Source organism: Nonomuraea sp. NPDC002799 (assembly GCF_053592075.1).
The window spans coordinates 1-57671 of sequence record NZ_JBSFVA010000011.1; the positions used below are offsets into that span (position 1 = coordinate 1).

Genomic DNA, 57671 nt, shown 5'->3' on the forward strand with positions numbered 1-57671 from the left:
ATCTTTACGAAGCGGCCGCCCTCATGCGCGGTCAGTTGCGGAACCGCGACCGTGATCACGCGCTGTCACGGCATCACGATCTTTGTGCCAGAGCCGTGGAAACCCAGGTGGACGGACACGTCATTCCTGGTAAATGGCCGTGTGACTCCTGCTGGGCGGCCACGAGATCTCCAGGTAGACGGACAACTCCACGGAGCTGAGATGCGGGGGCCACGGCCAGGCATAGCCAACGACGGCGAGGCCCTCGGGCACCACCAGGTGGCGCTGAGCAGGGTGCGCGATGCCGTGAGGCCCGACGAAGGAGGGTCCTGCGGCTCCGATCGCCCCAGCCCGTAGGGAGGTCGCCGAAGTCGGCGATCGTGACGGTCTCAGCCCGGAGCCTTCCGAAGATCACTATGTGCACGGACAGATGGCCGTCCAACAGGACGCGTAGTGTCCGCCCACCTGGAGGTCGAGTGGCCATGGATCTGGATGGGCGTGGCCATCTACCTGGAGAAACTCGTGTCCGTTCACAGCGCCCGACGTCGGCAGTGAAGGGAACGCCCTGGCCAGTGAGACCGATTGTGCTCGTCGAGGCGTGGACGGCGGCCACATCCAAGGAACTGGCAGCGAACGAGAGATACCGCAGGCAAACTCGCGCCCCTCGCCGTCGTTTCACCAGCGATGGCGCTCCGCATTGACATCGTCACCGCGTAGGCACGAAGCGGACTTCAGCTACTCGATTCGTTGCTTGGGACCGCACCACCCGCCGGGCCCAAGGAAAAGTACACTCCAGAACGGTGATGTCTTCGCCAGGGACAGTGAGAAGTGCTACAAAAGGTGTCTAGTTGCTGCCGATGCCGACGACGTGGGGTTATGGATGGAGCCATCGCTTGCCGGAGAGCCCCTTTCGGCTGCAGATATCCGTTTTGTCAGGGACAGTGAGCTAGGCTGGGGCCGCTTTGACCCCGCCGCGGGGAGGATCGCCTTCTTCGATTCGCCAATGCGATCCGAGGTGGAACTGCCCGTTCTTGGCCGAACGTACCAGGTGGCCCATTTGCCTTCACAGCAGAGGGTGTGGTGGTTTGACGGCCAACGGTGGATCGTTGGGCGGATCGACTCCCCATCGAGCGAGAAGGGCGAGGCCTACTTCGTCCACCTGCCAAACGGCAGCACGAAGGTCCTGCCCTCCGCTGAGTTGCAAGTCCGTTGGTCCCTCCCGCTGGCGGACCCGCTTGGCCTGCTTAAGGCGGGCACAGTCGAGACTCGCTATTTCCATACTCGCAGGACCCACTTCTTACATACGGTGTTGCAGCAGCGCAGCGCCTCCCTCAACCTTGGCGGCATTCTCTCGTCGGCTGTCGAGATCCACGATCACCAAGTCGGTGCAGCTCGCCGAGTACTCGGCGATCCGATACCTCGTTACCTGCTGGCCGATGAGGTGGGGCTCGGCAAAACCATCGAGGCCGGCATGGTGCTTCGCCAGTTGCTGCTCGACGAGGCGGGGACTGCGGTCGTCATCGTGCCCGATCAGGTGGTCGGACAGTGGAAGCAAGAGCTCGCGATGAAGTTCCGGGTGCACGAACTCCCTGGCGCTGTGAAGATCGTCGGCCATTCGGCGATTGGAACCATACGACCTGAGCCCAGAATGCTCACGATCGTCGACGAGGCACACCGGCTGACCGAGCGGGTGAACAACGAAGGGGAAGGTCTTCGTGACCAGCGGTATGACGCACTATGCGCCATCGCCCACGCCTCAAAGGCGCTTCTTCTGTTGAGTGCTACACCAGTTCGCAGTAATGAGGACGCTTTTCTCAGGCTATTGCACTTGCTAGACCCGGCGAACTATCCCCTGACTGACATGACCGCATTTCGCCACCGCGTCGAAATGCGTGACGACTTGGCGCAAGCTATATCGGCGATCAGCGAAGAGACTCCACTTCGCTATCTGGACGGACCGCTGACCCAAGTCTCCCAGCTACTCCCGAACGACCCCGTTGCCAAGGAACTCATTGCCGATGCCCACCAGTTCATCGCAGCCAGGGCAGAGGGCGAAACTAGGAGAAAGATCAGTAATCTCCGAAGCTACATCTCCGAGACCTATCGACTTCACCGACGGATGGTACGAAATCGTCGCTCCACAGCAGCCAAAAAAGGCTTTCCCGCACGAGGCCGCGGCCTGGCGGACACTTGGCTAATCCCGGACCCCGACCGGCGGCGCCAGGATCTTTTTACCGCGTTAGACGATCTCCGTCTCGCTCTCGAACTAGAGGAGCATCCCAAAGCGGGATATATTCTGCAAATCATTCTTGGACGCATTCTTGCGCCCATCACCGCACTCGAAGACCTTGTTAAAGCACTACGACGTAAACCGAACCACGATCTGTCGCCCGATGAACTGAGTGCCGTTGACGCGATCGTGCGATTGAATGCTGGCCAGGAGCTTGCCGATAATCTCGAGCGAATTGTCGCTAACGCTACTGAGGCAGACCGAATGTCTGTAGCCATCGAGTGGGCTAGAGAGCGGGTAGGGCGCAAGAAATGCGCCATTGCCTGCTCTTTTCCGAATACTGCTCGCCTAGTTACCCAGTCACTTGTAAGCGAATTGGGCGGCCACCGCGTCTCCGCATTGCTAGAAGACCAGGGGGAAGACCTCAGAATCCGGCTAACGACCGAGTTCGCACGCAGTACGGAGCGCAGCATACTCGTCATCGACCGGTCCGCCGAGGAAGCGACAAATCTTCAATTCATCGACGAAGTGCTTCACCTCAACGTGCCCACCTTCAGCACCCACCTCGAGCAGCGCCTCGGCCGCTTCGACAGATGGAGTGAACTGCAGAGTCCTGTGCGCTCCTCGACCTTCCGGGAGGATTTTACTACCGGCCGGGATCATATTGATGCCTGGACGATGACTCTCAACGACGTATTTGGTGTGTTCACGTCCTCAACATCGACCTTGCAGTATGTGCTGTCGGATCTCGAGAACAAGTTCTTTCACACGGCAGTCACCCATACCCTAGCCGGCGCGCGAGAGCAGATGCTGGGTCAAAGGGATGAACTTGCAGCTCAACAGCGTCGAATATCTGGGCAAGATATCCTTGACAGCATCGAGGATCGGGCCAATGACGAAGACGTTGCGCGGCGACTTTCCACCGTGGACGCTCAACAACGCGAGATCGAACGGGCAGTTCACGGCTACCTAGTCGAGATGCTCCAGTTCTCTGTCTCCTACGAAGACGATCACGTGCGTTTCGGTGTAAGCAGATCAAAGCCGCCCTTGTTGACAGAGGAGTGCGTGAGGGACATCGGAACGCAGGTGTTCAAACGGGCGTACACCACCGATCGCATCACCGCGGAGGCCGGCCTGGGCTTACTGCGCTGGGGCGAGCCATTGGTCAATGCCTTCGCCAAGATCGCTGAGGTGGACGACCGCGGAAGGGCTTTCTCGACCGAGGTGCAACTCCAGACTCGAGAGCCAGACCGAGAGCCATGGGTGGCCTTCTGCTTCGACATCAAGGTCGCGCCTGGCCTGATCAACCTTCCTGGCGCCGGCGATCTCGATGGAGCGCTCCATCGGGCGATACAAGCGCGCTCTGAATTTTTCTTGCCAACCACCTTGGAACGAATCTGGTGGCTGGCGGGCCAAGGCGAGTGCGAGTCAAGGTTGGTCAAGATCCTGGAGCGCACTGATGGAGAGAACCTGGGAAGCCGCCCGGAGCGTTTTCGCGAACTAGCCGCACCCTTCCAGTGGCCTCGTCTTTGCGGCGACGTCTTCCGGACCGCCATAGCCGCCGTCCACGGTCGCGACAGCGTGATCCAACGTCTGGACGAGGCACGTCGGCGGACTGCCGCTGCCCAGGAATGGGAGCGTGTGATTTTGCAGGCCCGATCACGCATCGGGGGAGAGTCGTCTCCAGATGAGACTGTCATGGCCGCAGTCCAGCATGCTCTGGCCCACCCGGAGCTTAGCCTCGATAGCTGCGGGGCAGTATTCATTACTTGGGTGTACCGCCCATGACTATCTACCCCTTGCAGGAGATAGCAGAAGCGTGCCCGCGTCTGGCCCGGCGGCTAGAGTCGTCCGGGAATCCGCGCTCGGCGGAAATTCTGCCGTTGATCCGATCGGTTTTGGTCGCGCGTGGATATCAGTCGGTCGCTGACTCGTCCGATCTGGCCTCTATACCGACGGTCGAATGGCGGGCTTATGGCTTTGTGCGCGAAGCAGGGCTGTACTGGCGCGCTCAACCGTGGCTTCCCTCATGGCTCGATGCCCGGGGAACGGCACCTGACGAGGACGCCGCCCACTGCTCTCCACGGAGACCGAACTGGCGACTGACCGCCGATCGTTTCTACACCATCGCGGCGCAACGGTCCGTTTATCTGAGCCCCGGCCAAAAGGCCAGTGTCCGCGCACTCAGCGCAGCCCGCGGGGGAGACTCCGTCATCTGTGTGCTTCCCACGGGATCCGGGAAGACAGACGTCGTCCTTACCCGGGCGATCAGCAACCGGCCTCGGCAGACATGTCTAATTGTTCCCACTACGGCTCTTGCCCTGGACCTTGAACGGCGGATTCAGGAACTCACGGGGGAACAAGTCCTGTTCGCCTACCACGGTGATCTGACCACGAGCGAGAAGACAGATCTGGCCCGACGGGTACGTGAGGGAACACAGTGGCTGATCATCTCTTCTCCTGAGGCGGCGTGCACCGTACTTTCTCGGTCTCTTGAAGTATCCGCATCTGAGGGCAGGCTTGACCTGCTTGCGATCGACGAGGCACACATCGTCGCGGAGTGGGGTGATGCTTTCCGACCCGCCTTCCAGGCGTTCGCGGGACTGCGGCGGCACTTGCTTGACCTCGCACCCGCTGACCGGAAACCCGTCACTGTGATGCTCACAGCAACCCTTGACGACTATGGGCTAGAGGCGCTGCGTCGCCTCTTCCCTGGACAGCGCGAAGTGCTGGTAACTGCGCAAGTCACTCGCCCGGAGCCCGCCTGGTGGATGAGCTATTGCACAACAGAGGAAGAGAAGCGTGAGCGCTTCCTTGAAGCATGCCGGCACCTACCGCGGCCACTCATCGTGTACACCAGTTTGCACACCTCTGAGAACTCCACCAACGTGTCAACAGCCTTGTCGTGGCTTCGCGCCGCGGGCTTGAAGGCAATCGCCGGTGTCACAAGCGGCGTATCAGCACAAGGGCGTCAGGACGCTACTCGTGGTCTACGCCTCGCTGGTGACCCAGCCAAAGACGTCGACATCGTTGTGGCCACTTCGGCTTTTGGCCTTGGCATGGATGTGCCTGAAGTGCGGGGTGTGATTCACCTATGCGTGCCCGAGTCAGTGGATCGTCTATACCAGGAAGTAGGTCGGAGCGGCCGAGATGGCAGAGCGTCCGTCTCCATGGTCTTGTGGACTGACTCAGATGCCAAAGTCGCGCACGGAATGGCCGAGGCGAGGCTTCTCGGGGATGAGAAGGCATGGAGGCGATGGCGCAGCATGAAGAGTCGTGGCTCTATTGAGGACGACGTACTCAAGGTAGATCTCACTGCGCCCACCGAGGACGTGACCTATCCATGGAGCGACGCCAACCGTTACTGGAACACCCAGACACTCTCTGCGATGGATCGTGCCAGGATGATCACCGTGGAATGGCCAACTCCATCTAATATCCCGATTGATGCCACAGACGAGGCATTGCAGGATATCTTCGCAACACATCGAAACTCGATGTCTGTCCGTATTCAGCATAGCGACCTCTCTGACGAAGCCACCTTCCGCCAGCGCTTCCGCGATGCGCAGTCACAGAGTCGCACAGCGGCGGCCGCGTCCCTGGAATCTGCAACGAAGATCCTCGAGGGACTCGACACCTGCGTGAACCGCTACCTGGCCGATCACTACCGCCTCAACATGGAATCTGGCGTGCTCCCAACTACTCGACAGTGCGGAGGCTGTCCCTTCTGCCGAGCACGTCGCTTGCCGCCAGCATTGATAAGACATCCTATGAGCCCGCTGATCAACGGCACCCTGACTACTTCGGCTGGACCTAGGCTGCGCCACCTGGCACCAGAAGGACGGCTATGTGTCTGGACTGACGAGTTTGAACCCGATGCCGTGCAGGAACTCGCCGACCGCCTGGTCAGTCAAGGTGTCATGGCCCTAGTGGCCGCGGGGCCGTGGTCGCCACGCCCTCGATCGCCCCAACCCATCTGGTGGGAGGACACCGTGACGAGCTGGCTCGCAGGCTCGAACAACGTGCTCGTTCCCACGCTCGTGCGGATCGACGCCGGAGATCTGGCCAGCGAGTGGGCACTCTTGTTAACCCGTCTCTCGCGGGGACCACTGACCGTCGTGCTATGCACCCGTGACGCGCCAAGTCCCTTTGGCGGTCCAGCGTTACTAAGGGAATCCTGGGGCCCGGCTTACCACATCGATCACATTCTGCGAAGGCTATAGATGGCACTCCTCAACCCGCCGGATATCCTCCCTGAGGCGATGCGCTTTCTGGTGAGGGCGCTAGTCGCACTTCCAAAAGCAGAAGCAGACAGGGAAGAACTCCTGAGCCTGGTAGCTCCTCGTGGCCTTACAGAGGCAATGGACTTGGTAGCTACCGGGGCGGCCGATCCTTCGGACGCTGACCCAGATGACCTGCGTGCGGGTGGCTCTATCATCGCCGGCGCCTCTCTCGACGCTCTACGGATGCTTGGCATGGTTGAGCAGTCGGGCAATCGCATCAGGCTAGCCACCGCAGAGGCTGAGCGCTGGAAGAGCCCAGCAGCCGTCACCCCCCGGAGCATGTTCCAGGTCTTGGTAGACACGCTGATCCAGATGACCGACTCGGACGCATCGAGCGGTGTGGGAGATTTTATTCAAGCGCTAGTTCTCCTACACGTAGCAGGAGAGCCCTTGCGTCCATTTGACAGATTCGAGTCATCTGCCACTAGTCGTGCCGGACGAAGTTTTGCGATCAGGCAAGAGCAGGTGCTCGGCTCCGACCGCAAAGGCTGGCCGATTCCGAACCGGGAACAGTGGTCGTCGTTTCGGCGTTGGGCATCATACTTGGGACTCGCCCGCCCTGTTGGCAGTGGTGGACTAATCCCAGACGCTAGCGAAGCCTTGGCCTACCGACTACCGACGCTGGCGCCTGGCGACTACGATGTGCGTGACTTCGCTGCACGATGTGCTTCAGCAGTTCCGTTCCTAGATGGCGACGGCTTGCAGTTCAGTCACGATCCGCAGCATGAGGGTGATCACGCCATACTCAGTGGCGGCTTAACAGTTTCGCTGCTTCAACTCGAGGCGCACGGTTTCCTGACTCTGGAAAGAAGGAGCGACGCAGGTGGCCGGACTCTTCGACTGCAGCCTGATGGGTCTGCCGACCGTGTCGTCACTACGGTAATTTGGGAGACGACTCGAATTAGAGGTGACCTGTGATTGGAAATCGCGTCTGCTGGAGTCGGGCGGCGGTCGACTTCGCCACGCAAGTCGACGTCGGTGGGCTAGAAGTAGACGACCCACGCGCCGACGCGGTGTTCGACGCTATACACCAGAAGTTGCCCGTACTCCGGGAGCAGGGCGGCGGCCGCTCTATCGAGGCAAGCGAGGACGACGTCCGTCGCGCTTTTACGCGGCCGATTACGTCGAATGAGCCATTGTTGCTCTTCATCAAGGGTGATAAGGGTACGGGGAAGAGCCACATGGTGAGGTGGCTCAAGTCCCGTCTAGGGGCTCGCCCATCATGGCATATCGTCTACATCGAAAAGCGAAACACATCACTCCGGCGAGTGACCGAGAAGATACTTTCCGGAATCGACACGCCAAAGGCGAGACAACTCCGCGAAGAACTCGCGCGGGCTTCATCTGAGATAGCGACCGCCGAAGAGGCGGTTAGCGCCTTGTTGGCCAGGCTCGACCACCTGGTGACGTTCGACCCGGCCACCGAAATCCGTGGCCTATCGGGCGTGTCGCCAACCGAACTCACCGACCTACGCCGTAAAACGCATCGACTGCTCGGCGACTACACCTTTCGCAAGGTACTGAGCAGAAGCGACGGTCCCGTACACCGGATTGTCCGCCTTGCCCGTGGTGGGGCAGAGCCATCAGAGGATGTCGATGAGACCGACCTTCATCTTACTGAGGCCGACCTGCAGGTTGACCCTGCAGTCTTTGACGACCTCGGTCCAGAACTCCAAAACCTGGTGGGGTCCCTGGTCTCGAACCGATACCTACGAACTGATATCGCCGCCCTCTGCGACTGGTATCTGCCGCGCGCAAAAGCTGAGGTGTTCATGGGGCAGGGAACCGATCTACTTAGCGTTTTCGAGGACGTACGCGAGGAGATCGCTGCTCGCGGACACGAACTATGCTTGTTGATCGAGGACCTCGTGTTGCTGCATGGCATCGACAAGCAATTGGCACAGGCGCTCACTATTCCTGCCTCCTCTCGGTTGTGCAAACTCCGTGCCGCGATCGCAGTGACATCTGGATACCTGAACTCCCTCGACACCTTCACCGATCGAGGCGTGCAGTTCACTCTCAACATTAACGTCAAGGCTATAGGCCAGACGGGCCTGCGGGACTTCGTCGGGCGCTATTTAAATGCTGGGCGTCTGCCCGATGCTCCGCCCGCCAATTCCGCGTCTCGCGGCCAGATTCCTGACATTCCGAACGCATGCCTATCATGCGCAGACAGGCCTCGATGCCACGCAACCTTTGGTACCTCAACGGACGGCTATGGTCTCTATCCCTTTAACGGAACTGCCATCGACAGATTGGTAGAGCTAGCCAGCCCAGGCGGATTCCAACCTAGAGAGATTCTCCGTGAAGTCATCCGAGGGCCACTGGAGGCTGCCGAAGATGAGTTGCCAACAGGAGGAATATTTCCGTCTGGGCGATTCGCCAAGCCACTGGACGATGTGCGGCAAGCAATCCCTCCAGGAATGCGAGCAGCTATTCGGCGTACCAACCATGTCAGCCCTGACACTGAGATGAGCCTGCGCGCCTTCTACGCTCAGTCACCACCAAATGCCGACCCGGCACTCGAAGCCGTCGCGGCCTACTTCGGCAATCAACTGAGTGATGGAATAGCTGATGATCAAGGCAAGCCGGAGGAGAGGGACGAGACGCTGCCTAAGCCGCAACGGCCATCGGCGAGCGAGATCGATCTGTGGGCCAATGGTTCTAGTTTGCTCAGCTCCGGCACCGCAAACCGCATTCGGAGATGGATCTGCGACGCGGTGATCGTCCACCTGCAGAACGGCCCGTACGGAATTTTGATCAGTAGAATCAAGGGTTCCAGACCTGCCTGGCTGATTGGGTCTCACACCCTGCGTCTGAGTGACATCCAAATTGACCGGTCGCAGGGCGGAGGTGTGGTCGAGAGCCCAGTTCCATTTCGAATTGAGGCCACGGACGATAATGCCATCCTTATCCAGGGAGTACTAACGGCCGCCGACGGAAGTAGCTTGGACTCGGTGGATCAGGGGCGATGGTTCTTCTACCTCCAGAAAAGAATCAGCGACTACGCTAGTAAACTCGCCCACCTGGCAACAGCCGACGCTGCAACTCTACTGCCCGCCGTACAAGCGCTTGAGGTGCTGCGCAACGCGGCCACAGATCCCGGACATACGGTCTCCACCGCTCTGCCGGCGATGCTGATGCCGGCATGCCCGGCGGGTCAGCACCCGGCCGTCGAGAAGTTTCTCAAGGAGGTACGCCCCGTTCGTGAAGAGGCGTTGACAACTGTTCGGGCCTACGCGACAGCGGCCAAGGGAGCAGGAAAGCCATCACTGTTCGACGTAGGCCCGCTCTTGCGGCAAATCCAGGTGCACCTGAAAGCACGGTCGGTTCCGAGCGAACCCCCTGGTGAAGATCACGGCAGCCCGTTGCTGAGGCAACTTCAAACTCGGCAGTCACGGGCGGCAGAGCAAGCCTGGAACGACGTAGCACGGAGCGTCCAGGACGTGGCGAGGTTTCTTGATCCCACTGAGGACTTGAGCGCGACCCTGAAGGTCGTTGATCGGCTCGTTAAGGAGTGCCACCTCCGAGGTCGATTGCCCCGTGCTGACTCGAAGGAGTTGTACGAAACGGTTCGAAGCCAAGTCGGTTCCGAGAGCATGGAGTCCTATCGACGCCTCAGCAAAAAAATTGCCAGCGAGGTTGAATCTGGTGACCTCTGGGACATCCTCAATAATCCCTTGCCACAACTGACGGCGCTTGGGCGCTTCGCACAAGTGACTAAGGAGCTTCTCTCTGGTCTGGAGCAAAACTTGACGGCTACGCAAATCACTGGAGCCGTAGACACGGACGCCCTGATCCGAGAACTTCGAGGCCTGGCCACGTTGCTGGACAGGGCCTGTCAGGAGGTCCAGTGATGCACCCACCAGAGTCGCTAGCCTCACGCGCTGAAGCCCTACTCAACCGGCTGGCGCAAGTAGAGGCCCAAGAGGCCGATCAGCAGGCACGGGTTGAAATCGAGAAAGCTCGAGTGCGTGCTGGTAGAGCGCGCGAGGACCTAGATAGCGCGTTGCGTGTAATCCCACTTCTCGCAGGACATGGGTTGGCCCAACCTGCAGTCCGCAAGGCGACAGCAGGCGAACTCACTAAGGCCCGGACGGCACTGCGGACAACAGCAACCGTGATCGTTGGGGCGTCCATCGGGGATGTTGCCTCTCGAATACGCTCGCAGTCGGTCAACAGCGCGTTGGACACTGCTGGTAAGTTCTCTCGATCCTTTCTCGTCGACCTCAATCGATCCGTTGACATGAAGCGGATGCAGATGCGACCGAACGGGATCGAGCAGCCGATAGTCGCTTATCCCGGGTCTAGCGAGGCGCTGGCAGCCAGGCTGCGACGGATCCAGTCGCTTTTCGCGCGAAAAGTCGAGAACCTCAGCCCAGACGACTTGGTGAATCGACTTCAAGACCTTGAGGACGGCGCCGCATCGTGGGCGGCGGATCGGCCGAAGCTGGACCAGAGCCTCGAACGCCAGCACCCGGAGGTCAGCGAGTTCCTCCGCTACGCGGCAACTGAGGGCGGCGCGCCCTGGCGACTCATCACTTCCTCCGTCCGCGCATGGTTGTCCGACCCCGAAAACACGGTGAATCTGAGGATCGTGCTGCGATCATGACTACTTTTGACCGTTCTGCTCTTCTCGCCGCTCTCGACGCCCTCGAGGAAGCCGACGCACGGAAAATCGCGTGGGGACTCATCGACGAGTCCTGGACACGAGACAGCCTCTCAGACTTCCTCAAAGAGCATTGGGACGGCCCCGATACAGAAGTCTGCATCGATGAGTTGCTGGCCGAGGATCTCTTGGTTCAGTTGCATAGAGAATGGCCGGCCAGGTACCGGACTAGGATGGCTGAGTCAGTGCGCCTTTTCGCCAGACTCCGTCAGTTGTTCCCTGGCAAGCCCTGGCAGTCCGGAAGCCGATTGGTCTCAGACTTCCGCTTCCTTCGCCGGCCGCGCGCCTTTCCCGATCGGAACCTTGAGCCTGCTGAGGCCCTCAAACTGCTGCAGGGGCGTGACCTCCCCGACGCTGTTCTTTCTCAGGTCGGACGTGTCCTGGCTGGACGGTCCCTCTCCCACTTCCAACTCGAGGCTACGGCCGAGATCTTCTCAGCGCTTCGGGTCAAGAAAGATCGCGGAGTTGTGATCGGTGCAGGCACCGGAAGCGGCAAAACCCTCGCATTTTACCTCCCTGCTCTGTCACAGTTGGCGGCAGATGACAACGGCCCGCGCGTCATTGCGATCTATCCCCGTAACGAGTTGCTGAAGGATCAGTTGGCGACGGCGCTGCAGGAGGTGCGTTCCCTTCGATCATCTGGCAGTCGACTCCTGACCATCGGAGCTTATTTTGGGCCGACGCCATTCAGCAGCGATCACGAGCCCGATAGACGAGGCGGTTGGCGAAGAGAAGGATCGGCTTGGCTGTGCCCATTTCTAACTTGCCCCGCAACTAACAATGGCGGTAACTGTGGCGGAACGCTTGCTTGGATTCGCCCTCCAGACAAGCAGTCAAGTTCTCTAAACTGGGGACACCTGAAGTGCCAGACATGCGGTGGCCATGTCACTTCGGACGAACTCCGTCTGACGCGCACCGCCATGCAGGAGCAGGTGCCTGACATTCTATTCACGACCACGGAGATGCTGAACCAGCAACTAAGCGACGGATGGTCAAGGCATGTCTTCGGGGTAGGGAAGGGGCGAGGACCGAATCTCGTCCTGCTCGACGAGATCCACACCTATTCGGGCGCGAGCGGTGCCCAGGTTGCCTATCTACTCCGGCGTTGGCGGCACCTTATCGGGCGCCCCGTCACTTGGGTAGGTCTGAGCGCCACGCTTGCGAACGCAGCGACGTTCTTCTCAGATCTGTGCGGCGTTTCCCCGGAATATATCAATGATGTCCGTCCGGATCCGGATTCGATGATACGCAAGGGAAGCGAGTATCAACTCCTTCTCCGTGGCGATCCCGCCTCTCAGGCTGCCCTGCTGTCTACTTCCATCCAAAGTCTCATGCTGCTGCGGCGGATCCTGGATGAAAACGGAGCCAGCCTTGGTGGCTCATATGGGACACGGGTATTCGCCTTTCTCGAAAACCTTGATCTCGTTAACCGGCTCTACCGGCAGGTGCTGAGCGCAGAGGGTCGCGATCCCTTCGGGAATCCCGATCGGAATGGACACGTCCTCGCCAGCCTACGTATTCCAGATGATGCTGAACGTTATACGGGAATCGATGACGAAGCGGAATGGGACCGTGAAGGCCAGTTTTGGTGGCTCCCGGAGAAGTTGGGCTTCGGGCAGCGCTCCCTGCAGATATCGCGAACGTCATCGCAGGATACCGGCGTCAGCCAGTCCACTGATATTGTCATTGCAACCTCTTCTCTAGAAGTTGGATACGACGATCCCCGCGTTGGGGCAATCCTTCAGCACAAGGCACCGCGTGACATTGCGCAGTTCCTGCAACGCCGAGGTCGGGCCGGACGAGTGCAGGACCAACGTCCCTGGACCGTCGTTGTGCTCTCAGATTACGGGCGCGACCGGTTGGCCTTTCAGTCCTACGAGACGATCATTGACCCATCGGTTCCGGCAAAGAACCTACCGCTGGGCAATCAATCAGTGCGCAAGATGCAGGCCGCGATGTGTCTCATTGACTGGATCGCCACCCGACTTGGCGTTGATGGACCGCATCGTTGGTCCGTACGCAAAGTCCTTTCGAAACCCGGCGAAAAATATACTTTGGTACAAGCGTGCCACCAGCTTTTGGGCGAAGTCCTCGATGGTGGCGCTGCCCAGAAGGACCTGTTTTCCTTCGTCCAATCGAGTCTGAAATTGAGCCTCGAGGAGACGCAGAGTGTTTGCTGGGAGTACCCTCGCTCGCTCATGCTCGAAGTCGTGCCAACCGCCTATCGCCGGCTTACCAGCGACTGGTCCACCGTGCAGTCGAGGGAGGCGGTCCCAAGCACTGACATCGTCGCACGACAGCCATTGCCAGAGTTCATTCCGTCAACGTTGTTTAGTGATCTTGCACTTCCGGAAGTGGAGATTGCCCCGCCTCCAAATTACGACCCCGCGGCCGAAACATCCATGCCAGTCGGGATGGCACTCAGCGAACTCGCTCCTGGGAAAGTAACGCTTCGATGGGCCGTGCAGAAGGTCCGGGGCCTCTGGATCGAAGCCCCAGCGTCCGGAGTGATTGATCTTGATGCCGGCCTGGCTCCTGGCGGTGAAGTGATCACCGATGTCCTCACGCCGGATGGCCCCATCCCCATAGTCAGGCCCATGGCTATCCGCCCGACGGAACCGCCGCCCCGTGTCCAAGCAACCTCGAACGGTTGGCTCAAGTGGCGTTTCACCATCGACGTGGACGACGAGGGAACACAGCTACCCCGTCCGCGCAACAGCCCTCTCGGCCAGCTGGTCCCTGATGTTACGGCGTACCTTAATGCTGATCGCGGCCCCCTGCAGACCTGGCGGTTCGCGCTGGAGGGTACGGCCGAACTCGTGATGCCGGGGACTCGAAGGCGTCAAGACCTCACGTTCACGCGGGGCGGTAAGCCCGCCGGCGTCGGCTTCGCCAGCACGGTCGACGCGCTCCTTGTCACCGTTGCTGTACCGGAGTCACTGGCCGCCTTCAAGCTGGATACCGATCCCGGTAGGCTCCGGCAGTTGCGTACGGATCGGTTCGCGCACCTTACTCGGGAAGGTCTCGAACAAAGCGGTCTTGGCCCATTTACTGCGGCGTGGGTCACTGACGTCGTCCTATCAGTAGCAACTGACGCAGTGCTTCGCGGGGACGACATCGATCACCTGCTCGGGCTCGGGGCACAACAGTGGCAGTCGCTAGCAGCAACCGTGGTAGACGGCGTCCTTCTCGCCACCAACCACACCGAGGTCGACGAGACACCTCTTCGAGATACAGTCCTTGACGCCCTTCAGAGCTCAGACACGATCCAAGTTCTGAACGAGACAATTCCGACTCTTAACCACGAGCCCGACCAAACATGGCTACCGTGGATCCGCTCTCGGTTCATGCACACCCTCGCTGCGGCCTGGCAGGCTGCAGCACAGCAAGTCTGCTCCGATTTCAACATAGACACCGACGCCTTGGTTGACATCCTCGATGAGGGAGGGCCGCGGGCACACATTGTCCTGTCCGACACCGTTCCGGGTGGAGGCGGATTAGTCGAGGCCCTGACTCGCCGGCTAGCAGACGATCCGCGGAGGTTTGATACCCTCGTCGCCGCAGCCGTGGAACCGTCGGACTCGGAAGAGGTAGATCCATCCCTGCGCCGGGTGCTGGGGCTGTTGAAGACCAGCGCTCCAGTCCGCGATGCGGCCCAGCGTTTCCGTGGAGGAAGAGCCGACAGGCTGCAAGCATGGCAGGACCTCAACGCATGCCTTGCAGAGGAAGGCATCCCCCAGACGCATGCGAATCTCACCGCGCTATCAACGCGCATATTTCGGCCGGGATCAGGAGCCGAGAGTGACGAACTCCTCCGCCTGGCGCTGGGCCGTTGGGATGACATCGACGTTCGCGCCGGATTCGCGATTGACCATCGCGCCATATGCGCGTTCCTCGCAAGGGACGATCAGGTGCTGGACATGCTTAGGCGCGTTGCGTCTTCCACAAACGAAGCCGATTCGCAGACTAGGGCGCAAGTGGTCCTCCTCAGCCTGCTATGGACACGGGCATGCGCACGTCGCAACGAAACGCTCCGAGCCACCAATCGCTTTATGCAGAACCCACTTGCTACGGAGAGAACTCTGCTGAAAGATGTGCTGCCCAGTCGTCCTGCGGGTATCGATGTTGACGGTGAAAAGTGGCGCGACGCTCTGGCCTCTGCCCTGCATAGCCGCGGCACCGCCCGACTTGTCAGCAGTTCCAGCAAGACGGAGGTGCTAGCGAGCGCGGTGCGGGAGTTGATGGCTGACCCACTCGAACTTGATTGGTTGCATGTCTATCCACAAGTGGAAGGGATCACCAGAGAAGACGGTAGGTACTCGGTGTCAGTTTCGCTTCGGGAGGCTCCGCAATGAGCACGCGACTCATCCATAGGTCGGCGGCCTCACCAAGCCGAGATCTGACAGAGTGCCTCGAGGGTTTGTTCCTCTCGGAACTGCTTAACCCAGGTAAACGCCTGCTCGTTGTGTCGCCCTGGATGTCGGACTTTCCGGCGCTGGACAACCGAGGCGGCAAATTCACGTCACTCAATGCAGCCTGGACAGCGACGTTCGTACCTTTTTCCAATGTACTTAGGGCAATGCTCCAGCACGGCACCATCATCCGACTCGCTTGCGGCCCTGGCGATCGCGAAACGGAACTCCTGTCACGCGTCGAACAGGCAGCATCGCTAGACGGGACCGCTTCTCGCCTATCACTCACTCGACAACCTCGGGAGCATCTCCTGTTCAGCCACGAGAAGGCCCTGATAGGCGACACATGGGCGGTCTATGGATCAATGAATCTTACCTATAGCGGAGTTACTATGAATGGGGAACTGATCACGGTTACGACAGATGCCGCACGGGTTGCAGCGGTCGCAACCGATCTACTTGAGCTGTTCAAGTGAACCCCGGCCTCCTGGATACGCCGTGGACCAAATTTGTTGCGGCCTTCTTTTCACCACCCAATGATATATCTGTCACCAGCAATGGCGCTGTCCGTAGAATCGTCGCGCAAGCTGAAGCGGCATGGTTTGCCAACCCGCCTTCTCCTTTTGTGCTTCCGGTCAGCGCGTCTAGTTGGACATACTGGTATGTGATCTGTCCTGATCGAGAACAACGATTGTGGATCCGCGATCTAATTCAGGCTTACGTAGGATCGTGGACCGCCTTCTCCGGACAGCCTGTCCACGAAGACTCAGATATGCCTCTGGACCAGGCTGTCCAGACGCTCACTGGCCTGCAGGGCTTTTCATATCGACTTCTGATCCCAAGGAATGCCAAAGTCGAAGCCAACGTCCGCCAAGGCCTAGTCCGAATGACTCATGCACTTACAGTTCGCCCCTATCGAACAATCAATCTGGTTCTACCGTTGGGCCGACTCATCGGCGACTTTTGGGATTCCTGTGCTTCTGGAGCGGAAGCTAAGACTGAAGAAATCCTGAACGTCCTGGAGAAGGATCACCGGCTATCGAGGGCCAACAAACTGTTCCTGAGGTTGCAATATCTGGTGACTTTCGAGCACTGGGATCGGCTCGAACAGTTCGAAGAACTTCCGGACCTGATCCGTCTTGACCGCCCCGTCTTGGCTTCGGATGCACTAGCTCGTCTTGCCATGACCCGCCTTCCAGATACGGCCAGCCTCCCGGACTTTGTGCAGTCGACTTCAGCGTACGGATGCCTCCTGGGATCGGCGACCATGATTAGGTCAGCGGCGGGCGCCCAATACTACGCTTACTGGTCGCTGTCATCAGGTGAGTCGGCTAAGCTCGTCGCGGCGCGACTCCTCGAATCGGGTTGGCTCGATCAGGTCAACGACCGGCGCGACCTTGCTGCTCTACTTTCCGTGCCGGGCGCAGTCGCTCAGACACCAACCGGAGAACCGGACCTCGCCGAGTTGCGCTTGGCTCTCGACGGTGGACGTCTCGACGCCGCGATCGAGGTCCTTGCGCGAGCCACGCCGTCCGCCACCTTGCTTCCCGTGCTCCTCGAACTGGTTACAAAGACTCTCAGCAGCAGCTCGATACAACTCCTCCAGCAGTGGCGGGAGCAACTCGTCGAGTCAGACATCCGCCACATAGTGTCTAGCCGACTCACAACGAGTGGGCACCAGGTCGCCATCGCTGCCGAGCCTCTGGCAGAAACGCTCAAGGCCGCCTTTGCTGCTGGCATTACCGTCACCGATCGAGCCCGGATAACTGATGAACTGCGAGCTCAAGCGGTCCCCCGCCTCATGCAGGCTGGAGTGCTCCGAGAAGTTGTCGATGTGGCTCGGCCTCTCAGCAGGTCGCTAGACCCTTCTTTCCTTCCAGATCTCATCGAGCTACTGCTCGACATGGAACGGGATCTCTTCCTAGCGGCCGGCGACGTACCCGGAATCCAAGACCTGCGGTTGACTATTGTGGAGGCGTGGGCCCTGGGGGATGAGTCCGGCGATCGCCATCGAGCCAATCGACTGCTTGATCTTGTAGCGAGAGCGCTCACCACTGGAGTATCAGCATCAATATTCGATGAACTGGTAGACAGTCTTCGTGCCGGTTGGACGCCTTTCCTGACTGATGCCGACATGTCACTTAGCCTTGAAATGATCGAGGTGCTTGCGGCGACACGGCCTGACGCAGCAGCGGAGCTTCCAACCTTTGCTACTCAGATTTTGAGCCGGATCGGACCACACAACGCACGACGAATCAACGCTGTACTGCTAGAGACTGCCGAGATGCTGGCCTCAGACTTCGGGTTGGAACTGGCAATTCCAGCCAAACCCGATGGCCAGGCGCCAGCGACGATTCTTCAGGTCAGGCCGCCTGAAGGATGTTTCGTAGCGATCTATTCTCTAGTGGAGTCTGCGGCCAACAGGGCAGCAGCTATCGTGCGACGATGGTACCCAGAAACCCGGGTCGAGATCTTCACTGACAAAGTGGCAAGTACAGCATTAAGAAGCGCAGCGAAACAGGCCGACCTGTTGGTCATCGCGGATAGAGCGGCAGCGCACGCTGCGACAGACGCTCTGAAGAAGGCGCGAGGCCGTAAACCGATCCATTACGCGCTCGGCAAGGGATCAGCGTCTTTGGTTGAGGCGGTACTCTCAGGCTTCGAGGCAATCTTTGGCGGGAAGGCCCCATAGTGTCGCTGTCATAACTGTGTCTCAAAGGCGACCCCTCGCAGGCTTATCGCCGCGAACCTTGCGACCATTTTCTTAGGGTCGCCGAGAACGTTGACAGCCGGAATCGCCCAGAAAGGCTGGTTGCCGCTATATGCCAGAGGTGATCAGGATATAGGCCTCTAGAAGAGAGTCTCCTGGTTAATCAGATAGAGCAACCCGTCAGTGAGCAGACGTACGTCGTTGGGGGTGTTTTGAAAGCTGTTCCACTTGCGCGCTTCCGCTGAACCGAACTTCCATGAACCCGCAGTCCAGGCAGCACCCGCCTCGATCCGCTTCAGCGCCTCGTTAACCGCATCGGGGATCTCCTGAGGGGCGAGATCCTCGGTCAGGTGATCCATGATGAAGCCCATGGCCTGGATTCCCACTCCATGAGTGAGCCGTGAGAGACGGGGGGGTAGCGCCCATGCCTCGGAGAAGATGTCTCGTACCAAGCCCCAATACGTAGTGAGATGAGTCAGCATCTGCTCGACGTCGCCGGCGCCATCCATCGGGTCCCGGTACTGGTAAAGCGCTCCCTGGTACAGGCTGTGCTCAATCATCCTCAAGATGCTGTTGTCTTTGATGTACCCGTTCGGCGACGTGGGCGTGGCGATGGCTCGGTAAAAGGGCCCGTGAAAAGTCCCGTTGAGGCGAGTCATGAGGGCAGCGGGGAGTTGACGTCGCGCGTACGCAGGAGGGAGATGTGTATTCGTATCGGGGAGTAGTTCGTGGATTAGACCCTTGGGGAGAGGTTTCGTGTTGTTGACGAGTATGAACTGAGCACGCTGCTCAGCCTCGTCATCCGCGATGAAGCCGACAGCCGCAACGGGAAATTCACCGATGTCCGCGTCTCGTATAGCAGCGCAGCGCTGCTGACCGTCGACTACCCAAGCTGGTTTCTGATCATCCTCGAGGGTCTCGTCGATGGGGACAAGAAGCTCTCCAGGCATGGAGTAGTCGACGACTTCTCGGGCAGCAGTCACAGGTTCGAAGCGAACACGACCATCAAAGGCGAGCACTAGCGCGTTCGGCAGCATGGGGTTTTCGGACTCCAGATAGCGCTGGATGGCCCGGATGTGGCTAGCGACCTCTGGTCTTTGGTACCCCTGAAGATGGTCCGTCGCATCGCGTCGTATGCGGGAGACCGCAGCAAACTCGTGCAGTCTCTTGCCATCGACCGCGAAGCAGTATATACGGCGCGATCCCTGCCTGATCTCCAACGCTGGGAGACGAAGGATCTGGCGGTCGGCCATTAGTTCTCCTGTCCAAGAGGGCTCTTGATGTGATGCATCTTAGCGGCGAAGACTGACAAGTTGTGAAACCCGCGCCTCTTGTTGCGCTCAGAACCCCTGAAGATAGCAATTTCAATACCGTGAGCGACGCAGACACTACACGTACATGACTTCCAAGGCTTAGCTTGAAGAGTAATTCGATAGGCGGGAACCTTGCTCTTTTTCTTATCAGGCTCAACCAGCGCTTCGTACTCTCCGAGAATATCGATAACTCGGTCTATGGTTTCGGCGCCGCCGTCATATGCGCGCAGGCGCCTCATGCACTCTCGCTCTGCGACCTTTGCCTTCGCTTGGGAAATTTCCCCCGCCAGAATCCGCCGTTTGAGCGAGGGGTTGCCATCGACCTGAGGAACGCGAATTGCAGTATACGCCTCATTTCTCGTGTGATAATTGTTGCGATCATCCATGAATGCTTGCCGAAAGGGCGAGGTGCTGTCGAAGCTGGTAACCCCGTAGACCGCGAATTCTTTTATGGACTCGACGCGAGTTATCCCCAGGAGATGGAACTCGGTTTTAGGATGGCGTATCCGGTCTATCTCTTTTAGGCAAGCCAAAATATCGGGTGTCTTCAGCGGAACCATCCCCCCGAGGGCGATGCGCTGATATCCGATCTCCTGGAGACGATGAACGCTGTCGGCGTAGCTCGCCGGGCTCCAACCCTGCGCAGCCCCAACGGGCTCGATAAGATCACCTCGATCCCGGACGGCGGCATAGAAGTCGGCGGCGTGCTGAAGCGAAATTTTGCGCCGTCTTTTCCATGCCGGATTAACTTCCCCGTCGGAAATCTGAGCGTCATAGCCGAAGATAACATGGTCAATGCTGATCCCGGCGTGGAACCCGCAGCGCTCATAAAAGTCCAGGACCTCAGGGGTCGTATATGGTGGAATCTCTTCATTGACGTAGTTGAAGGCGCCGCAGTCCCCCAATGTCACAACGTTCTCAGGTAGCCTGAAGTATTTAGATATGCCCAATCGATAGAGACGCTCTCTTTGCGGCATTGAATACTTGCCGGCACCCTGCACCGAGCCGTCAATGATTGCCTTGCTAACAAGGAGTCCATCGTAAGGCAGCGGCTCAAGGATTTCGTGTGCATACATGTCATCGCGTTGCCGCACCCGATACGGAGAGTGCTCTTCAGTAATAAAATTGAATGTTGGACTGACCTGGTCCTGGCTGTCAGGAAAGTAGAACCTCATACTAGGCCCCTTCGTGCAATCTGATAGACGCGAATGAGATAGTTGGATAGTTCGTGAACGTGCTTGCCTACGTTCTCGATTTCATTCCAGCGATGTCCCATCTCTTCCCAAACGCCGGATGTCCATCTGCAGTATGGGGCGACCATTTCCAGGTGCTTTCGTACTGTTTCGGGCGCGTCTTTTCGCACGGGGTCAACGATGCCTAGAATTCGGTCCATGAGGCGGCCCATGGCTCGGATGCCGGCGCCATGCATAAGTCGGCTCTTCTCTGGGGACTTTCCCCACGCATCTGGAAAAGTCTCTCGTACCGCCGTCCAGTAGATGAAGAGGGCCTGGATGATGCCATCGAAGTCCGTTTCTCCTCGACCAATGTCGCGGTAGGGGTAGAGGGCTCCCGATGGCGATGTGAGGCTTTCCTGAATCATGTCGACAATTCCAGTGTCCGTAACGACCGCACTGGCGTTCTTAGAGCTAGCGGTAGAAGCGCGCTTCACCAGGCCGTAGAACGGCGAATTTTTATCTGAGTTCAGAATGTCGCATAGCTGTGAGGGGGCCTTCCGGATGGCCAATCGTGGCGGAAGTGGACTGTCTACGGCCGGAAGGAGTTCCGTCACCAGTCCTCGCGGGAGTGGCTTGGTGTTGTTGATCCGGACGAACTGATCTCGCTGCAAGTCGACGGTGTCGGCGATGAAGGCGATGATCGGTACTGGAAAGTCGCGCCGTCGTGCCTGCGCAAGCGCCAAGGCACGCTGCTGTCCGTCCACGATCCAGGCAGGTCTAGGCCTCCCATCCTCGGAGAGGGGAATCGTGAGCCTGCCAGTATCCGAGACACCGTCGTCCGCGTGCCTATTGCCACCCCTGGTGCACCGAAAGCGTACGCGTGAAGACAAAGCCATAATGATGGGGTTGGGGAAGATTGGTAGATCGCTGTCTAGGTACTGGACAATCTCTTGGATGTGCTTCCTTACCTGAGGGCGTTGGTAACCGATCAGCTTCCCTGCTTCGTCTCTACTTACTCTGGAGATGTCGGCGAACTCGAGCACCTGCTCCGCACGCAACATGAATACAAACAGGGGATAATCCTTCACCTGTACGATCCGAAGAGCACGTATTTCAGCGATGCGTGGCTTCTGCGGCGGCGGCGGCGTCACCACCCACCTGCCAAAGCGTTACGCTCTTTAAGGAAGAGGTTCTTGAAGCGCGCTTGCTCGCAGGACAATCCTGATGTCCGTAGTTCGCGTAGGAGGGAGGTGGCTGATGTGGGCCCGAACTCCAGGCGCTTCCGGATAAAGGTGCGGACCTGATCATCGGACATGCGCTCCCCGGCCGGCCGAGGTGGAACATGTGGCGCCGCCGCGAGGGCATCGCTCATGAGCTTGGCTAGTAGTGGGCGCCGTACAGCGTCTCCACGTAGGCGTACTTCCTTCAGTACATGCATGGCTGCTCGCACGTTCAGCGAGAGGAGACTGCCACCGACTGCCGGCCTGAGAGCTGCTGTAACCGGGACCACGAGGTCTTCGACCTCTGCGCAGCGTCTTGCCGGCCCAACTACTGAGAGGTTGTCGCTGCTGGACAGGGTTGAAGCAGCATCGCGCAGGTCGTTGGAACAGGCTCGCAGATATGGATCCGACAGCACAGCGACAATTGAGGAATCCGGGTAACGAGCAGCTAGCGTGGAGAAGGAGCGGGGTTGCTCTCGTTGTGGACCAACCCACCGAGAAAGGCACTCCCACCACTGCCGGGTTCCGTCAGTATCTTGGGCAACCGAGTCGGCGTGGCCAAACGCGAACGTGGCTGCATACGAGGCGATAGGTACGCCGACAGGAATGAGTCCATACCCTGCCGAACACACCCACAGGACTGCTCCTTCGCCAATTACCTCTGCCAGTCCTCGGGCGATAAGCCAATGCTCGCCTGCATACATATCACTGGCAGCAATATGAGACGAAGCAGTGGACAGACGCTGGACCCACTCATCACAACGGTCGGCAACATTTTTGGCCTTCAAGTTCCGGGCGCAGAGCGAATCAGGTACTGGGATGCGCTTACGGTTTGTGCACGTCACTACAACATGCACGGGTGGGCCGTTCCGGCCAACGCTATGGGACATGTCCTATGCGCCGCTCGGGGAGGTCCAGGAAACCGCAGCATATGCTGCGTGATTGTGGATGCTTTCGTCGTTGACCGCACGAACCCGGTACTCGGCTATATGGTCGACGGCCGCGAGCACCTGGCAAACGTTGCGAACCATGTCTTCGACGAAGACGGGGTTGTCGTACCCGGCCATGGTGACGTGGCGCTCGTCGGGACGCTTGAGCAAGGCGTAGACCGGTGAGGACGCGGCACCTTCCGCGATGTCGATCAACTCGTCGAACCACAGGTCGGTCGCCTGGTCGCACGGCTTGACCTCGATGGTTATATGGCCACGCTGATTGTGGGCGCCGCGGTCGCTGATGGCTTTGCTGCACGGACACACGCTCGTGACGGGTACCTCGACACTTAACATCAACTGGGTATCGGTGAGACTGCTGTATGCGGTTACAGCGCAGGTGTACTCAACAAACGCTCGGGACTGTGTGACCGGTGCTTCGCGCTCGAGGAAGTATGGGAAGGCCAGGTGCACGCGCGCACTGGTGCTCCGCATGTGTTGCCTCAACTCGTCCGCAAGGCCTGCAGCAGTGGCAGGAGTCAGTTGCTCGCGCGAGCCGTGGAGCACCTCGATGAAGCGGCTCAAGTGAGCGCCCTTGACCTCCGGTCCAAGCGTGACAGACATAGCGGCCGTGGCCACGGTCTCTCGCTTCGCGCCTTGTCCATCAGCGACAAGAACTGGGTAGCGCAGGCCTTCGATTCCAACCTCGTCTAGGGCTATGCCACGAGTGTCGGGTGTCCCCTGGACATCGGCAAGCATCAGATCTCCCCCATGTAGACGCATCCGGAAGTGCACGTCTCTCGGACGTGGATTGCCGACAGAGGCAGAGAGCCGCTCAGACGCTCCCAAATCCACTTGGCCAGAACTTCACTGGTTGGGTTCTCGAGCCCTGGGATCTCATTGAGGTAATAGTGGTCGAGTTGGTCCAGCACAGGCTTGAACGCTGACTTGATCTCAGCGAAGTCCATCAACCACCCAGTAGCAGGATCGATCTCACCGCGGACATGCACTTCGACTCGATAGCTGTGTCCGTGAAGCCTGGCGCACTTGTGGCCATCGGGTACGTTCGGCAACCGGTGGGCTGCCTCGAACGTGAACTCACGAAAGATCTCGATCAACGGATTCCCAAAAGCTTGTGGGTCTGGACGCTCAACTGCCACTGCGGATGATCAAGGCAGTACTCGATGGCGGCCTTAGTGTTGGCAACAAGGTCCTCGCCATCCATTGGTTGCAGCAGCAACCGATCAAAGTCAAGGTCTTCGAACAGTTCCGGCTCAGCCCCCACCTGGGGATAGACCAACTTCAGATCATGGCCTGATGTCAGGACAAGCTGAGTGCCAGCCTTCGGGCTCACGCAGATCCAGTCGATCCCTTCAGGAGCTGCTCGAGTGCCGTTGGTTTCGATGGCTACCTCGAACCCTGCAGAATGCAGGGCATTGACGGCTCCGGCATCGAGTTGGAGGAGTGGCTCTCCACCGGTGCACACCACATAGGGCCGGCTGCGTGGGTGTGCTTCACCTGCCCAGGTCTTGGCAACTGCTGCAGCTAGATCGGCAGCCGTTGCGAAGCGCCCGCCTCCGGGGCCATCTGTGCCGACGAAATCCGTATCGCAGAACTTGCAAATCGCGCGGTGCCGGTCCTTCTCTCTGCCCGTCCACAAGTTGCAACTCGTAAACCGGCAGAACACGGATGGCCTTCCTGCGTGGCTCCCCTCGCCTTGCAGCGTGTAGAAGATTTCCTTGATCCGATACATGTTTCGGGTCAAGCCTTCATAGAGGTGAAGGACGGGTCGACGAGGCCGAGTTCGGCGAAGCCTCGTCCGCGAAGCAGGCAGGAGTCGCAGGTCTCACATGCACGCCCGTCAACTGGGTCGTAGCAACTGTGGGTCAAGGAGTAGTCCACGCCCAGGTCGAGACCACGTTGGATCGTCTGCGCCTTGGTCAGGTCGATCAGCGGAGTGTGAACCTTCAGTTTCTGGGTCCCTTCGACGCCGGCCTTCGTTGCCAGGTTGGCCATACGCTCGTAAGCCTCGATGTACTCGGGCCTGCAGTCTGGGTATCCGCTGTAGTCGAGGGCGTTGACCCCGATGAAGACATCGGATGAGCCAAGAGTCTCGGCCCAGGCAAGCGCGAAGGAAAGGAAGATGGTGTTGCGGGCCGGTACGTAGGTGATCGGGATCTCTGCACCCAACTCGTCGACACTCTCGTGATGTGGCACGTCGAGTGCGCTGTCGGTGAGCGCAGAGCCCCCGAAGACGGCAAGGTTGATATCGGTGATCACATGCTGCGCGGCACCCAACTCTCGTGCGATCTTCTGGGCCGCCTCGAGTTCCTCGGTGTGACGCTGCCCATAACGGAAGCTGAGTGCGTGCGCGTCGAAGCCTTCCTGGCGAGCGATCGCGAGGACGGTCGTGGAGTCAAGACCGCCGCTCAAGAGCACAACAGCCTTTGGCTTGCCTGTAGCCATCTGATCACCCTCTGCACTCGTGGTTCGACCCGAAACTTACACCTCGTGAACCTCAGGAGGCAGCGTAGTTTCCAAAAATCCATCTGCCAACCTGGCGCGTACGGTGAACACAGGCATATCGCCCCCTGGACGGCCGCCCAGGGTGTCGTTGTCTGATCACCACAGGGCCAGGCTAGAGGTCACCGAGCGGCCAAGTCCTCCTGCAACACGAATCGGTTGGCGAAACTGCGCCCCACCCACGATCGCCGATGTATCAGTTTCGGAGCCGCCTGCCGCTGCAGTTGGCGTAGACCAAGGCTTGTGACATCAAGGTCAACCACCTCGAAGGTGTCACCCCATCACTAACCAAGATCATACGATCTGCTCGACCAAGTGAAGGTCGTGCAATAACGGATGGGTCCGCACGGTGTCGGTGCTATGGGCTGTAATGTCGGGACGCTCACCCTGCCGGCATCCGCCTAGGGAGGGTCACACAGGCCATTGATCAGAGAGCAGAACGTGAAGGTCTCCGTTACCGCAGGCAGCGGCGCACTCCTGGCGTACATCGCTACGATCCCTGCCGCAAACCTCGCAGTAACCCACTTCGGTGCCGTACCAGTGGGCTTCGGCTACGACGCGCCAGCTGGCGTCTACCTTGTGGGGTTGGCGCTCGTGCTCCGCGACCTCAGTCGAGAAGCCGCTGGCCGCATCGCTGTCCTAGCAGCAATTGCCGTCGGCATCGTCCTCTCGTACTTGTTGGCTGATCCCGGCTTAGCCATGGCCTCAGCTGTGGCGTTTGCCGTGGCTGAACTGGCGGACTTCAGTGTCTATGAACCGCTTCGCCAACGAGGGTTGATTGTCGCCATGCTTGTCTCGAATGCCGTCGGCCTCCTATGTGACAGTTTCTTGTTCCTGAAACTGGCCTTCGGATCTCTTGACTACCTGCCCGGGCAGATTCTCGGCAAGGTATGGATGACGCTTGCAGCCGTTGCAGTCTTGTCGCTTCTCCGGCGGCGAGGAAGTCGGGCCACTGCCTGAACTGTCAGTGCGTTATAAGCGCAGGGTCTCGGCAAAGTCAGTTGATCACGTGAGTCCGGGGATGGTCAGCGTCCGGGTGGCGTCTCGGGAGAGGTGTCGGATGGCTTGGGCGAGGTTGATCGCGCCGGTCAGGCACAGGGGACCGATGGCGAGGTCGCGCAGGGCGGCCATGTTGCGGGGTGTTGCCGGTGCGGGCTTGGGAGCGGTCTTCGCCGTAGGTAACGTCGCGGACGTAGTGAAGCCGACCTCCGCGATCTGACCTGGGATGAGAACCGATCCCTAGGCCCGTACTGCCAGGGGCTCTGCGTAATGGCTCGTCATGCCCGCTCGGCCTTCGCCTTGCCGGCCACGCCAGCATCGCCGCTGGCCTACACCGCCGCGTTCAAACCCTGCCAGGGTGCTCAACGCCCCTCATCGTCAGCAAACTCATGACTTTTACCCGTGGCCTCTGCGGGCGAGGCAAGGACCATCACGTGTGATACGTAGCAGTCGAGGTAATTGTTGAAATGATGCTGCTTTAGCAGTTCAACTCGACTCAGCTCCGATTATCCCCTAGCGTCACATAAGTTCCACAGCTCGTCGTCCTCAATGATCCAAGGATTTCGGATGATGGCGACACAAGAACAGATCGACGCCGCTCGGCGCACGATCGAGCAGCTACGCGACCAGCACGCTAACGACGTGCGCAAACTCATCGGCCTGCTAGAGGGCGGGGCGATGAAAGGCACCGCCGCGGACAAGCTCATCAAGGATTGTCACGGTTGGGAGGCGGCCTACAAGGCCATCTTTCGCCAAGCACTGGCACAGGTCGAAGCCACGCCCGTCCAGCCAGAGGCCGATAACCCGTTCGCGTGGCCTGGGCAACCTCATCTACCGCCTCCTGATGGGTTCCGCCGATGACTCCATCGCCGAACCGGATCGGCATCGACCCTGTTCTGATGACTCAACTGATCGCCGAGATGAAGCGCTTAGAGCGGTCATGGTCCGAGGCAGATGCCCAAGTACACAGTGCATTGCGTTCAATCGGCACAAGCGTGTCCGGACCTGGCCTGCTGAAAGACGTCGGGCACCAGATAGCACAACAGGTCCCCAGCCTTCAGCGACGCCTCGATCTCATCGTCTCCACCCAGAAGATCGGTATGGACAAGGGCGTGATCTGGGCGGATGAGACGCTGTGGACATCGAACTCGCCGGCGAGCGGCGCTACGGTGGCCAAGTCTGTTGCTGATCAACTGCGACAGGCAGCGAAGGCTGCCTCCTCCGGTAACAGCGAGGAGGCGCTCAGCCGGGAGACTCTCGATCTGTTAGAGAAGCACCAGCACGACCCCTACTTCGCCGTTGCCTTCGCCAAGGAGATGCCGCCCAAGGAACTCAAGGCACTTCTACGACGTCTCTACGGCACGGACCCAAACTCCTCGCTCACCAAAGACTGGAAAGACCCACCATCCTCAGAGGTGGAGCGCATGGTGAAGGCTCTGAGCGTGACGCTGGGGACGGCATCGCGAGGTGTCGGCGACATGAAGCTGCCCAAGAGCTACGTCGACGAGTTGATCGCAACGGATGGCATGCCGGTGAACAGCGAAGTCGTCGACAGGCTCCTGCGGTACGGCACCTTCGACGATGCGTTCCTTCGCGACCTGGCCAACAAGGTCTACGACAACGAGCAGACGTCATTCCCCGAGCAGCAGCCGATCCTCGAGTTCGGGCCCGGGCTAGCCGCCGCATTGGCGAACAACGCCAAGGTCGCTCAAGACTTCTTCACCGATCCGGTGCGCAAGCCCTTGGCGTGGCTGATGCGGGAGAACAACTGGGGTACGGGCAGCGGGGAACTCGGCAGAGCGATTGTGGCGGCAACAACGACGTTCCGTGACCATGGCCAGCCTCCAGGCACTTCACGCGGATACAAGTCGGCTTTGATCGCATCGTGGGCCGCCCACTTCTGGAAAGACCCACAAGCGCAGGCCGCTCTCCCCGACACTCGGCTGAGCGCCGCTCGTGTCTTCTCTGCCTACATGAGCGACGTCCACCGGGTTGCCAATAGCGATGCCCCAGAGACACCGGGCGTTACCCCGCTACCGGACACCGATCCGAACCTTCCCGGCAAGCAGCCCTATGGAGCCATGTTTGACCCTGACGCGGTCAAGAACGTGATGATCTGGGCCTTTAAAGATCCATCGGCATTCAAAACCGTCCTTGAAAGCCATGGAGAGTACAGTGTTAGGGTAATCGATGTCCAGGGGAAGCAGATACACGATGCAATAAATGCCGATCTGGCCGCATGGCGCAAGGATCATCCGAACGCCACAGAAGCTGAACAGAAGGCATATCGTCAGAAGTTACTAAATGACAGAATGAGCTCGACCGACAAGACGCTTTTCGATGCTCAAGTATACTCCCTTGGCAAGTCGCTCTACTCCATAGTCGACGCTGCGAATTTGACGAGCATCCAGGAGGCCGATCGAAACGATGCGGCCAAGAAGGCCTTCAAGGAAGGTCTCTCCAGGACGCTCAAGCTGGTACTCACGCCAGCCGGAGACATCGTCGTATCGAGCTATGAATTCGTGGAAGGGACTGTAGGCGGCCAAGTTCAGTTCACTGAAGGAAAAGCCGCGCGCAGCCGAGGCGAGGCCACGCTTCGCGAAAGCCAGAGACTCTTCAAAGACCTTGCGGCCAACGCAATGCTTCGACACGGTCTGTTCGGAGACGAATCGACCCCAGGCTCCGCCCATCCTTACGCACAGGAAAACTATAACGAAAAATCCCCGGGAAAATTCCTGGTGAACGGTCAAATCATTCCGCGCCGCGAAATGAGCTCGACCCAGGCGCATGCTTACAGCCAGTGGCGGCAGACGCCTCCAGCGTCAGGCAGCTTCCGCGAGACCGACCGAGCAGTCTGGGAGGCATTCCAGTTGAATGTCCCTGTGTATGAGGAGGCAGCGGAATGAGAAGGTGGCCAACAACGGCTCTAGTGGTCGCCGTCCTTGGCTCCATGGCAGCGTGTTCGCCATCCCCTCCTGCAGACAGCCGCCCACTTGGCAGCGTGACGACGCCCCCAGTGGAATGCGGATTGGTCTCCCGCCAGGCCATTGGTCGCGCCATCGGACTGAGCGATTTCTATGCAAGTGGCTCCAGCCCACCGAGCGCCTTTTCGCGCTGCATCATCAGCAGCTTACAAAGCATCGAGGACAGGGCATCGATGACTATCGAACTGCAGGATCCCTTCCCTTCCAACTTGGAGAGTCTGGACAACGCGAAGGCCAGAGATCGCGGAGTAGAACTCCCCAGTGGTCTCACGCCTGGCTACAGCGCACCTGTGAAAGACCCGAACGGAGACGTCGTTGGAGCAAAAGCACTCGGCTGGACGGAGGACGGCACCAAAGTATTGGTGATCAAGATTGCCAAAGGTGCCCCCGGTCGAGATCATCGAGCGGATGCCGTCGAGTTCATGCGCCAACTGAGACCTCTTCTCCTCACCTGAACGTCTTATCAGGCTTGTCATCCGTCCCATAATGCCCTATTCCGGCAGGTCCGCTGTTGTAATAGTTTCTACAAAAGCTGTCGCTCACAGTAGGCTGCAAGACGGTCTGCGTGAACGCCTACTCTTGAAGGGCATCGTCAATCTTGCTATTGTTCACCTCTTGCTGGCCGTCGACGCATTTGGCATAGACCTGTAGCAAAACGTCTATGCTGTGGCCGGCGCGCTTGGCGACTTCGGCGGGCGGAACGCCTGCGTTGAGCCACAGCGAAACCGCCGCGTGGCGAAGATCGTATGGTCGGGCAGCAAGCGATGAGACGACCTGTGCTGGCGTGAATGCGAGTCTGCGAGCTTCCTGCCAGACATAGGAGTGCGCCGAACTCGAGTAGCTGTTACCTGTGCCCGTGTGAAAGATCCTGCCGTCTTGTGCCGGCCTGTATTGGACGACGTATTCGCGGAGGATGGCAACCAAGACAGGTGGGATGGGAATCTCTCGCGTTTCTCTGTCTGCACGGTGTTTCAGGTTACGTGTTTCGTGAGTTTCTCCTGTGTTGGTCCAGCGCTTCGTTGCCTGAGGGCGGGCCTTTTCTAGCACAATCAGTCCCCAGCCCGACGTCGGCAATTCGCAGTTGTTCAGCCGCAAGTCTGCCGCCTCTTCCGGGCGGAGCGCAGCGTAATAGATGCTGGCAAACAATGCCTTGAGTCGACGGCCACGTTTGCGACCGACTCTGGGCACGGCATCGAGGAGGCACCGAGCTTGGGTTGGGTTGACGACCGTGCGGGGATCAACAATCGTTACGGTTTTTGGTGCTGTCCAGTTAACCCTATTTAGTGGATTGCTTCCAAATATTTGCTCCTCGACTGAATATTCCAGCAAGTGGTGGAATATGGCGCGTTTGCGCTTCACCGTATTCGCCGCCGCTGGTAGACCAGCGAAGGTGGTGGAGATGGCTGATAGCGCTTTACGCAGGACCTGTGCCTCTGCCAGGTCTGTCAGTGGTAGGGAAGCCCTCTCCAACCATTGCAAGGCTGCGGCTTGAGTCCTTGTCAGCTCTTTTCGCCGATTCTCCGGAAGCAGCGCGTGGTTCCGAAGAGCCTCCCTGAGCTCCTCATCGGCAGGACGGCGCGGTACGTCCGCTACAAGTGCTGGCACGATAGAGAGCAGCGCGTACGCATCCGTTTCGCGGGTTCGAGCTGCTGTGGAGTTCCAGCGCTGCATAAGGTACGTTTGGGCGAACTGTAGGAATGATGGTCCAGAGGACCGCTGCGCGAGCATCGACATCGGCATACCGGTGACAGGGTCAAAGCCCTCCCCCACCTTGGCCGCCTGCCGCAGGTCGGACATGAAGGCGTGGGCTAGCCCCTTAGTCCGAAAGCTTTTCGATTTTTCCTTGCCAGCCACTCGCCAGCGGGCAATATAGGCTCGTGTAGCGCGATTGGCTCGCTCCTGGATATAGCCTAGCTTCACATCGTAGGTGACACTCACGGTGCCTCCCTACGGGATTCCAGCCAAGCTATAAGGTCGCTTCTCCATATCCGAAGCTCGAGGTTGGGAAGCTGGATGCAGACAGGTGCTCGGCCCAGTTGCCGCCAGCGGTAGAAGGTACGACGGGACACGCCACCTAGCTCTTTGAGAACTTGAGGAAGCGTCAGGAGTTCGTCATGATTGGCCATTATCCGCCATCCGTATTGGAGACAAAGGTATTGGCACCAGCCCATCGGGGGATCCAATTCGAGGTCATGCTTTTACCCTGACGCAGGAGCACGTCAGCCGCCATGGCGCGCTTACTCCATCGTTCAAGCGACTCCTGAGAGCGCGAGAATCTGAGATAAATCAGATAGTCGGCCGAGCGGTAGTCCCTGTTTCTCTGCCGCGATCCGAGTCATATGGGACGCCAGACCGTTGAGGTGCCGTTAATCAACGATGTCAGGCGGCGCTGGAGTTCGGCGTGGATCTCTGGCCTGTCGGCGGATCGAATATAGGCCGCTAGAGATCGGAGTTCGCGTGTGGCTCTCAGCAGTTGTGAGGCTGGGTGATGTTCGAGAGCGGGGTCGATTCCATAGGCGTGGCAGAAGGCGTCCCACCGGGCGTGGGGGCGGCCGAAGCGGTGGTGTCCCATCATGGTGGGGATGAGGTCCTGTAGGCGGGGTCCGTAGGCGATGGAGTCCCAGTCGCCCAGGAGCCAGCGGATGCGGTCGGGGAAGAGGTTGCCGGTGTGGGCGTCACCGTGGATCAGCCCGTATCCGAGTGGTGGATCGAGCTTCGTGTAGGCGTCCTCGATCTGGGTGCAGCGGTCCAGAAGCCAGGCCCGCTGCGCCGGGGTGAGCGCGTCACCTGTTGAGGTCTGGTCTCCTTTGGTGTCGAGATCGGCGCGAAGGGTGCCCAGCGGTTGGATGGTGGGGGCGCTGACCGCCACCTCCGTCTCATGCAACTGGCGCAGAAGCGGGGCCAGGTGCTGTGGATGCGGCTCTGCCGGGGTCGTGCTGGTGACGTAGTGCCAGACCGTTGCGATCCAGCCGTCGATGATGGCGGGCTGGTTGATGGCGGCCGGCCTGATCGTGGGAAAGTCCTGACCGGCTAGCCAGGCGGTGATCTCTACGGCAGCGCGAGCACGGTCGAAGGCGGTCGTATTGCCGGGCGCGTGTCGTAGCCGCAGCACGAGGTTGGGCCGGGGCAGGTGGTAGACCGCGTTGGCGCGCACGTGAAGCACCCGTGCGTCGCGGACGTCCAAGCCGAGCAGGGTGCAGGCGCGGTCGAGTGGAGGAGCGGGCATCGGTACGTGCAGGCCCTTCCGCTAGACGCCAAGTTCGGCGTGTAGATACTCGGTGAACTCGCGTGTTTGGGGATGGCTACGGTGCCGCTGTTTCAGGTGGGTGGCAAAGTCTCGTACGTGTGCCACGGCGCGGGCGGAGGTGAGTTCCTTGGCCGCACGGACGGCCGGGCGGGCATGGGACAGCGCGCCGTCGAGGTCGCCCAGATCCAGGCGGGCCTGGGCGGCGTGGACCTGGTTGAACTGGAGGGAGCGCATGTATCGGCTGGCGAAGCCGGCCAGTGCCTGCTCGGCGTGATCGACGGCGCGTTGGTGCTCGCCGATGCGCTGCCAGCAGTAGCCGGCTTCGGCGGCCAGTTCAGCCGGGCCGAAGGTGGTGATCCAGGCCGGGTCGTTGTCGCTGGAGGCGGGCGTGTAGAGGTCTTCGGCTGCGGTAATCAAGGTGTGCACCTGGCGGCGGGCGTATGCATCGGGCTGGTCAGCCGCTACGGCGAAGGCACGGGCCCGGCGTAGGTGCAGCAGGGCCATCACCCGAGGTGAGGCGTCGCCCCGCTGGCCTGCCTCGGCGGCGGCGCTGGCCAAGCGTATGGCCCACCGGCCATGGCCCAGGTCGCAGGCCTGCTGGGCAAGAGCGGCCAGGATCCAGGTGCTGGTCAGGTCATCGCCGGCTTCTTTGGCCAGCTTCAGTGCTTGGCCGAGGTGCTGCTGGGCTTGGCCCTGGGCGCCGAGGTCGAAGGCCATCCACCCGGCAGTGCGCGATACCCGTGCGGCGGCGCTCATCAGCGCCTGGCCAACGTCCTCGCTGTAGCGGCCGCGCAGCAGCGGGGCAAGCGTGACGTTCATGAAGTCGGTGACGGCCGGACGGACCAGTCCGGCACCGAACTGGTGGTCCATCTGGATGAAGGCCCGGTGTGCCTCATGCACACGCTGGACGTCGGACCAGCCCACCCGGCTTCCGTCGACTCCGGCCGCCTCTCGGCGTGAAGTGGCGTCGTAGCGCCACGACAGCAGCCACTCTCCCAGCAGTCCGGGTGCGAACGGTAGTGCTGCGAGCAGATGGCGCCGTGACGCGTCCATCTCCCACCCCCACAACTGATCGACTCCATTGGCTCCACAGGCCGCCATATCGACTTCATCAATGCGGTCGGCGTCAGGAACGTCGCACGTCAGTGGCGTGGCCTCCAGCCAGCGCTCCACCTGCGTCGCGTCCACCTGCCATGCCTTGGCCAGGCGGGCTCGGTAGACGGGTCGCATGCATTGTTCGCCGCGTTCCCATCGGGCCCACGTCGTCGTGGATACCCCGATCAGTTCGGCGGCTTGCTCCTGGGTGAGGCCATGCCGGATGCGGGCGCGCACCAACTCCGGGCAACCGCCCTGGTGCTGCCGTTTGCGCTGGTCCACCGCGTGCCACGCTCCCTCACCGTCTAGGGGACCACACAGTGTGTATCGACAACACCCAGTAATCCAGTCCACGGCCGAAACGACCAGCAAACGACCGCTGCACCGTCGCCTGTCGTGACCGGTCACGGCAAACGCCCAGGTCACGCCATTCACAACAGACCCAGGTTCCGGATTGCATGGACGACGTCACAGCGCGTCGCTCACGGGCTGCCACGCCTTGTGCTGTGACCAACGGGGAACCTCGCCCGGCCGCTTCTGCCGCAACATTCGGCCGGGCGAGTCCCCTGCTCACAGAAATCCCGAAGCAGGTGGCTCAGGCGCTCGGAACGGGACGCGACGAGGAAGGAGCGCCGGATGCCGCCGGTGGCTGGCCAGGTCGGAGGGAGGCGGTGGCACTCACTTCCCAGCCACCCTTTCCCTGCGTCTCGCACATGGGCACCGCGAACTCGCACGCCCCCTTGTACAGGGGCGCACGTGCGGAGTCTTGCAGCCTGGCCAGCCCATAATCAGCAGAATAGTCCGCAATCGCTCTGTCGCCTTCGAACGGTCGCGTCCAGTCATGTTCGGTGCCGCGCCGGCGTCCGGAGCGAAGCACTGTGATCGCGTGGAAGCCCTACAAAAGCTCCACGGGCAAACCCCCTCGGATCAGAGGCATCTGCTGCTGTGACGCTTATGAATTCGCCTGTCAAGGCGGCCACTATCTGATTCTGCGCCGCAATTGCCGCGGTGACCTTGAAGAAGCCGCACGAGGCCGTTACTCCCTGGCTCGCGCGATATGGGACCAACTGCTCATCGAGCATGCCAAGCACTGCCAGCAGGACGACACGGTGATGGACATCTGGCGGTTGTAGATGAAGCCGATGCGGGTCAGCCCACGGCAGCTCCGCAAAGTACAACCGGACAGCGTCAACATCAATGGCGACCGGGCGTCGTTGCCCTCTTGAGCCCTGCACGCCCGTCGACGTGCAGGGGCAACCTCGCTCAGCAGCCCACTCGCCTCAGCCGTTGCCGCGGCGCTCGGCCCCGTCGCTTGAGCGGCAGACCTTTTGGATGGCGCTGTCCGACTCCGTCGCCGACGCACATCTCACACGGGCAGCCCGGATGCCGTCCAGCATCACCCTTCGGGATCGTGCCCGAGTGACTCGCTATCTTGACGATCGACATAGCCCAGCAGCGCCCGCAGCCCATGGAGCGGCACCGCGTAACGGCCGCCGAACCGGAGCACTGGACAGGGAAACATACCGGTCTTGGCCAGCCGATATGCGGTAGTCCGGCCCATACCGAGCAGCTGACTGGCCTCCATCAACCCCACCACGAGCGGCTGACTGGCCATCCCGGCTGCTTCGGGCATTGCCGGTCCTTGCGGCTCCTCGGCGTCAGTATCGGTCGTACGTGCCTGGTCTTTCATCGATCCCTCCAGGAATCGACGCACGTTGATGGACGAGTTGTGTGGCGGCGGCATGGGTGCACCCCAACCGACCTGACCTGCTGGCATGGCGAGGCTCGGCGAGGATGCGGAATTGATCGGTTGCTGGCTTGCTGCGGCGTCTGCCTTCGTGTGCTGCGTCAAGCAACATCCGCAGGAACCTTGCTGGTCTCCGTAGGCATCTGAGGACGGCGAAACACGAGCAGGTCCTCATGCGCTACGGCGTGAATCGGCACCCTGCGCGCCCACGCCTTACGGGCCTCGTGCAGTTGGAAGAACGACGCCCGGTTCAGCAGCCGGCCATCACCGAGCCCGCACAGCAGGCACACGATCCGATCCAAGAACACCAGCCCAGCGTCCTCGGCCAGGTGGTGGACGTGGCCGGGCAGGTCGATGAGCTCACCGCGTACACGGTACGGCCGCACCGTGATCGCCGCGATCCCGCCCGGCCGCAGCACCTGCACGCACCCGGCCAAGATGCGGCCGAACCCCTCCAGGAGTTGCGGGAGTTGCTGGTGGGCGAGGTTGGTGCGATCGGCCGAGTAGCGCTGGTTCCACTTGCGCACGCCCGGCTCGCCGGTATCGCGGGTGGAGCGGATGTGCCCGTGCGTGGCCGTCCCGTACGGGGGTGAGGTGAGCACCAGCGCCGCCCGCCCGACCAGATCGGGCAGCAGCCGGGCGATGTGCCGGGAGTCCCCGGCCATGACCCGCCCGAAGCCGGGCGCCCCCTGCTCGCGGGCGTGGCCGAGGTTGGCGACCGCCAGGCGCGCCCACTTCTCCTCATACTCCACGCCCGCGGCGTGCCTGCCGAGGTGAGCGGCTTCGACCAGGGTGGTGCCGATCCCGCACATCGGATCGACCACCAGCTCGCCCGGACCGGTGTAGGTGGCGATCACCCGGGCGGCGATCGAGGGCAGCATCTTGCCCGGATGCCGCATCGACTCCGGCACGTACCGGCCCTTACGCTGCACCCGCGATGGCTGCTGCCCGGTCGCCCACACCGACGTCGTCACCTCAACCATCAACGCTCACCCCCGGCCTGCTGCGTGGACTCGGTGGCGCCCGGCGCGCTGGAGCCGCGAGCGAACGGCATCACCAGCTCCGCAGGCTCTTCGAGCCTGCTTGGCCGGGTGAACAGCAGCACATCCGAGTGCGTCCGCGCGCTCACCGGCAACCCGGCGCGCTCCGACAGCTCCTCGAGCATGGCCAGGGCACGGCGGGACAGATCCGGGTCGATGCGCTCGCCGCGAGCGGGATGGCGCAGGGCGATGATGTGCTGCAGATACACCAGCCCCGCGGCGCGGGCGCAGGTGATGAGCTCCGGCACCGGGTCGACCACACCGCCTTCACGGTGCAGGCCGGTGACCACCACCAGATGCCCGCCCGGCTTGACCAGCCCCGCCGCGCAGGCAACGTCGAAGACCTCGACTCCGGCCTCGAAGTCCGACCGGCCGGTAGAGCGGCCCCCGGGCTGCCGACAGGTCTGCTCGGCCACCACCAGCCCCGCATCGCCTGCAAGGTCAGCCAGCACCGGGGACTCATCGCGAGGGTCGGTGATGCGCAGTTCGGTGACCTCCAGGTCGTAATTGGGATGGATGCGGGCCAGGCAGGTCCAGCACACGCCCACACGGGCCGCGTCGGTGAAGACGGCCACCGGCAAGCAGCCCACCGTCAGCGCGGCCGAGACGAGTTGATGGTCGCTCGCGCCGAGGTGAACCACGGTCTCGCCCGGCCGAGCGCAGGCCGCGACCAGGTGGCGGGCCAACGGGCCGCTGACCGGATGGCAGCAGCCCACCGGACAGGTCGCGATCGATTCGGTGTCGGCTGCCGCCAGCCACACCGACAGCGGTAGGTGCCCTCGAACCGCGCCCTGAGCCTCCCGAACTACTCGAAGGCCAGGCTCAAGGTGCCGGGCATCCGGTTCGGACGCGATGGACGAGAAATCGGCCGTGGCCGGACCGGTAGAGACGTAGGAGCTGGTGGATGTGGAAGCGGTTGAGGTGGTGGTGGGTTCGGTCATGTGGGTGTGGCCCGAGTACCGGGCCACCGATCCCTGTCACTGTTCCAAATACCTGCCGCAAGACCCAAGTTAGGACAGGCCGTCAAGCAAAGGTTCGGCAAGCTCGGGGCTCCCGGCTTCTCATCCACAAGCTGCGGAAGACCGTGCCGGTTAGGCGCTCGCCAAGTCGTTGAGCTGGCTCGCATCTGGGGCGACGTATCTCCACCCCACCTCCGCCATTCACCTTCGCATGTATATGGTCACGCAGATGATGATGCGGCATACGGGTCGGATGCTGGAGGGGGTCCGGCTCGTACGGGAGGCGTGCGGGTCGGCGCGTGCCGACCGGCCGGGCCAGCATCCACATTCCCGCGTCTCCGTCAACTCTTCGCCAGGAATTCCGTTTTCGCAGGTCACAGCGTTTTCGTGCACGTTCCGGGCAACGTTCGTCACCGGCGCCAGCCACGGTTGCCCACTGACCTCTCGCAGCGAAGGTTGAGTGGTCTCACTGGATGTTGGGTGAGGGGGACATGCCGCGCGTCAGAGGGCTGACGACCCCTCTCTGGGTAGCGGCGATACGGCCCTACACGGGTCCGGAAATGGAGAGGCTGCTCCTTTCGGGTATTCAGTGCAACGCTCTGACCTGCGCGCTGTGAACCATCGGTGACACGAGCTGCCGGTCACTGGCCTTCGTTGAGAAATACTCAACCTTCGCTGCGAGCGATCACCCGCCTACCATTGGCCGGTGCGACCTAGGCTGAGAGGAGGACACCGCGAGGCAGTCAGCGGGAGACGATCTGCATGCCGAGCCAGAAGGACGAGCTGGCCGAACGCCGCTTCGCTAAGCTCGTCGACCAGGTCAAGGCGATGATGTCCGCCTGCCTCAAGCCGGAGTACCGCGGCTTCTACGGCCAGGTCGTCCTCGCCCGCGAAGCGATGGCCGAACTGGGCGAGCCGGCCGAGGTACGGCGGGCCGCACGGGCGGCGGGCCGCCGTCTCGGCTGGAGGGTCCGCAGCCACCTCACCGACGAGGGAACGCTCATCGTCATCGATGACCGCGACCCGCCCCAGGAGGTCCGGGAGCTGGCGGCCCGCCGTTCCGCCGATGCCGTCTCGGCCGTCATCTCCCGAGCGCAAGCCGAGGCCCGCATGCTCCGCACCAGTGCTCCCAGCTCCTTCCCCACCCGCCCCGACGATCCACGCGAGGGCCTTTGAACGACCACGCTGCAGGCCGAGCCTCGCAGCGGGCGATCCCGACCCCTCACGGGGTCGGGATCGGGTCCACCGCTTGACGCAAGCTTGACCCGAGACTTTCAGCCTCATCCCATTACCGCAGGTCGAGACGGCTTTCCGGGTGCGACATCGTAGATCACTCCATCGTGCTTCCCGAGGGCCGTATCCCCCACTTCTCGGGGTTTTCGCAGGTCATCCATGGTTCCGGGGCATGATCCGAAACTGGGGTGATCTTTGCCGTGCCCGATGTCTGATCATTTTCTGCCCGATTCCTGCTCGGGCTCTCTGGCGACATGGCGACGTCCGAACCGAACACGCCTTCTCGGGAGCGTCGCCATGTCTCACCCTTCAATCCGCCTTGCCACGGACGCCACCACCAACCCGTCCATGGCCAGCCCGGCCACCGACGGCACCATCCTTGGTGGTGCGCCCACAACCCACCCGGCCTCGGCCGAAGCGTTGTCCGCCATTGACCCCAACGCGGACAACGCACACACCGACCAAGTGCTCGACGACTGTCTGAGCCCGGGCGGGTCGCTGCCGCTGGATGTGGCCGAGCATGCCTTCACCCTGCTCATGCGCGGACCGGCCCCGCTCTCGCTCGACGGCGCACTGCTCGGGCACGGGCTTCCGGCGCGGCCGATCCCGCTCAGCGAGCTGCGGGGGATGCTGCTGCACCCGTCCTGCTCGCGCACCACCCGTGACCACGTGTGGCGGCACCTCATCGACCAGGCCCGCACTCACCGGGGGGCGTGGATGGTCGCTGCCGTCGCCTTGGCGATCCCGATGCTGCGCCGCCTCACCGGCGGGCTCGCCGACAAGACTCCGGCCGAGCGGACCTGCCGCGAGGACCTGGGAGCCGAGGTCCTGACGGCCTACATGGAGGCCGTCTACCGGGTGAACCTGGCCTGGTCACACCCGGTGCTACGGCTGTCGCGGCTAACCCACATCGCCGTCATCCGCGCCCACGCCACCAACCAGCCCCACCTGCTGGCCGACCCCGACCTCACCGACCGCACCGACAGCGACCAGCAGACGCTCACCTACCCGGCCGGCCACCCCGACCTGCTCCTGGTCCAGGCCGTCGCCCAGGGGATCGTCACCGAGCTGGAGGCGGAGCTGATCACCTTCACCCGGCTGGAAGGCATTCCGCTCAGCTCCTACTGCCGCCGCCGCGGCCTGCTCTACTGCACCACGCTCAAGCGCCGCCAGCGCGCAGAAACAGCCCTCTACCAGGCGCTCCAGGCCGGCGAACTGTCCAGCGACCTGTAGCGATCACACCGGCGCCGACGGCGAGCAGCCAGCAAAGACTGCACAAAATCCACTGGCCCCGATGTCCTAACTCGGCCCTTCACCCAGGTCTTTTACCCGGTGAGAAGGCAGCGCGGAGGGCGTCCGGGCCCGGCAGCGGGACCCGTACCTGGTCACCGGTCCCTGTCACCCGGCCCAGCCCACCCGCACTCGCTCACTGAAGGAGGACGCCCACCTGGCCCCGCAGCCGGGCCCGGCACCTCCGCGCCGCCGCCTCACCTGCACCGCCAACGCACCCAGCACAACCCGTTCCGGAAGGCAGCACATGACATTCCGCCAGCGCCGCACCACCTCATCGTCGCAGGCTCGCAGCCTCAAAGTCCTGCTCGTCGCCTTGACGATCCTCGGCGGCATCGTCCTGGGCACCCTGCTCGAATACGCCATCGCCCACGCCGTCACCACAGCCGCCGACGCCTCTACTTCTGTCCCAGCCTCCGTCTCCGGCCAGGTCCTGGCTGCGCCGGCCTCGCTGAATGCGGTGATCGACAACTTGCGCAACGTCATCATCGGCCTGCTCGTCGCCCTCGCCACCCTGTTCCTGACCGTCGGCGGGGTCCGCTACATCCTGGCCAGCGGCGACCCCGGCGAGGTCGAGGCGGCCAAGAAGACCCTGCGCTACGCCGCCCTCGGCTACGGCATCGCCGTGCTGGCTCCCCTCTTCGTCACCGTCCTCAAAGGCATCGTCGGAGCCTGACGATGACCCGCCACCCGCCACCACCGCGCCCGCGCACAGCGAGGACACTGCTGACCGCCACAAGTCGCCGCATGGCGCAAATCCTCACGATCATCACCATCACGCTCACCGTCACGGCTGCCCTGGCCGCCGCGGAGCCGAGCCCTCCAGTCGTACCCGCGCCGACCACGAACCAGCAGCCCACACCGCCCACCACACCCGCACCCAAGCCGACCGCGACACCAACGGCACCGACGGGGCCGATGCTGACGCCGCCGGTGCAGCCGATCCCGAGCACCGAGCCCACGGCTCCCGCATCGCAGCCAAGGCCCACCTCGGTACCGGCACCAGAGCAGGGCGGTGAGGCGCAGGAGTGCGGCTGGCTGGACTTCGGCTGCAAGATCAACCAGGCGTTGAACGGCTGGTTCGGTGCGATCGTCACCGAGGCTATCCAGCCTGCCTTCCAGATGGTCGGCACGCTGCTGCTGTCGGCTCCGCCGCCGTCGATGCTGGCGCGGGTTCAGGAGCTGTCGGTGCACGTCCGGGTGGTGGCCAACGCGTTGCTGGCGCTGTTCGTGCTGGCAGCGGGTGTGATCGTAATGGCGTACGGCAGCGTGCAGACCTCCACCACCGCAGCCGAGGTCGCGCCCCGCGTCGTGGTCGCCGCCATCGCGCTCAACTTCTCGCTGACCCTCTGCCAGTACGCCATCGAACTGGCCAACGGCCTCGTCGCGGCGCTGCTCGAGGACGGGGTCGACGGTCGGCGGGCCGGCGACCTGATCGCCAACAAGCTCATCAACCCGGTCGGACAGCTGCAGAGCCCGCAGATGTTCCTGATCTGGATGATCGGCCTGGCCGTGGTGATGGGCCTGATCTTGGCCTTCATCGCGATCGTGCGCGTCGCGTTGCTGCTGTTCCTGATCATCGCGGCACCGCTCGCCCTGCTGTGTCACGCGCTGCCGCAGACCGAGCACATCGCCCGGCTGTGGTGGCGCGCCTTCACCGGCGTCCTGATCATGCAGGTGCTGCAGGCGCTGGTGCTCATCCTGGCGTTCAAGATCTACTTCACCGACGCCACCGACGCCTTCGCCACCCCCGCCAGCGACCCCGTCGCGGCAGCGGTCAAACCGGCGGTGATGCGGGCGATCGACACGCTGGTGCTGATCGGCCTGCTGTTCATCCTGATCAAGATCCCCGGTTGGGTCGCCCGCTCGGTCTGGCAGCACTCCCAGCCGCAACTGCTGCACCGCCTGATCAAGGCGTTGATCGTCTACAAGACCCTCGGCCTGGCCAAAACCGCCCTGACCAGAGGCGGCAAGGCCGCCCGCACCGCCACCCGGAACACTCCAGCCGCACACCAGCGCCACCGCCGACCACCCGGCACCGCAGGCGGCGCACGGCGTGGCCCCGCACGACCTCGACCGCGCGGCGGACCACAAGGAGCACAACCCACCGGCGGACCCACCACGGGAGGAACACCACCAGTGAATGCGCCCACCCCGGCCGGACCGCGCGGCCACCAGCAGCTCCAGCTACCGCTCAACCTGCCACCCGCCGCATCGTCGTCGGGATCGCAGCGGGCAAGATCCGCCGCCATGCGGGGACGTCAGCTGGCGTTGCCGTTCCCGGTCACCCGCATGCCACGCCCACCCACACCGCCCACCCCGGCCGCACCGAGCAGCCCATGGATCCGCCCGAAACCGCCGTGGGTGCAGCCGATGCTGCCCGGCATGCCCACCCGCCCGGCCCGGCCCGGGCAGCTTCAGCTGCGTCTTGACCTGCCGCCCCGCCGAACGCGCAGGAGGAACGGCCAGTGAATGAGCCCGAGCCGTTGATCACGAATATTCCCGCTGATATCAATTGCCCGGACAAGATCGCCTATGGTCTGACCTTCCGGCAGATCCTCATCATCACCCTGACCGGCGGCATCGCCGCCGCCATCTACTACCTGTTCCATCAGCTTCTACCCGTCATCATCCTGGCCGCCATCGTCCTGCCGCTCGTGGCACTCGGCCTGACCATCGCGCTCGGGCGACGCGACGGGCTCAGCCTGGACCGCTTCGCCCTGGCCGCCCTGCTCCACACCCGCGCACGCAAACGACTGGTGGCTGCGCCCGATGGGGTCGCCGATCCGCCACGGTGGTGCCGGTTGCGGGGCAAGCTACCCACCCCGCTCCGCCTGCCGGTACGGGCGATCCGCACCGACGGCGCCCTCGAACTCACCGACGGAGGCGTCGCCGTGCTGGTGGAGACCAGCACCCTGTCCTTCCACCTGCGCACCACCAGCGAACAGGCGGCCCTGGTCGGGGTGTTCGGACGATGGCTGAACTCGCTCGAAGCACCGGTGCAGATCCTCGCCCGCGCCCGCCCCGCCGACCTGTCCGACCTGGTCGAGACCATCGAGCACCAGGCAGACGTGCTGCCGCACGCCGCGCTGGCCGACGCCGCCCGGGAGCATGCGGACTACCTGGCCGAGCTGAACACCTCGCGCGAGTTGCTGACCAGGCAGGTGCTCATCGTGCTCCGCGACCACCCAGCCACCAACCGGGGACGACGCTCGGTCCGCCGGGACGTCTCCGCGGCCGTCGTCTTGCGCCGGGCCGCCGAGGCCGAGCGCAGCCTCGCCGCGCTCGGGGTCACCACCCGCGTCCTCGACGCCGACGCAGCCAGCCAGGCGCTGGCCGAGTGTCTCGACCCCGGCGGCCGGCACCCGCTCGGCCAGGCCCTGCCCGACGAACTGATCACCTCGACCAGGAGCATTTCGTGAAGCTACGCCGCCACCGCGACCACCAGCCCAGCACCCTCGCCTATCCCGGGTCGGCGCACGTCGGCGTCAGAACACTGACGCTGCCCAATACCGTCTGCGCGTCGTTCGCGGTGACCGGCTACCCGCGCGAGGTCGGCGCGGGATGGCTGGAGCCGCTGCTCACCTACCCCGGCCACCTGGATGTGTCCCTGCATGTCGAACCGATCCCCCAGCAGGTCGCGGCCATGCGGCTGCGCCGCCAGCTTGCCCGCCTGGAATCGGCCAGCCGCTCCGACGCCCAGCACGGTCGACTCGCCGACTTCGCCGCTGAAGCCGCCGCCGACGACGCCACCAACCTGGCCGACAGCCTCGCCCGAGGCCACGGCCGCCTGTTCAACGTCGGCCTCTACCTCACCGTCAATGCTCCTTCCGAGCCGGAGCTGGCCGCCGAGGTGGAGCGGGTTCGGGCGCTGGCATCGTCGCTGCTGCTCGACCCGCAACCGGCCACCTTCCGCGCCCTGCAAGGGTGGACGACCACCCTCCCGCTCGGGGTCGATTCCCTCCACGCGACGCGAACGTTCGACACCACCGCACTGGCGGCGGCCTTCCCGTTCACCTCACCCGACCTCGCTACCACCGTCGGTGAGACCGGGGTGCTGTACGGGCTGAGCGCCACCAGCTCCGGCGTCGTCTTGTGGGACCGCTACGCCCAGGACAACCACAACTCCGTCGTCCTCGCCAGAAGCGGCGCCGGCAAGAGCTTCTTCACCAAACTCGAAACCCTGCGCCTGCTCTACCAAGGCGTCGAGGTCGCCGTCGTCGACCCCGAAGACGAATACGCGCGCCTGGCCCACGCGGTCGGTGGCACCTGCTTGCACCTCGGAGCCAGCGGCGTGCGGTGGAACCCCTTCGACCTGCCCGCCAGCCACGGCCCCCGCGATGACGTGCTGTCTCGGCGGGCCATGTTCCTGCAGACCCTCATCGCCTCCATGCTCAGCAGCCAGCTCACCGCACAGACGCGGGCAACGCTGGACTCGGCCATCATCGCCACCTACCAGGCCGCTGGAATCACCCGCGACCCCGCCACCTGGACCCGGCCCGCCCCGCTCCTGGCCGATCTGGTCACCACGCTTACCAGAAAGGAGTACGGAGGGCATGCGGGGGCAGAGCTGGCCGGGCAACTCGCCCCCTACGTCTCCGGCTCCTACCGCGAACTGTTCGACGGCCCCACCACCACCCACCCCTCGGGGCATCTGACCGTCTTCTGTCTCCGCGACCTGCCCGAAGAGATGAAAGCCGTCGGCACCCTGCTGGCTCTCGACGCGATCTGGCGGCGAGTGGCCAACCCGCGCGACCGCAAGAAACGCCTCGTCGTGGTCGATGAGGCCTGGCTGCTGATGAAAGAACCCGAAGGCGCCCGCTTTCTCTTCCGGATGGCGAAGGCAGCAAGAAAGCACTGGGCCGGACTCGCCGTCGTCACCCAGGACGCCGCGGACCTGCTCGGCTCGGAGCTGGGGCAAGCGATCGTGGCCAACGCCGCCAACCAGATCCTGCTACGCCAAGCCCCGCAGGCCATCGGCGCGGTCGGCGACGCCTTCGACCTGACCGAGGGCGAGCGCCAGTTCCTGCTCACCGCCGAACGCGGCGAGGCGCTCCTGGTCGCCGGCCCCGCCAGCCGAGCCGCCATCCACATCATCGCCTCACCCCGCGAAGCCGAACTGATCACCACAGACCCGGAGTTCCTCGCCGGACTCGATCAGCACGACCAGCGCGATCAGCACAGCCCGCTCCCGACGCACGCTGCGCAACCACCTGGCCCTCCCGGTTGCGCCGAGATCACCACCAACAGCCGGGACGAAGACGAGGACGGCGACCCGCTATGACCATCACCCCGGCACCAAGCCCGGATGGGCTGTGCCTGCTGTGCGGCATCGACGAGCGTGATGTTCAGGAAGCCTTGGACTTCCTGGCCGAGCTGCCTGCCCGTCTGCCCGAACTCGCGCTTACCTACGGTCCCCGCCTCGCTGCGGTAGTAGGGGTGGTGTGGGCTGTGGCTGCTGCGGTGCGTTACCTGCTCGGCCGGCTCCACCACGCCGACATGACCCCCCAAGCCCGCCTCATCGACATCTCCAGCCCGCCGCGCAGCGATCCTGAAGGCGCGCTCGTGCTGTGGCGCCAACTCGTCGGCCTGCTCCGCCCCGCATGGAAACGCGCCTTCGCCGGGCAACCGCATCTGGTGTGGGAGTACCACGGCAGCGACGCCGGAGTGCGCATCCGCCTGTGGGTGCCCGGCACCATACCCCCGGGGATCGTGGAGAAGGCCGTCCAAGCCGCCTGGCCCGGCGCGACCACCACCACCAGCCCGGCCACCTCGCCTCTGCCCGTAGAGGCCGAGGTTACGGGCGGGCGGCTGGTGCTGGCCGCGCCCGAGCACTTCCCGCTCAAGACCGACCACGACCACGACCCCATCCGATCGTTGCTGGAGGCCATGAGCGGACTACACGAGGGCGAGTACGCCGTCGTCCAGGTCCTGGCCCGCCCGACCACCGGCCGCCGCTTGCGGCACGCCTACCAGGCAGCCGCCCACCTGCGTGGAGGAGGCAGCCGCCACAGCCTCGGCCGCGTCTTCGACGAGATCCTTCCCCTGCCCACGAGCACCTGCGACCATCACCGCACCAGTGACCTGGCCCGCGACTTCCCCGAACGCGCCGAACAGATCCGCACCATCCTGGCCAAGGCCGGTCAGCCGCGCTACACGGTCGCCATCCGCTACGCCGTCGCCACCAGCCGCGAACCCGCCTCCACCGCCACCCGGACGAGCACTCCGATGAGCAGTCGCCACGATGGTGTGGGCTCCTCTGATCTGGTTCGCGGGTGGCTGCGAGGCCACGCTCACGCCCTGGCCGGCGTCTTCGCCCTCTTCACCGGAAGCCACCAGTACCTGCGCCGAGCCCGCCTCTACCGCGCCCGAAAGGTGATCGACTCGCGCCGCCTCGATGGCGGCTATCTGCTGTCCGTCACTGAGTTGGCCGCGCTCGCCCATCTGCCGTGGGACATCGACGCGCCCGGCATCACCCGCGCCGGAGCCCGCCCGGTAGCGCCGTCCCCGGCCGTACCCCGCACCACGGCGGGCGGCACCGCCCGCACCCTGGGCGACGCCGACAGCGGCCCACCACGGCCCGTCGCGCTGCCCGTAGCCGACGGACGCCACCACACCCACGTCCTCGGCGGCACCGGCGTCGGCAAATCCACCCTGCTCGCCAACCTCGTCCTCACCGACGCAGCAGCAGGCCGTGGCGCCCTGGTCATCGACCCCAAAGGAGACCTGATCACCGACATCCTCAACCGGCTCCCCAAACGAGCCGTCGGCAAAACCGTGGTGTTCGACCCGCAAGACCCAACCCCACCACCGTCGATCAACATCCTCGCCGGACACGACCCCGCCTTCGCCGTCGACTCCGTCGTCACCATCTTCCACCGCTGCTTCTCCACCGCCTGGGGACCACGCGTCGACGACCTACTCCGCTCCACCTGCCTCACCCTGACCAGCGTCCTGGGCCGCAAGGCAACCCTGGCCGACGTGCCCCGGTTGCTGACCGACTCAGCGTTCCGCGCCCGGATCACCTGCGAGCTACGTGACGAGCTGCTGGCCGGATTCTGGGACTCCTACGAAGCCCTCACCCCGGCCGGACAAGCAACCGTCATCGGCCCTGTAATGAACAAGCTCCGCGCCGTCCTGCTCCGCCCGTTCGTCCGGCAGGCGCTGGCCAGCCCGGACACCACCGTCCCCATCGGCCAACTCCTCGACCGAGGCGGGCTCGTCCTAGCCCGGCTCCCGAAAGGCATCCTCGGCGATGACGCCGCCCGCCTGTTCGGCTCCATCCTGCTCGCCCACACCTGGCAAGCCGCCACCCGCCGCTCACACGTGTCCGAAGCCGACCGGCCCGACGCCTCACTGGTGATCGATGAGTGTCACAACTTCTTGAATTTGCCCGGCCACATCAACGACGTCCTGGCCGAAGCGCGCGGCTACCGCCTCTCCCTCGTCCTAGCCCACCAGCACCTCGACCAACTCCCCGCTGACCTGCGCGAAGCCCTGTCCGCCGACGCCCGCAACAAGATCTACTTCAACGCCTCGCCCAAAGACGCAGGCGAGTTGAAGCATCACACCGCACCGCTGATCAGCCCGCACGACCTCACTCACCTCGGCGCCTACCAAGCCGCCGCTCGTCTCGTTATCGACGGGCAGCAAACCTCCGCGTTCACCTTGCGCACCCGCCCCCTTCCCGCCCTGGTCGAGGGCCGCGCGGAGGAGATCCGGCAGGCATCCCGCGACAGCTTCACCGCCCTGAAGCCCTCCGCTCCTTCCCAACCGCCCAGAGCCGGCCACGGCCGCAGCGCCTCCAGCCTCGATCCGCGTTCCAGCCCACCACCCGCCGACTCCTCCCCACTCGACCACCACTGACCATCACTGCCGACCAGCCACGCAATCACCGCAGATCTGAAAGGACCGTCATGTCACCACAGCCCTGCACCTGCTCCAACCAGCCCAGCACCCGACCCACCACCCGTAAGGAGACACGCATGAGCGTGCTACCCATCCCCGCCGGACAGCCCCGCCTCGACCGCGACACCTTGCCCGCCCTGTCGGCGCGGCTGACCCCGCGTGACTACGACATCCTCACTCACCTGCACCGGCACCGCGTGCTGACCACGCACCAGCTCCAGCGCCTCTTCTTCGGCATTCCCCAGTCCACCCGCAAGCGCATGAGCACCCTGTACCTGCTCAACGCCGTCACTTGTTTCCGGCCCTGGGCCGGATACGGCGCAGGCTCCGCCCCCATCCACTGGGTCCTCGGCAAAGCCGGAGCCGCCGTCCTGGCCGTACGCCAGGGCATCAGCATCAAGGAACTCGGCTACAACCCCGACGTTCCCATCGCCGTCTCCTCTCGACTGCGGCACCAGGTCGGCGTGAACGACTTCTTCTCCCACCTGCATCACTACGCCCGCCACAGCGCGGCAGAACCCGCACCCGCAACGAGCACCGAGGAAAGGCCCGGAACGGGAACCGAGGTCAAGGCTTGGTGGTCGGAACAGCAATGCGCCAAGCTCTGGGGCGACCTGGCCCGCCCCGACGCCTGGGGCCAGTGGCGGGAAAACGGCACCGAGATCGACTTCTTCCTCGAACACGACACCGGCACCGAAACGCTCAAGCGCGTCGCCGACAAACTCCACGACTACCGCAACCTCGCCGACGCTACCGGCATCAACACCCCGGTCCTGTTCTGGCTGCCCAGCCCAGCCCGCGAAACCAACCTGCGCCCACTCCTGACCGGAGCCGACATCCCGGTCGCCACCGCCGTCCACACCAGCGACGGCGACGGACCCGCCGGACCTATCTGGCTCCCCGCCGGGGCCAATGCCCACCAGCCCCGCATGCGACTCGCCGACCTCGCCGACCTCGCCGACGCCTGGCCGCACCTGCCTCTCGGCCGGATCCACAACCCACCCGGCACCGACCAGCCCCACCATGAACCCGGCACCAAGCCTGCCGCCGGTGCGGGAGACGAACCGAGGTGAAGGTCGCCGCGGCCGGCGCCGTCCTCCTGCTGCTCATCGTCTTGGCTTTCGTCGCAGCCGCCACCAGCATCCTGAGCAGCTCAGGGACGCCCGGTGGGGTCGCCTGCGCGATCACACCCGGCACAGCGAGCAGTACGGGGGGCACACCGGTCGCGGCCCCAGCATCCACCGGTGTCGCCTCCACCACCTTGGACAGCGAACAGCAGTCCCACGCCGCGCTCATCGTCCAGATCGCGACCGAGCGCGGCCTGCCCGCGCGGGCAGCGGTGATCGCCATCGCCACCGCCCTGCAAGAATCCAAGCTGCGTAACGTGCGCTACGGCCACCTCGACAGCCTGGGCCTGTTTCAGCAACGCCCCTCGCAAGGCTGGGGAACACCCGAGCAGATTCTCGACTCCCGCTACGCCACCAGCACCTTCTACCAGCGCCTGGTCAAGGTGCCCCGCTGGGAACAACTCCCGCTCACCCGGGCCGCCCAAGCCGTCCAGCGCTCCGGCCGCCCCGACGCCTACGCTCAATGGGAGCCGCTCGCCCAACATCTTGTTGACGCTCTCGCCGGGACCTGCGTCCCGCTCATCCCCGGCGAGCAGATCGCTGCCGTGCTCGCGTACGCGCATGCCCAACTCGGTAGGCCGTACGTGTGGGGCGCCGAAGGACCGGCCGCTTTCGACTGCTCCGGGCTGACCATGCGCGCCTACCAAGCAGCCGGAATTACCATCCCCCGCGTCGCCGCCGACCAATGGCGGCACGGGCCACCCATCCCAGCAGGCCAAGAACAACCCGGCGATCTCGCCTTCTTCCGCATGCAACCCGACGGCCCCGGACACGTCGGCCTCGTGATCGGCGGCGGACAAATGATCCACGCCCCCAACCAGCGCACCGTCATCAAAATCGACACCTACCAGCGCGAGGACTTGATCGGATTCACCCGCCCAACCGCCCACCCCGCCACCGGCCAACCCGACCCACGTTGACCGTAGGCCACAGTGACAGCCGTGACCACGTACGGGACTGGACGGCACGTCCTACTGGCCGTCATACGCCTTCACGGGCCGTGGACGGGCCGGCCACACCCCCGGGCCATGACCACGGCGGACCGCGCGGGATGACGCCCCAACCGGGGCCGTGACAGCATCCGGCATGGCGTCGCCCTGCACCAGGAGGGCACCTATCCGGCGGGTGAGCTGCACGTTTCCTCTCCATACTCGTGGTCGCACAGAGCAATGTGGCCGATACTGTCCGAGAAGCCTTCAGCAGCGCCAGGTGAAGGAGACGCCCCCGTGTGCGCGATGCGGTTCGCCCCGTCCCAGCTCGTCGTCAGCCTCTCCTACGACCTCAACAACCCGATGAAGATCCGCGCCAAGCACAAGGTCGCCGGCATGCTCCTGCTCGACCGCGACCACGCCAACCGCCTCGAGCAAGGCTGGAACGTCCCCGGCGCCTACATCCTGCTCGACCGCCCTAACAGCGAGGGCCGGTGGGGAGCCTACGTCGGCAAAGCCACTACCCCCGGGCTACGCCACCGCGTCCTGCAACAGCTCAAGGACCGCGCCCACTGGTACCGGGCTCTGCTCATCCGCTATGAATCCAATGAGGATGAGACGTTGAACAGCAGCGAGGCCGGGTGGCTGGAAGGGCGGCTCTACGACCATCTCGCCAAAGCCGGGCAAGTCGACCTGCACAACCGCAACCGCCCCCGCGACCCCACCCTGTCCGACGACGACGAGACCAGCCTCATCGACTACCTGCTGCCCATCGAATCCGTCCTGCGCCTCATCGGCCACACCCTCTACCCGCACCCAGCAGGTGCCCCCGACGGCGGCGGACCCCTCATCAAAATGATCAAACCCGAGCCCAAGCCGGAAAAGCCCACCCCCTATGTGAGTCCACTCGGCCTGGGGCCCAATCCGTACCTGATGCAGAACCCCACGCCCGAAAAGGTGATGAAGAAGGTCGCGCTCATCATGGCGGGCAAACACCCACCGGTCATGGGGAAAGACCCGGACGGACGGGCCTGATCCGGTGACGCAGGAGGTGTGCCCCGCCCAGCACACTGTGATTGTGCTGGACGGGGCATGCCACCTACGCCACCGGCTCAGGCGCTACCAGCCATGTCCTCCTCCACCAGCTCTTCTCCGCCCTCTTCTCCGCCGAAGATCCGGCAGGCGCGTTCCTCCTCCGTCGTGAGCACCACGGCGGACAACTCCGGAAGACCGATGGTCACGGCCTTACAGAGCCGGTGCCAGCCATCGATGATCAGCACGCCCCCGGTCGGGACCGTGGCCACGATCAGCGGCTCGGACAGATCCACCTGAGCCGCATGCTCGGCGTCGATGGCGACCAGGTTGAGCATGGCCGCCCACCACTCGGTCACGACCCGCCCGTCCGGAGCCCGGCCCCGGATGAGCTTCTTGGCGGCGGTGATGTCCCACCGCCAGCCGAGCATCTGGAAGAACTCCACCCGCGAGTCATCCACCCGCCCCGGCTCGGGCCTGCTCGTGGTGATGGTCTCTGACGCGGCGGAGGTGGGCTCGCCGGTGCCGGTGCGGTGGGGATGGGTCATGCCGTGGCCTCCTGCCCAGTCGAAGCACTCGGAGACTGCTTCGCGGAGCAGGCCGGCGCGAGTGTCTCGGCTTGAGCGAGGAAGATACGGGCGGCGCCTTGCCGGATGAGCGCGAGGCTGTGGCCGAGATGGGCCAGAGCGAACTCGAGCTCGCCGTCCTGCCCGCGCGTTCGTACGGCCTGGTTGGGCTCGGGTGGGATGGGGTCGCCGAGGTAGGGGGTGATCCAGGAGACGAACCTGGCCACGGCCTGGACCGGGTGCAAGGCTCCGCCGTCGGCGTGCTCGATGTGCCGGGCCACCAGCAGCCACCACGCGCACAAGGTCTGCGCGCGCAGGGTGTCGTAGATCTGCTCGGCGGTCAGCCGCTCGCCCCGGCCAAGGCGCCAGACGATGTCGTCGAGGTGATGCTGGCGGGTGCTACGGGCCTGCTCGATGATCGCCTCCAGTGAAGCCGGAAGTCTTTCGGGCGATGCGCCGGTGGCGAGATGCTGCTGGGAGTTGTTCATGACGTCGGTGTCCTTTCTTTGGGGATATGGCCAGCGCCGGGATGCGCAGGCCCGGTCGGCGGCTCGGTCATGGCCCGGCCCCCGTCGAGGCGGGCGGGGTGGGGCTGGCCGGTCGGGGGCGGTCCTGTTCCACGGGGGTGGCCGTGACCGGGTTGGCCGCCTGGTCGATGAGGTGCTGGGTGAGCAGGTGACCGCTGTCGCTGAGGAAGTCACGAGCGGCCATGCGCGCGGCGTGAGCGAGGGCGTGATCGAACAACGTGCCCGGCCGAGCGACCGGAGGCTCCCCCGTCAGGTAGTGGCGGGCCCAGGACCGCACCCGCCGGACCGCATGATCGGAGGTCAGCTTCTTGCCGTTGATCTCCTCATCCACCAGATCCCACCAGGCGCGTGATGCCTGGGCGTGCGCGGTGGCGAACAACTGCTCGCCGGCGAGCCGTTGCCCGTTCTGCAAGGCGACGATCGTCTTCGCTGCCGCCGTGTAGAAGGTGTGCCGGATGGCGGTGATCTTCTCGGTGGTCAACTGTTCACACGAGAGCCGCGCCGTCTCGTTCTGGGGTGTGGTGATGCCCCAGGCGGGAGGGATACTGCTCGGTTCGCCAGGCGGGGGAAGCGGACCGGGCTGGTAGGGGTGATCCATCGTGTCGTCCTTTCGTCGGGTGACAGGGGTCGGTGAGGAGTGAAGTCATGGGGTCGCCGCCCAGCTGTCGGCACGGGGGTGCACTCCGACCCGAGCGGGCTCGGGCGGGCACGATGGACGGCGAGCGGCGGGTGATGACCGCCCCTGGTATGGCAACGCGCGCTCGTCGGCGGCGGTCAGGATGACCGCCGAAAGGACGGGCGCGCCGAAGGCGAGGGCAGTCTGTAGGCAGGGCATGCCGTCGATGACAGGTACGCCGCGCCAGGGATGGCAACCGCGATCAACGGCCACCCCGCCCTGCGCGAGCCCGCGCCTGTGAGACGCCGGTCAACCGCGCCGCCTGCACTATCGGCTCGCCCGTGTCCTTCTCGCCTGTTCGAGGCGGGGATGAGGGAGGCCAACCCCACCCGCCGCGTGACAGCGAGGTGGGCAGACCGCGTGGTCTCAGCCATGGACCTCGCGATCGCGAGGTCCCCTTCCCAGCCCATCAGCGCGAACTGGGAACCGCCCGCGTATGGCGTCACGGACGGTAGCCCTCGGCCGAGGTCCGCTCATTCGCGGTAGCTGCGGTGCCGGTGTCGGTCTGAGGGGTGTCGTGATCGGAGGGCAGGGCCAGAGCCTCGGCGAGTTTCTCGGTCGCGTCCAGGAAGGCACGCGCGCCGCTTCTGCGGGACTCGGCCATCGCCAGGGCGAACAAGCCGCCGTTGGTCACCGGGCGGGCGTTGATCAGCAGCTCCCGTGCCCGTTGCCGCACGGTCCACAGCGCGGTCGCGCCGTCCACGCTCTCCTCGCGGCCGTGGGTGAGGTCGGTGACCTGCTGCCACCACGACATCCGTTGGTAGGCGTAGGCGATACGGCCCAGGTCCTTGTCGTGCAACGTCCCTTCATCGTCGAGGGCGACGATGCGGGTGATGGCCTCGCTGAGTTCCCAGCGGGCGGCGTTGGCGTGGTGGACAGCCAAGTCTTCGAGTCGTCCCATGACGTTCTCCTTCGGTAGCGGTTGGTGACGTACGGGAGGGTGGGGCATCGGCCGGTCGGGAGCCCCGGACCCGGACCCGGGGCAGCCCGGCGTCTGCCGGGCAACCCGGGATCGAGGCAGGTGCCTGTGTGACCGGCCCGGGTTGGTCGGCCTGGCGTCCGATACGGCCCGCGCCGGGGCCGTACAGGACGCCGGGATTGTGGGTCAGGCGGTGGCCAGGAGCCGGAACGCGCGAGCCTTGAGCTTGGCGTTGTCGTGGTCATCCAGCAGGGCCCGCTCCGCCCGCACCGTCGCCACATCGCGGCTGCCGAACACCGGGCTCTTGTGATCTAGCCGCTCGGTCACCGCGTTGTACGCGGCCCAGCGCGTGTTACGGATCGGCTCTTGGGTCGGAGCCTGCGCGAACAGGTACTCCAGATCCCGCATCGTCAGATCGTGATTGCGCTTCGCCAATTCCTTGGCGTCCGACGGGAGGGGATGGAGACGGGCGGCGAACTGCCGGAACTCCTTCACATCCATCGGCACCGCGAGCAGCTTCTCGGCCTCGGCGGCGAACGCCTGACCATGCCGCCACGTCAGTTTCAGCGCATCGCGTGCCTCGGCGATGCGCCCCGCCATCCGGCCCGTATGACGGACCGTGAACTTCGACGCGTGATTGGCCAACGCGGCCCGTTCGGTGTTCGCACAGACCACCCGGACCGGGGTAGCGACGGTGACGAACGAACCCCACCCGTCATGCCGGGAGAACGCCGCGAGATAGAGGTCGACCTGGTCGAACCCGCCGACCATGAGCGGCTCGGGCAGCCGCATGGTGACGAAGATCCGCCGCCCGTTGTTCAGCGAACCGCCGGTGTCGAACACCGCCCCGGATTCGTCCACGAGGGTCTGCAGGAAAGTGGTGACGTCCTCGTTCTGCAGCACCTCATACTCTTTGCCGACGCGGCCGAGCCGTTCGGGCTGCCCGGTGACGGGGTTGGTACGCACCACGAGGAAGTCCTCGTCCGTGGTGACCAGCTGTCCGGTGACGGGGTCGGTGACCTGACCGACCGGCACCTTACGCACGTTCCACCCGGCGAGCTGGGCATTGGACAGCAGTTCCTCGGCGGTCATCGGGCCGGGCGCGGTGTAACCGAGGCCGTGCCAGCCCGGCTTACCGGCGGCGGCGAACCCAGCCGAACCGTTGGCGAAAATCTCGATCTCGTGAGCCATGACAGGGCCTTTCTGATGTGTGGTTCTGATGTGCGGGCAGGCGAAACAGACGCGATGACGGATAGGGGCGGTCGGGTGCGGCCCCTCAGCGTTGGGACCGGTGGACCGGTGATCGATGGTGGCCAGGGCGGACCGAGCAGGGTGGGCCGGGCGGTGTTGCCGCCCGGTGCGAGAGCCCCGAGGGTGGGGTGGGCCGTGGGTTTCGGTGGGGGTCGGTAGGGTGACCGGCCGGGTTACGGGTCCGGGCGGGCCGGTGCGGGGTGGCCCGCCCGAACCCCAGGCTCAGCCGCTGTAGGTGTCCGCCGCCTCGGCGGGCGTGCCGGGCTCGGTTGGGACCTGGGCGGGGTTGCCGGTGGGGGTGAGGGCGAACCTGCGGGGCCGCTCACAGGTCAGCACCGCGTGACCGAGGTTGACGAGGCGGTCCAACGCGTTGGCCACCGCACCAGATGAGGCGTCGAGCACCTTTCCGATCTCGTACGGGGTGAAGTCCTTGTCGGGGAACTCGATCAGGTGCGCGTGCGCCCGATCCCGCAACGCCCCCGGCCGCACCCCACCCCCCACACCGCTGGCACTGCCCGGCCGGGCACCGGACGCCGGACGGGCCGGGGCAGCGGCGGCACCGGTCAGCACCGCCCGCGCGTTCCGGTGCACCGAAGCGATCCTCGCCATCGCCATCTCCAGACACCCCAACGCCATCACGGCGTTACCCTCCTTTTTGGCCATGACTACCCCGCCGAACAGATCCGTCAGTTCCGCCAGCTCGGTCTGCACGCGCTCCCAGGCCGGATCATCCGCCACCGGCTCAGACACCAGCTCAGACACGTCAGCGTCGGGAACCGACATGAGTTCGCTGTGAGCCCGGTCCGACTCCTCGCCGGGCGCTTCCTCGCCGGTCAGACTCTCGGGCCGACCATGCGCCTCCTCGATCAGGCCCTCTTCGTCGATCGGCTCGGCCACCGGGGCAGGATCGGCCGAATCGATGACGGCCGGGTGCACCTCCTCGTCCGATGCGGGCACGGCGTCACCCACCGGGATGTCAGCGTCGGGAGTGTCAGCGTCCGGCACGGCGGGCGCGGTGTCCGACACTTCGACATCCGGGCTGTCCGGAGCGGACGTGTCGGCGGCGATCGGGTACCACCGGTCAGCGGCGCGGCCCCGCGTCTGCCCGTCGTTCGTACCCGGCTCGCGGCGGGCCCGCCCCTCGGCTTCGAGCTGGCTGAGGATCTTGCCCGCCACCATCCGGCTCAGCCCGGCCGCCGCCCCGATCACCGTGGCCGATGCGCCCGGCTCAGCGTTCAGCGCCGCCCACACCGCCCCCACCCGCGCATCCACACCCGCCGTGGCGTCAGCGTCCGGGGTGGCGATGCTGAGGCCCTCAGGGGCCGTCACGGGCGCGGCGGCGGGGGTGATAACGGCGGTCTCGCTGTCATTGACATTGCCGGTAGAAATGGTTTCGACGGCGGTCTTTCCCGGTGCGGTAATAGCCATTGCGTGACGCCCTTTCCGGTCGCATTCCCCCGACCCCTTTCGGGCCGGTGTTTTTCGTTTGCGTGTCGACCATCCCTCGCATAACACGAGGCTGGCAAGTCGACCGGACCACATTTTGTGTCACCGCAACGGCTGGAGAGGCTAACCTAATAAACCGACCGCCGATCTGCGGAAACATCTCGCGACAAAATCGGCGCATCGGCTTGACATCAGCGACCGGCCCAGCCCTTCACGCCTTTCACCGAACAATGGCGAACGACACACGAATGCCCGATTCACGATAAGCGGAATCTCGCAGATTAATACGCGTCCGGTTTGACATTCATACGCGATCGAGCGTCCATGAAATTAGGCGATGAACCGCCGCCGACAAATACGCCGGAATGACGCGCCGGGGGAAGCGAAAAGGAACCGCATGGCCCACACCATCACCGCCACCGACGACATCACCGTGGACGCCGCCCACCTACGCGGCCTGACCACCACCGGCCCCGACCACGGACGGCATGGACGGCATGGACGTGACCGACACGCCCGCCCCCGCCTAACCCGGCCTACGGGAAGCAAACGGCCCCGGCCACCCATGCCTATGCACAACGCCGCCGCCGCCGGGCGGCGGGCGGCAGGCGGCAGGCGGCAGGCGGCAGGCGGCAGGCGGCAGGCGGCAGGCGGCAGGCGGCAGGCGGCAGGCGGCGAAGAGAACCTGCTCGCCCAAGACCCTCTCGGCAGGAGCCTCACCAGGGCCGGCCGAATCGGCACCCGCCAGCAGGCCACGGCACGAACATCAGCAAGAGGAGACGGGAAGCAGCAGACGATGGGAACCACACCGGCAAAGAACCACGCAGCACGCCAACCAACCCGCACACATATTCAAGGGAGTCGTCCTTAGACGAGTCGGGGCATCCGACACACCATCCGAAAACGCTGTGACGTGCTAAAACAGCATCTTTGCGGGGTAGCGATCTAAAACGCGCAAGCGAACGCTATCCCAATTTCCAGTACGGAAATCTGCCCCCATCCGCGCATCAACCTGGTCGGCTTGAGGCCGACCCGGAGGACAAGGGTGCGGGTCGGCTCACCTCTCCAGATGCGAGGCCAACCACCCTAATCCGCCTGCCCAGCACCCCTTCACGCCGAACGCCGCAGATGAAGCTAGACGGCCGTCTCCGGTCCGCAGGCGATTGGCCCGCCTCGCCTCCTACGCGAGGCGGACCCATCCTGATCCGCCCGCCCAGCGGTCCTCCGCATCAGGTGGGCGGATGGATATCGAC

42 protein-coding genes are annotated in these 57671 nt (G+C 63.5%); 21 read left to right on the forward strand and 21 right to left on the reverse strand.

What is annotated here, in order from left to right:
* The first annotated feature begins 859 nt into the window (after positions 1–859).
* The 7 genes from dpdE (at position 860) to dpdD (ending at position 18265) form a co-directional block, all read left to right on the forward strand.
* Positions 860–3997 (forward strand): protein DpdE, encoded by a 3138-nt coding sequence (dpdE, locus tag ACWD0F_RS21010; RefSeq protein WP_449877837.1) that lies wholly within the window; start codon positions 860–862, stop codon positions 3995–3997.
* Complete coding sequence (gene dpdF, locus ACWD0F_RS21015) at positions 3994–6432, forward strand: protein DpdF (RefSeq protein ID WP_449877839.1); 2439 nt, start codon at positions 3994–3996, stop codon at positions 6430–6432. The genes dpdE and dpdF overlap by 4 nt, the downstream gene beginning before the upstream one ends.
* Before the next feature lie 1328 nt (positions 6433–7760).
* Complete coding sequence (locus tag ACWD0F_RS21020; protein WP_449877841.1) at positions 7761–10349, forward strand: hypothetical protein; 2589 nt, start codon at positions 7761–7763, stop codon at positions 10347–10349.
* 263 nt (positions 10350–10612) lie between these two features.
* A complete protein-coding gene (locus tag ACWD0F_RS21025; protein WP_449877843.1) occupies positions 10613–11104 on the forward strand; it encodes a hypothetical protein in 492 nt (163 codons plus the stop codon).
* Positions 11101–15516 (forward strand): protein DpdJ, encoded by a 4416-nt coding sequence (gene dpdJ / locus ACWD0F_RS21030; protein ID WP_449877844.1) that lies wholly within the window; start codon positions 11101–11103, stop codon positions 15514–15516. The genes ACWD0F_RS21025 and dpdJ overlap by 4 nt, the downstream gene beginning before the upstream one ends.
* Positions 15513–16049 carry a phospholipase D-like domain-containing protein DpdK gene (gene dpdK / locus ACWD0F_RS21035; protein WP_449877846.1) on the forward strand — a complete coding sequence of 179 codons (537 nt, stop codon included), beginning with the start codon at positions 15513–15515 and terminating at the stop codon, positions 16047–16049. The genes dpdJ and dpdK overlap by 4 nt, the downstream gene beginning before the upstream one ends.
* Positions 16046–18265, forward strand: a complete 2220-nt coding sequence (gene dpdD, locus ACWD0F_RS21040; protein ID WP_449877848.1) for a protein DpdD — start codon at positions 16046–16048, stop codon at positions 18263–18265. Before dpdK ends, dpdD begins: the two co-directional genes overlap by 4 nt.
* A 158-nt stretch (positions 18266–18423) precedes the next feature.
* Here the strand turns inward: dpdD and dbpB (ACWD0F_RS21045) are convergent, their stop codons facing one another.
* The 7 genes from dbpB (ACWD0F_RS21045) to queC all read right to left on the reverse strand — a co-directional run bounded on the left by dbpB (ACWD0F_RS21045) (position 18424) and on the right by queC (position 25386).
* Positions 18424–19536 carry a DGQHR domain-containing protein DpdB gene (gene dbpB / locus ACWD0F_RS21045; protein WP_449877850.1) on the reverse strand — a complete coding sequence of 371 codons (1113 nt, stop codon included), beginning with the start codon at positions 19534–19536 and terminating at the stop codon, positions 18424–18426.
* Complete coding sequence (gene dpdA, locus ACWD0F_RS21050; protein WP_449877852.1) at positions 19536–20771, reverse strand: tRNA-guanine transglycosylase DpdA; 1236 nt, start codon at positions 20769–20771, stop codon at positions 19536–19538. The genes dbpB (ACWD0F_RS21045) and dpdA overlap by 1 nt, the downstream gene beginning before the upstream one ends.
* Positions 20768–21925 (reverse strand): DGQHR domain-containing protein DpdB, encoded by a 1158-nt coding sequence (gene dbpB, locus ACWD0F_RS21055; RefSeq protein WP_449877854.1) that lies wholly within the window; start codon positions 21923–21925, stop codon positions 20768–20770. Before dbpB (ACWD0F_RS21055) ends, dpdA begins: the two co-directional genes overlap by 4 nt.
* A 959-nt stretch (positions 21926–22884) precedes the next feature.
* Positions 22885–23679, reverse strand: coding sequence for a GTP cyclohydrolase FolE2 (folE2, locus tag ACWD0F_RS21060; protein WP_449877856.1), 795 nt, complete (start codon positions 23677–23679; stop codon positions 22885–22887).
* Entirely contained in the window at positions 23679–24038 is a 360-nt protein-coding gene (gene queD, locus ACWD0F_RS21065) for a 6-carboxytetrahydropterin synthase QueD (protein ID WP_449877858.1), read from the reverse strand. Before queD ends, folE2 begins: the two co-directional genes overlap by 1 nt.
* On the reverse strand, positions 24035–24673 hold the full coding sequence (gene queE / locus ACWD0F_RS21070; protein ID WP_449877860.1) for a 7-carboxy-7-deazaguanine synthase: 639 nt from the start codon (positions 24671–24673) through the stop codon (positions 24035–24037). Before queE ends, queD begins: the two co-directional genes overlap by 4 nt.
* Before the next feature lie 8 nt (positions 24674–24681).
* On the reverse strand, positions 24682–25386 hold the full coding sequence (queC, locus tag ACWD0F_RS21075) for a 7-cyano-7-deazaguanine synthase QueC (RefSeq protein ID WP_449877862.1): 705 nt from the start codon (positions 25384–25386) through the stop codon (positions 24682–24684).
* 480 nt (positions 25387–25866) lie between these two features.
* On the opposite strand from queC, the gene ACWD0F_RS21080 reads away from it, so the two are divergent.
* Positions 25867–26403, forward strand: coding sequence for a VUT family protein (locus ACWD0F_RS21080; RefSeq protein WP_449877864.1), 537 nt, complete (start codon positions 25867–25869; stop codon positions 26401–26403).
* A gap of 45 nt (positions 26404–26448) precedes the next feature.
* On the opposite strand, the gene ACWD0F_RS21085 is transcribed toward ACWD0F_RS21080, so the two are convergent.
* Entirely contained in the window at positions 26449–26574 is a 126-nt protein-coding gene (locus ACWD0F_RS21085; RefSeq protein WP_449877866.1) for a hypothetical protein, read from the reverse strand.
* 435 nt (positions 26575–27009) lie between these two features.
* On the opposite strand from ACWD0F_RS21085, the gene ACWD0F_RS21090 reads away from it, so the two are divergent.
* The 3 genes from ACWD0F_RS21090 to ACWD0F_RS21100 all read left to right on the forward strand — a co-directional run bounded on the left by ACWD0F_RS21090 (position 27010) and on the right by ACWD0F_RS21100 (position 29881).
* Positions 27010–27303, forward strand: a complete 294-nt coding sequence (locus tag ACWD0F_RS21090) for a hypothetical protein (RefSeq protein ID WP_449877868.1) — start codon at positions 27010–27012, stop codon at positions 27301–27303.
* 38 nt (positions 27304–27341) lie between these two features.
* Positions 27342–29348: a hypothetical protein gene (locus ACWD0F_RS21095; RefSeq protein WP_449877870.1), complete on the forward strand. Its 2007-nt coding sequence runs from the start codon at positions 27342–27344 to the stop codon at positions 29346–29348.
* 95 nt (positions 29349–29443) lie between these two features.
* On the forward strand, positions 29444–29881 hold the full coding sequence (locus ACWD0F_RS21100) for a hypothetical protein (protein ID WP_449877872.1): 438 nt from the start codon (positions 29444–29446) through the stop codon (positions 29879–29881).
* A gap of 118 nt (positions 29882–29999) precedes the next feature.
* Here ACWD0F_RS21100 and ACWD0F_RS21105 read toward each other — a convergent pair whose 3' ends face one another.
* From ACWD0F_RS21105 to ACWD0F_RS21135, 7 genes are all read right to left on the reverse strand, one after another.
* Positions 30000–31364 (reverse strand): tyrosine-type recombinase/integrase, encoded by a 1365-nt coding sequence (locus ACWD0F_RS21105; protein WP_449877874.1) that lies wholly within the window; start codon positions 31362–31364, stop codon positions 30000–30002.
* Positions 31361–31597, reverse strand: a complete 237-nt coding sequence (locus ACWD0F_RS21110) for a helix-turn-helix transcriptional regulator (protein ID WP_449877876.1) — start codon at positions 31595–31597, stop codon at positions 31361–31363. The genes ACWD0F_RS21105 and ACWD0F_RS21110 overlap by 4 nt, the downstream gene beginning before the upstream one ends.
* A 164-nt stretch (positions 31598–31761) precedes the next feature.
* Positions 31762–32610, reverse strand: a complete 849-nt coding sequence (locus ACWD0F_RS21115; protein WP_449877879.1) for a phosphotransferase enzyme family protein — start codon at positions 32608–32610, stop codon at positions 31762–31764.
* A gap of 63 nt (positions 32611–32673) precedes the next feature.
* Entirely contained in the window at positions 32674–34050 is a 1377-nt protein-coding gene (locus tag ACWD0F_RS21120) for a helix-turn-helix transcriptional regulator (RefSeq protein WP_449877881.1), read from the reverse strand.
* Positions 34051–35164: 1114 nt separating this feature from the next.
* A complete protein-coding gene (locus ACWD0F_RS21125; RefSeq protein ID WP_449877883.1) occupies positions 35165–35620 on the reverse strand; it encodes a helix-turn-helix transcriptional regulator in 456 nt (151 codons plus the stop codon).
* On the reverse strand, positions 35617–36498 hold the full coding sequence (locus ACWD0F_RS21130) for a TRM11 family SAM-dependent methyltransferase (RefSeq protein ID WP_449877885.1): 882 nt from the start codon (positions 36496–36498) through the stop codon (positions 35617–35619). Before ACWD0F_RS21130 ends, ACWD0F_RS21125 begins: the two co-directional genes overlap by 4 nt.
* Positions 36498–37496 carry a hypothetical protein gene (locus tag ACWD0F_RS21135; RefSeq protein WP_449877887.1) on the reverse strand — a complete coding sequence of 333 codons (999 nt, stop codon included), beginning with the start codon at positions 37494–37496 and terminating at the stop codon, positions 36498–36500. Before ACWD0F_RS21135 ends, ACWD0F_RS21130 begins: the two co-directional genes overlap by 1 nt.
* A gap of 780 nt (positions 37497–38276) precedes the next feature.
* On the opposite strand from ACWD0F_RS21135, the gene ACWD0F_RS21140 reads away from it, so the two are divergent.
* The 10 genes from ACWD0F_RS21140 to ACWD0F_RS21185 all read left to right on the forward strand — a co-directional run bounded on the left by ACWD0F_RS21140 (position 38277) and on the right by ACWD0F_RS21185 (position 51036).
* The gene (locus ACWD0F_RS21140; RefSeq protein ID WP_449877889.1) at positions 38277–38690 is read left to right on the forward strand and encodes a hypothetical protein; all 414 of its coding nucleotides are present in this window, start codon (positions 38277–38279) and stop codon (positions 38688–38690) included.
* 354 nt (positions 38691–39044) lie between these two features.
* Entirely contained in the window at positions 39045–39980 is a 936-nt protein-coding gene (locus ACWD0F_RS21145) for a hypothetical protein (RefSeq protein WP_449877891.1), read from the forward strand.
* A gap of 304 nt (positions 39981–40284) precedes the next feature.
* Complete coding sequence (locus ACWD0F_RS21150) at positions 40285–40713, forward strand: pilin (protein ID WP_449877892.1); 429 nt, start codon at positions 40285–40287, stop codon at positions 40711–40713.
* 71 nt (positions 40714–40784) lie between these two features.
* Complete coding sequence (locus ACWD0F_RS21155) at positions 40785–42509, forward strand: hypothetical protein (protein ID WP_449877894.1); 1725 nt, start codon at positions 40785–40787, stop codon at positions 42507–42509.
* On the forward strand, positions 42506–43459 hold the full coding sequence (locus ACWD0F_RS21160; protein WP_449877896.1) for a PrgI family protein: 954 nt from the start codon (positions 42506–42508) through the stop codon (positions 43457–43459). Before ACWD0F_RS21155 ends, ACWD0F_RS21160 begins: the two co-directional genes overlap by 4 nt.
* Complete coding sequence (locus tag ACWD0F_RS21165) at positions 43456–45321, forward strand: VirB4 family type IV secretion system protein (protein WP_449877898.1); 1866 nt, start codon at positions 43456–43458, stop codon at positions 45319–45321. The genes ACWD0F_RS21160 and ACWD0F_RS21165 overlap by 4 nt, the downstream gene beginning before the upstream one ends.
* A 167-nt stretch (positions 45322–45488) precedes the next feature.
* Complete coding sequence (locus tag ACWD0F_RS21170; RefSeq protein WP_449877900.1) at positions 45489–47903, forward strand: type IV secretory system conjugative DNA transfer family protein; 2415 nt, start codon at positions 45489–45491, stop codon at positions 47901–47903.
* Positions 47904–48022: 119 nt separating this feature from the next.
* Entirely contained in the window at positions 48023–49018 is a 996-nt protein-coding gene (locus ACWD0F_RS21175; RefSeq protein ID WP_449877902.1) for a replication-relaxation family protein, read from the forward strand.
* Positions 49015–49992 carry a C40 family peptidase gene (locus ACWD0F_RS21180; RefSeq protein WP_449877903.1) on the forward strand — a complete coding sequence of 326 codons (978 nt, stop codon included), beginning with the start codon at positions 49015–49017 and terminating at the stop codon, positions 49990–49992. Before ACWD0F_RS21175 ends, ACWD0F_RS21180 begins: the two co-directional genes overlap by 4 nt.
* A gap of 315 nt (positions 49993–50307) precedes the next feature.
* Positions 50308–51036 carry a hypothetical protein gene (locus ACWD0F_RS21185; protein ID WP_449877905.1) on the forward strand — a complete coding sequence of 243 codons (729 nt, stop codon included), beginning with the start codon at positions 50308–50310 and terminating at the stop codon, positions 51034–51036.
* A gap of 77 nt (positions 51037–51113) precedes the next feature.
* Here the strand turns inward: ACWD0F_RS21185 and ACWD0F_RS21190 are convergent, their stop codons facing one another.
* The 6 genes from ACWD0F_RS21190 to ACWD0F_RS21215 all read right to left on the reverse strand — a co-directional run bounded on the left by ACWD0F_RS21190 (position 51114) and on the right by ACWD0F_RS21215 (position 56400).
* A complete protein-coding gene (locus ACWD0F_RS21190) occupies positions 51114–51581 on the reverse strand; it encodes a hypothetical protein (protein WP_449877906.1) in 468 nt (155 codons plus the stop codon).
* Positions 51578–52087 (reverse strand): hypothetical protein, encoded by a 510-nt coding sequence (locus ACWD0F_RS21195; protein WP_449877908.1) that lies wholly within the window; start codon positions 52085–52087, stop codon positions 51578–51580. The genes ACWD0F_RS21190 and ACWD0F_RS21195 overlap by 4 nt, the downstream gene beginning before the upstream one ends.
* A gap of 67 nt (positions 52088–52154) precedes the next feature.
* Positions 52155–52607: a hypothetical protein gene (locus ACWD0F_RS21200; RefSeq protein ID WP_449877910.1), complete on the reverse strand. Its 453-nt coding sequence runs from the start codon at positions 52605–52607 to the stop codon at positions 52155–52157.
* Between the two features lie 637 nt (positions 52608–53244).
* Complete coding sequence (locus tag ACWD0F_RS21205) at positions 53245–53703, reverse strand: hypothetical protein (protein WP_449877912.1); 459 nt, start codon at positions 53701–53703, stop codon at positions 53245–53247.
* A 204-nt stretch (positions 53704–53907) separates the two neighbouring features.
* Entirely contained in the window at positions 53908–54912 is a 1005-nt protein-coding gene (locus ACWD0F_RS21210; protein ID WP_449877914.1) for a DUF932 domain-containing protein, read from the reverse strand.
* Between the two features lie 282 nt (positions 54913–55194).
* Positions 55195–56400, reverse strand: coding sequence for a hypothetical protein (locus ACWD0F_RS21215; RefSeq protein WP_449877916.1), 1206 nt, complete (start codon positions 56398–56400; stop codon positions 55195–55197).
* Between the last annotated feature and the right edge of the window lie 1271 nt (positions 56401–57671).

What these genes read in the sequence shown, in the direction of transcription:
- queC (WP_449877862.1), bottom strand. Translation starts at nt 25,386, where the DNA reads ATGGCTACAGGCAAGCCAAAGGCTGTTGTGCTCTTGAGCGGCGGTCTT.
- ACWD0F_RS21095 (WP_449877870.1), top strand. Translation starts at nt 27,342, where the DNA reads ATGACTCAACTGATCGCCGAGATGAAGCGCTTAGAGCGGTCATGGTCC.
- dpdE (WP_449877837.1), top strand. Translation starts at nt 860, where the DNA reads ATGGAGCCATCGCTTGCCGGAGAGCCCCTTTCGGCTGCAGATATCCGT.
- dpdF (WP_449877839.1), top strand. Translation starts at nt 3,994, where the DNA reads ATGACTATCTACCCCTTGCAGGAGATAGCAGAAGCGTGCCCGCGTCTG.
- ACWD0F_RS21145 (WP_449877891.1), top strand. Translation starts at nt 39,045, where the DNA reads ATGTCTCACCCTTCAATCCGCCTTGCCACGGACGCCACCACCAACCCG.
- ACWD0F_RS21175 (WP_449877902.1), top strand. Translation starts at nt 48,023, where the DNA reads ATGAGCGTGCTACCCATCCCCGCCGGACAGCCCCGCCTCGACCGCGAC.
- ACWD0F_RS21205 (WP_449877912.1), bottom strand. Translation starts at nt 53,703, where the DNA reads ATGGGACGACTCGAAGACTTGGCTGTCCACCACGCCAACGCCGCCCGC.
- ACWD0F_RS21150 (WP_449877892.1), top strand. Translation starts at nt 40,285, where the DNA reads ATGACATTCCGCCAGCGCCGCACCACCTCATCGTCGCAGGCTCGCAGC.
- ACWD0F_RS21190 (WP_449877906.1), bottom strand. Translation starts at nt 51,581, where the DNA reads ATGACCCATCCCCACCGCACCGGCACCGGCGAGCCCACCTCCGCCGCG.
- ACWD0F_RS21210 (WP_449877914.1), bottom strand. Translation starts at nt 54,912, where the DNA reads ATGGCTCACGAGATCGAGATTTTCGCCAACGGTTCGGCTGGGTTCGCC.
- folE2 (WP_449877856.1), bottom strand. Translation starts at nt 23,679, where the DNA reads ATGCTTGCCGATGTCCAGGGGACACCCGACACTCGTGGCATAGCCCTA.
- queE (WP_449877860.1), bottom strand. Translation starts at nt 24,673, where the DNA reads ATGTATCGGATCAAGGAAATCTTCTACACGCTGCAAGGCGAGGGGAGC.
- ACWD0F_RS21155 (WP_449877894.1), top strand. Translation starts at nt 40,785, where the DNA reads ATGGCGCAAATCCTCACGATCATCACCATCACGCTCACCGTCACGGCT.
- ACWD0F_RS21085 (WP_449877866.1), bottom strand. Translation starts at nt 26,574, where the DNA reads ATGGCCGCCCTGCGCGACCTCGCCATCGGTCCCCTGTGCCTGACCGGC.
- ACWD0F_RS21185 (WP_449877905.1), top strand. Translation starts at nt 50,308, where the DNA reads ATGCGGTTCGCCCCGTCCCAGCTCGTCGTCAGCCTCTCCTACGACCTC.
- ACWD0F_RS21110 (WP_449877876.1), bottom strand. Translation starts at nt 31,597, where the DNA reads ATGGGCTGGTGCCAATACCTTTGTCTCCAATACGGATGGCGGATAATG.
- dbpB (WP_449877850.1), bottom strand. Translation starts at nt 19,536, where the DNA reads ATGGCCGACCGCCAGATCCTTCGTCTCCCAGCGTTGGAGATCAGGCAG.
- dpdK (WP_449877846.1), top strand. Translation starts at nt 15,513, where the DNA reads ATGAGCACGCGACTCATCCATAGGTCGGCGGCCTCACCAAGCCGAGAT.
- ACWD0F_RS21215 (WP_449877916.1), bottom strand. Translation starts at nt 56,400, where the DNA reads ATGGCTATTACCGCACCGGGAAAGACCGCCGTCGAAACCATTTCTACC.
- ACWD0F_RS21135 (WP_449877887.1), bottom strand. Translation starts at nt 37,496, where the DNA reads ATGACCGAACCCACCACCACCTCAACCGCTTCCACATCCACCAGCTCC.
- dpdJ (WP_449877844.1), top strand. Translation starts at nt 11,101, where the DNA reads ATGACTACTTTTGACCGTTCTGCTCTTCTCGCCGCTCTCGACGCCCTC.
- ACWD0F_RS21195 (WP_449877908.1), bottom strand. Translation starts at nt 52,087, where the DNA reads ATGAACAACTCCCAGCAGCATCTCGCCACCGGCGCATCGCCCGAAAGA.
- dpdA (WP_449877852.1), bottom strand. Translation starts at nt 20,771, where the DNA reads ATGAGGTTCTACTTTCCTGACAGCCAGGACCAGGTCAGTCCAACATTC.
- ACWD0F_RS21090 (WP_449877868.1), top strand. Translation starts at nt 27,010, where the DNA reads ATGATGGCGACACAAGAACAGATCGACGCCGCTCGGCGCACGATCGAG.
- ACWD0F_RS21130 (WP_449877885.1), bottom strand. Translation starts at nt 36,498, where the DNA reads ATGGTTGAGGTGACGACGTCGGTGTGGGCGACCGGGCAGCAGCCATCG.
- ACWD0F_RS21140 (WP_449877889.1), top strand. Translation starts at nt 38,277, where the DNA reads ATGCCGAGCCAGAAGGACGAGCTGGCCGAACGCCGCTTCGCTAAGCTC.